General features: G+C 61.2%; 47 protein-coding genes. 30 read left to right on the top strand and 17 right to left on the bottom strand.

Translation table 11 applies throughout. From position 1 onward, the window contains the following. The 8 genes from ACOYNB_RS04400 to ACOYNB_RS04435 form a co-directional block, all read left to right on the top strand. The coding region (locus ACOYNB_RS04400) for a glutamate synthase-related protein (RefSeq protein ID WP_422837911.1) at positions 1–1,703 on the top strand (1,703 nt) is incomplete at its 5' end. 21 nt (positions 1,704–1,724) lie between these two features. Then, complete coding sequence (locus tag ACOYNB_RS04405) at positions 1,725–3,188, top strand: glutamate synthase subunit beta (protein WP_420816712.1); 1,464 nt, start codon at positions 1,725–1,727, stop codon at positions 3,186–3,188. A 211-nt stretch (positions 3,189–3,399) separates the two neighbouring features. After that, positions 3,400–4,245 (top strand): ABC transporter ATP-binding protein, encoded by an 846-nt coding sequence (locus ACOYNB_RS04410; RefSeq protein ID WP_422837912.1) that lies wholly within the window; start codon positions 3,400–3,402, stop codon positions 4,243–4,245. Beyond that, positions 4,245–5,027, top strand: a complete 783-nt coding sequence (mlaE, locus tag ACOYNB_RS04415; RefSeq protein ID WP_422838085.1) for a lipid asymmetry maintenance ABC transporter permease subunit MlaE — start codon at positions 4,245–4,247, stop codon at positions 5,025–5,027. Before ACOYNB_RS04410 ends, mlaE begins: the two co-directional genes overlap by 1 nt. Before the next feature lie 26 nt (positions 5,028–5,053). After that, positions 5,054–5,533 (top strand): outer membrane lipid asymmetry maintenance protein MlaD, encoded by a 480-nt coding sequence (gene mlaD / locus ACOYNB_RS04420; protein ID WP_374255470.1) that lies wholly within the window; start codon positions 5,054–5,056, stop codon positions 5,531–5,533. Beyond that, entirely contained in the window at positions 5,530–6,300 is a 771-nt protein-coding gene (locus ACOYNB_RS04425; RefSeq protein ID WP_422837913.1) for an MlaA family lipoprotein, read from the top strand. The genes mlaD and ACOYNB_RS04425 overlap by 4 nt, the downstream gene beginning before the upstream one ends. 83 nt (positions 6,301–6,383) lie before the next feature. Next, on the top strand, positions 6,384–7,058 hold the full coding sequence (locus ACOYNB_RS04430; RefSeq protein WP_422838086.1) for an MlaC/ttg2D family ABC transporter substrate-binding protein: 675 nt from the start codon (positions 6,384–6,386) through the stop codon (positions 7,056–7,058). Positions 7,059–7,060: 2 nt separating this feature from the next. After that, on the top strand, positions 7,061–7,348 hold the full coding sequence (locus tag ACOYNB_RS04435) for an STAS domain-containing protein (RefSeq protein ID WP_422837914.1): 288 nt from the start codon (positions 7,061–7,063) through the stop codon (positions 7,346–7,348). On the opposite strand, the gene zwf is transcribed toward ACOYNB_RS04435, so the two are convergent. Then, positions 7,349–8,809, bottom strand: a complete 1,461-nt coding sequence (gene zwf / locus ACOYNB_RS04440; RefSeq protein WP_422837915.1) for a glucose-6-phosphate dehydrogenase — start codon at positions 8,807–8,809, stop codon at positions 7,349–7,351. Positions 8,810–8,948: 139 nt separating this feature from the next. On the opposite strand from zwf, the gene tal reads away from it, so the two are divergent. Continuing rightward, on the top strand, positions 8,949–9,896 hold the full coding sequence (gene tal, locus ACOYNB_RS04445; RefSeq protein WP_422837916.1) for a transaldolase: 948 nt from the start codon (positions 8,949–8,951) through the stop codon (positions 9,894–9,896). A gap of 15 nt (positions 9,897–9,911) precedes the next feature. Next, positions 9,912–11,552 (top strand): glucose-6-phosphate isomerase, encoded by a 1,641-nt coding sequence (gene pgi / locus ACOYNB_RS04450; RefSeq protein ID WP_422837917.1) that lies wholly within the window; start codon positions 9,912–9,914, stop codon positions 11,550–11,552. Positions 11,553–11,631: 79 nt separating this feature from the next. On the opposite strand, the gene rpoH is transcribed toward pgi, so the two are convergent. Further along, the gene (gene rpoH, locus ACOYNB_RS04455) at positions 11,632–12,573 is read right to left on the bottom strand and encodes an RNA polymerase sigma factor RpoH (RefSeq protein ID WP_422837918.1); all 942 of its coding nucleotides are present in this window, start codon (positions 12,571–12,573) and stop codon (positions 11,632–11,634) included. A gap of 202 nt (positions 12,574–12,775) precedes the next feature. Between rpoH and ACOYNB_RS04460 the strand changes: the two genes are divergently transcribed. The 5 genes from ACOYNB_RS04460 to ACOYNB_RS04480 all read left to right on the top strand — a co-directional run bounded on the left by ACOYNB_RS04460 (position 12,776) and on the right by ACOYNB_RS04480 (position 19,770). After that, positions 12,776–13,939 (top strand): diguanylate cyclase, encoded by a 1,164-nt coding sequence (locus ACOYNB_RS04460; RefSeq protein ID WP_422837919.1) that lies wholly within the window; start codon positions 12,776–12,778, stop codon positions 13,937–13,939. A 207-nt stretch (positions 13,940–14,146) separates the two neighbouring features. Further along, the gene (locus tag ACOYNB_RS04465) at positions 14,147–16,435 is read left to right on the top strand and encodes a putative bifunctional diguanylate cyclase/phosphodiesterase (RefSeq protein ID WP_422837920.1); all 2,289 of its coding nucleotides are present in this window, start codon (positions 14,147–14,149) and stop codon (positions 16,433–16,435) included. Beyond that, positions 16,432–17,313, top strand: a complete 882-nt coding sequence (locus tag ACOYNB_RS04470; protein ID WP_422837921.1) for a phosphate/phosphite/phosphonate ABC transporter substrate-binding protein — start codon at positions 16,432–16,434, stop codon at positions 17,311–17,313. The genes ACOYNB_RS04465 and ACOYNB_RS04470 overlap by 4 nt, the downstream gene beginning before the upstream one ends. A gap of 206 nt (positions 17,314–17,519) precedes the next feature. After that, entirely contained in the window at positions 17,520–17,984 is a 465-nt protein-coding gene (locus tag ACOYNB_RS04475; RefSeq protein WP_422837923.1) for a hypothetical protein, read from the top strand. Between the two features lie 94 nt (positions 17,985–18,078). Further along, positions 18,079–19,770, top strand: coding sequence for an isovaleryl-CoA dehydrogenase (locus ACOYNB_RS04480; RefSeq protein WP_422837924.1), 1,692 nt, complete (start codon positions 18,079–18,081; stop codon positions 19,768–19,770). 22 nt (positions 19,771–19,792) lie between these two features. On the opposite strand, the gene ACOYNB_RS04485 is transcribed toward ACOYNB_RS04480, so the two are convergent. Next, positions 19,793–20,767 (bottom strand): sodium-dependent bicarbonate transport family permease, encoded by a 975-nt coding sequence (locus ACOYNB_RS04485; protein ID WP_422837925.1) that lies wholly within the window; start codon positions 20,765–20,767, stop codon positions 19,793–19,795. Between the two features lie 157 nt (positions 20,768–20,924). Beyond that, on the bottom strand, positions 20,925–21,812 hold the full coding sequence (locus tag ACOYNB_RS04490; protein WP_422837926.1) for an SDR family oxidoreductase: 888 nt from the start codon (positions 21,810–21,812) through the stop codon (positions 20,925–20,927). 190 nt (positions 21,813–22,002) lie between these two features. Here ACOYNB_RS04490 and ACOYNB_RS04495 point away from each other — a divergent pair, with 190 nt between their 5' ends. Beyond that, entirely contained in the window at positions 22,003–23,157 is a 1,155-nt protein-coding gene (locus tag ACOYNB_RS04495) for an acyl-CoA dehydrogenase family protein (protein WP_422837927.1), read from the top strand. A 15-nt stretch (positions 23,158–23,172) separates the two neighbouring features. On the opposite strand, the gene ACOYNB_RS04500 is transcribed toward ACOYNB_RS04495, so the two are convergent. Next, positions 23,173–24,066: a DMT family transporter gene (locus ACOYNB_RS04500; RefSeq protein WP_422837928.1), complete on the bottom strand. Its 894-nt coding sequence runs from the start codon at positions 24,064–24,066 to the stop codon at positions 23,173–23,175. Between the two features lie 47 nt (positions 24,067–24,113). Then, positions 24,114–26,408 carry an NADP-dependent malic enzyme gene (locus tag ACOYNB_RS04505; protein WP_422837929.1) on the bottom strand — a complete coding sequence of 765 codons (2,295 nt, stop codon included), beginning with the start codon at positions 26,406–26,408 and terminating at the stop codon, positions 24,114–24,116. Positions 26,409–26,606: 198 nt separating this feature from the next. Between ACOYNB_RS04505 and ACOYNB_RS04510 the strand changes: the two genes are divergently transcribed. Next, positions 26,607–28,985 carry a putative bifunctional diguanylate cyclase/phosphodiesterase gene (locus tag ACOYNB_RS04510; protein ID WP_422837930.1) on the top strand — a complete coding sequence of 793 codons (2,379 nt, stop codon included), beginning with the start codon at positions 26,607–26,609 and terminating at the stop codon, positions 28,983–28,985. 179 nt (positions 28,986–29,164) lie between these two features. Continuing rightward, positions 29,165–29,980, top strand: a complete 816-nt coding sequence (epsE, locus tag ACOYNB_RS04515) for a polysaccharide export protein EpsE (RefSeq protein ID WP_422837931.1) — start codon at positions 29,165–29,167, stop codon at positions 29,978–29,980. A gap of 30 nt (positions 29,981–30,010) precedes the next feature. Here the strand turns inward: epsE and ACOYNB_RS04520 are convergent, their stop codons facing one another. Beyond that, positions 30,011–31,276, bottom strand: coding sequence for an RsmB/NOP family class I SAM-dependent RNA methyltransferase (locus tag ACOYNB_RS04520; protein ID WP_422837932.1), 1,266 nt, complete (start codon positions 31,274–31,276; stop codon positions 30,011–30,013). Continuing rightward, entirely contained in the window at positions 31,230–32,195 is a 966-nt protein-coding gene (locus ACOYNB_RS04525; protein WP_422837934.1) for a sterol desaturase family protein, read from the bottom strand. The genes ACOYNB_RS04520 and ACOYNB_RS04525 overlap by 47 nt, the downstream gene beginning before the upstream one ends. A 159-nt stretch (positions 32,196–32,354) precedes the next feature. Here ACOYNB_RS04525 and ACOYNB_RS04530 point away from each other — a divergent pair, with 159 nt between their 5' ends. The 3 genes from ACOYNB_RS04530 (at position 32,355) to gshA (ending at position 36,071) form a co-directional block, all read left to right on the top strand. Further along, positions 32,355–33,359, top strand: coding sequence for an AraC family transcriptional regulator (locus tag ACOYNB_RS04530; protein ID WP_422837935.1), 1,005 nt, complete (start codon positions 32,355–32,357; stop codon positions 33,357–33,359). After that, positions 33,350–34,372: a DUF2804 domain-containing protein gene (locus ACOYNB_RS04535; RefSeq protein WP_422837936.1), complete on the top strand. Its 1,023-nt coding sequence runs from the start codon at positions 33,350–33,352 to the stop codon at positions 34,370–34,372. The genes ACOYNB_RS04530 and ACOYNB_RS04535 overlap by 10 nt, the downstream gene beginning before the upstream one ends. Before the next feature lie 160 nt (positions 34,373–34,532). Beyond that, on the top strand, positions 34,533–36,071 hold the full coding sequence (gene gshA, locus ACOYNB_RS04540; protein WP_422838087.1) for a glutamate--cysteine ligase: 1,539 nt from the start codon (positions 34,533–34,535) through the stop codon (positions 36,069–36,071). Here the strand turns inward: gshA and ACOYNB_RS04545 are convergent. Beyond that, complete coding sequence (locus ACOYNB_RS04545) at positions 36,029–39,691, bottom strand: response regulator (RefSeq protein WP_422837938.1); 3,663 nt, start codon at positions 39,689–39,691, stop codon at positions 36,029–36,031. The genes gshA and ACOYNB_RS04545 overlap by 43 nt on opposite strands. Positions 39,692–39,702: 11 nt before the next feature. Further along, complete coding sequence (locus ACOYNB_RS04550; RefSeq protein ID WP_422837939.1) at positions 39,703–40,821, bottom strand: response regulator; 1,119 nt, start codon at positions 40,819–40,821, stop codon at positions 39,703–39,705. Positions 40,822–41,081: 260 nt separating this feature from the next. Between ACOYNB_RS04550 and ACOYNB_RS04555 the strand changes: the two genes are divergently transcribed. Next, on the top strand, positions 41,082–41,702 hold the full coding sequence (locus ACOYNB_RS04555; RefSeq protein ID WP_422837940.1) for a PEP-CTERM sorting domain-containing protein: 621 nt from the start codon (positions 41,082–41,084) through the stop codon (positions 41,700–41,702). A 74-nt stretch (positions 41,703–41,776) separates the two neighbouring features. Then, complete coding sequence (locus ACOYNB_RS04560; protein ID WP_422837941.1) at positions 41,777–42,982, top strand: RCC1 domain-containing protein; 1,206 nt, start codon at positions 41,777–41,779, stop codon at positions 42,980–42,982. 22 nt (positions 42,983–43,004) lie between these two features. On the opposite strand, the gene ACOYNB_RS04565 is transcribed toward ACOYNB_RS04560, so the two are convergent. Both ACOYNB_RS04565 and purN read right to left on the bottom strand, forming a co-directional pair. Next, complete coding sequence (locus ACOYNB_RS04565; protein WP_422837942.1) at positions 43,005–44,342, bottom strand: leucine-rich repeat-containing protein kinase family protein; 1,338 nt, start codon at positions 44,340–44,342, stop codon at positions 43,005–43,007. A gap of 35 nt (positions 44,343–44,377) precedes the next feature. Beyond that, entirely contained in the window at positions 44,378–45,010 is a 633-nt protein-coding gene (gene purN, locus ACOYNB_RS04570) for a phosphoribosylglycinamide formyltransferase (protein WP_422837943.1), read from the bottom strand. 69 nt (positions 45,011–45,079) lie between these two features. Between purN and ACOYNB_RS04575 the strand changes: the two genes are divergently transcribed. Next, entirely contained in the window at positions 45,080–46,417 is a 1,338-nt protein-coding gene (locus ACOYNB_RS04575) for a tryptophan--tRNA ligase (RefSeq protein ID WP_422837944.1), read from the top strand. Between the two features lie 8 nt (positions 46,418–46,425). Beyond that, entirely contained in the window at positions 46,426–46,848 is a 423-nt protein-coding gene (locus ACOYNB_RS04580; RefSeq protein WP_422837945.1) for a DUF1289 domain-containing protein, read from the top strand. On the opposite strand, the gene ppk2 is transcribed toward ACOYNB_RS04580, so the two are convergent. Further along, a complete protein-coding gene (gene ppk2 / locus ACOYNB_RS04585) occupies positions 46,838–47,665 on the bottom strand; it encodes a polyphosphate kinase 2 (protein WP_422837946.1) in 828 nt (275 codons plus the stop codon). The genes ACOYNB_RS04580 and ppk2 overlap by 11 nt on opposite strands. Before the next feature lie 80 nt (positions 47,666–47,745). On the opposite strand from ppk2, the gene ACOYNB_RS04590 reads away from it, so the two are divergent. The 5 genes from ACOYNB_RS04590 (at position 47,746) to ACOYNB_RS04610 (ending at position 53,089) form a co-directional block, all read left to right on the top strand. Further along, positions 47,746–49,557: a glutamine--tRNA ligase/YqeY domain fusion protein gene (locus ACOYNB_RS04590; protein WP_422837947.1), complete on the top strand. Its 1,812-nt coding sequence runs from the start codon at positions 47,746–47,748 to the stop codon at positions 49,555–49,557. A 163-nt stretch (positions 49,558–49,720) separates the two neighbouring features. Continuing rightward, entirely contained in the window at positions 49,721–50,497 is a 777-nt protein-coding gene (locus ACOYNB_RS04595) for an alpha/beta fold hydrolase (RefSeq protein ID WP_422837949.1), read from the top strand. Between the two features lie 34 nt (positions 50,498–50,531). Next, a complete protein-coding gene (locus ACOYNB_RS04600) occupies positions 50,532–50,948 on the top strand; it encodes a YbaN family protein (protein ID WP_422837950.1) in 417 nt (138 codons plus the stop codon). A gap of 69 nt (positions 50,949–51,017) precedes the next feature. Then, positions 51,018–51,635: a flavin reductase family protein gene (locus ACOYNB_RS04605; protein ID WP_422837951.1), complete on the top strand. Its 618-nt coding sequence runs from the start codon at positions 51,018–51,020 to the stop codon at positions 51,633–51,635. 92 nt (positions 51,636–51,727) lie between these two features. Next, positions 51,728–53,089: a sensor histidine kinase gene (locus tag ACOYNB_RS04610; RefSeq protein WP_422837952.1), complete on the top strand. Its 1,362-nt coding sequence runs from the start codon at positions 51,728–51,730 to the stop codon at positions 53,087–53,089. Between the two features lie 13 nt (positions 53,090–53,102). Here ACOYNB_RS04610 and ACOYNB_RS04615 read toward each other — a convergent pair whose 3' ends face one another. The 4 genes from ACOYNB_RS04615 to ACOYNB_RS04630 all read right to left on the bottom strand — a co-directional run bounded on the left by ACOYNB_RS04615 (position 53,103) and on the right by ACOYNB_RS04630 (position 57,287). Beyond that, positions 53,103–53,393 carry a putative quinol monooxygenase gene (locus ACOYNB_RS04615; protein WP_422837953.1) on the bottom strand — a complete coding sequence of 97 codons (291 nt, stop codon included), beginning with the start codon at positions 53,391–53,393 and terminating at the stop codon, positions 53,103–53,105. 48 nt (positions 53,394–53,441) lie between these two features. Next, positions 53,442–53,819: a hypothetical protein gene (locus tag ACOYNB_RS04620; protein WP_422837954.1), complete on the bottom strand. Its 378-nt coding sequence runs from the start codon at positions 53,817–53,819 to the stop codon at positions 53,442–53,444. Positions 53,820–53,947: 128 nt separating this feature from the next. Then, entirely contained in the window at positions 53,948–55,285 is a 1,338-nt protein-coding gene (locus ACOYNB_RS04625) for an NYN domain-containing protein (RefSeq protein ID WP_422837955.1), read from the bottom strand. Positions 55,286–55,319: 34 nt separating this feature from the next. Next, entirely contained in the window at positions 55,320–57,287 is a 1,968-nt protein-coding gene (locus tag ACOYNB_RS04630; protein WP_422837956.1) for a 3'-5' exonuclease, read from the bottom strand. Positions 57,288–57,355: the final 68 nt, after the last annotated feature.

Genomic DNA, 57,355 nt, shown 5'->3' on the forward strand with positions numbered 1-57,355 from the left:
GTGAAGGCGGTCAGTTGCCTGGCGGCAAGGTGTCCGAGTACATCGGCAAGCTGCGTCACTCCGTGCCAGGCGTGGGTCTGATTTCGCCACCTCCTCACCACGACATCTACTCGATCGAAGACTTGGCTCAGCTGATTCACGATCTGAAGAACGTCAACCCCAAGGCTGACATCTCCGTCAAGCTGGTGTCCGAAGTGGGCGTGGGTACGGTGGCCGCAGGTGTGGCCAAGGCCAAGGCTGACCACATCGTGATCGCGGGTCACGACGGCGGTACCGGTGCATCGCCCTGGTCCTCCATCAAGCACTGCGGTACGCCATGGGAATTGGGTCTGGCTGAAACACAGCAAACCCTGGTCCTGAACCGCCTGCGTGGTCGTGTGCGCGTGCAGACCGACGGTCAGATCAAGACCGGTCGTGACGTCGTCATTGGCGGCCTGTTGGGTGCCGACGAGTTTGGCTTCGCGACCGCTCCGCTGGTCGTCGAGGGCTGCATCATGATGCGCAAGTGCCACCTGAACACCTGCCCGGTGGGCGTGGCCACGCAAGACCCCGTCCTGCGTCAGAAGTTCTCCGGCAAGCCTGAGCACGTCGTGAACTACTTCTTCTTCGTCGCCGAAGAAGCACGTCAGATCATGGCTCAACTGGGCATCCGCAAGTTCGACGAGCTGATCGGTCGTGCCGACCTGCTGGACATGAAGAAGGGCATCGAGCACTGGAAGGCTCAAGGTCTGGACTTCAGCCGCGTCTTCGCGCTGCCACCCGTTCCTGCCGAGATCCCCCGTCTGCACGTCGACACCCAAGACCACGGTCTGGACAAGGCCCTGGACGTGCGCCTGATCGAGAAGGCCAAGCCTGCCATCGAGCGTGGCGAAGCCGTCAAGTTCATGGAAGTGGCCAAGAACGTGAACCGCACTGTTGGCGCCATGCTGTCGGGCGAGTTGATCAAGCACCATCCTGATGGTCTGCCTGATGACACCGTGTTCATCCAGATGGAAGGCACGGGCGGTCAATCGTTCGGTGCGTTCCTGGCCAAGGGCATCACCATGTACCTGATCGGTGAAGCCAACGACTACACCGGCAAGGGGCTGTCGGGTGGTCGTGTGGTCGTGCGTCCGAGCATCGACTTCCGCGGCAATGCCTCTGACAACATCATCGTCGGTAACACCGTGCTGTACGGTGCCACCAGCGGTGAGGCCTTCTTCCGCGGTGTGGGCGGCGAGCGTTTCGGCGTGCGTCTGTCCGGTGCCACCGCAGTGGTGGAAGGTACCGGCGACCACGGTTGCGAATACATGACCGGCGGTACCGTCGTCGTGTTGGGCAAGACGGGCCGTAACTTTGCGGCCGGTATGTCGGGTGGTCTGGCTTACGTCTACGACGAAGACGGTCAATTCGCCAGCCGCGTCAACACCGCCCAAGTGTCGCTGGACAAGGTTCTGCCTGCTGCCGAGCAAGCTGAAGCCGGTATCCCGATGCACAAGGGTCAAGCTGACGAAGCCTTGCTCAAGAAGCTGGTTGAAGATCACCACCGCTGGACCGGTTCGCTGCGTGCTCGCGAGATCCTGGACAACTGGTCGACTGCTGTCACCAAGTTCGTCAAGGTGTTCCCGAATGAGTACCGTCGTGCCCTGACCGAAATGGGCGCCAAGCAAGAAGCCACGGCTGCTGTTGCCAAGGCCAAGTCCGCCACGAAGGCCAAGGCCTGATCAGCGCGTTAGGAGTTTGAAATGGGAAAAGTCACTGGCTTTCTGGAATTTGAGCGCCTGGAAGAGGGCTACGAGCCTGTCGAAAAGCGCCTGAAGAACTACAAAGAGTTCGTCATTGGTCTGACGCCTGAGCAGGCGAAGCAGCAAGGTGCGCGCTGCATGGATTGCGGCACGCCCTTCTGCAACAACGGCTGCCCGGTCAACAACATCATTCCCGACTTCAATGACCTGGTGTATCGCCAGGACTGGAAGTCGGCGATTGAAGTGCTGCACAGCACCAATAACTTCCCTGACTTCACCGGTCGTGTGTGCCCGGCACCTTGCGAAGCCGCTTGCGTGCTGAACATCAACAGCGATGCCATCGGCATCAAGTCGATCGAGCACGCCATCATTGACCGTGCCTGGGCTGAAGGCTGGATCAAGCCTCAGCCTGCCGCTGTCAAGACCGGCAAGAAGGTTGCCGTCGTGGGCTCCGGCCCTGCCGGCATGGCTGCTGCCCAGCAGTTGGCTCGTGCGGGTCATGATGTGACCGTGTTCGAGAAGAACGACACCGTGGGCGGTCTGCTGCGCTTCGGTATCCCTGACTTCAAGTTTGACAAGTCGCACATCGACAAGCGCGTCAAGCAAATGGAAGCCGAAGGCGTGGTCTTCAAGACCAACACCATCGTGGGCGAGATGCCCAAGGGTTCCAAGGTCACGAACTGGGCCAAGGACACGGTCTCGCCTGAGCAACTGAAGAAGGACTTCGACGCGGTCATCCTGGCCGGTGGTTCCGAGCAGTCGCGCGATCTGCCCGTGCCCGGTCGCGACCTGGCTGGCATCCACTTTGCGATGGAGTTCCTGCCTCAGCAGAACCGCGTGAACGCCGGCGGCAAGGTCAAGGATCAAATCCGTGCCGATGGCAAGGATGTGATCGTGATCGGTGGTGGTGACACCGGCTCCGACTGCGTGGGGACTTCGAACCGTCATGGCGCCAAGAGCGTCACGCAGTTCGAACTGATGCCCATGCCGCCCGAGCAGGAGAACAAGGAGCTGACCTGGCCCTACTGGCCGATCAAGCTGCGCACCTCCTCCAGCCACGACGAAGGTTGCACCCGCGAGTTCGCGATTGCCACCAAGGAATTCTTCGGTGAAAACGGCAAGGTCACCGGCCTGAAGACCGTGCACGTGGAATTCAAGGACGGCAAGTTCGTGGAAATCGCCGGCACCGAGAAGACCTACAAGGCCGATCTGGTGCTGCTGGCCATGGGCTTCGTGAACCCCGTTGCCACGATGCTGGAAGGCTTCGGCGTTGAGAAGGATGCCCGTGGCAATGCCAAGGCTTCGACCGACGTTGGCGGCTACAAGACCAGCGCCGAAGGCGTGTTTGCGGCAGGCGACGTCCGTCGTGGTCAGTCTCTGGTGGTGTGGGCCATCCGCGAAGGCCGTCAGGCCGCTCGTGAAGTCGATGCCTTCCTGATGGGTTCGACCTCGCTGCCTCGCTGATCCACCTGTTGGCGTCAAGCGTCAAGGCCACCTGAAAGGGTGGCCTTTTCGTTTCCGGCTGACCGCTGTCATCGATTACTGTTGGGCGCTTGGCGTCAACCTATGTCCTTATAGAAGAGACAGGGCATCTTTGGGGCTGCACTGCGGGGTTGGTGGCTTCCCCTATCATTACGGACCGGCGAGATCTGTTCGCTGGTCATTTTTTGATCGCATGACGAATTCAACAACCACCGAAAATGTCGGCTCTGCCAGCCCGGGTGAATCGCCGCTCGTGGAGTTGCGCGAGGTGACGTGTGGCTATGGCGACCGTGTCATTCTCGAGAACATCAGTCTGACGGTGCCTCGCGGCAAGATCGTGGCACTGATGGGTACGTCCGGCGGCGGCAAAACGACTGTTTTGCGCCTCATTGGCCGTCAGCTGTCACCCATGTCAGGGCAGGTCCTGCTCGGTGGGCAGGATTTGGCCAGCTTTGACGGCAAGGCTTTGATGTCTGTACGTCGGCGCATGGGCATGCTGTTCCAGTTTGGCGCCCTGTTTACCGACCTGACTGTTTTTGAGAATGTGGCCTTCCCATTGCGGGAGCACACCAGGTTGCCCGAGTCCATCATTCGAGACTTGGTCTTGATGAAGTTGAATGCGGTGGGTTTGCGCGGCGCGAGAGATTTGCTGCCCAGTCAGATTTCTGGCGGTATGTCTCGCCGCGTTGCCTTGGCGCGTGCCATGGCGCTGGATCCGGAGTTGATGCTGTACGACGAGCCTTTCGCCGGACTCGACCCCATCTCCATGGGGATCTCTGCTCGATTGATTCGAGAGTTGAATGACACGATGGGTTTAACGAGTGTGATCGTCTCACACGATGTCGACGAAACTTTCCTGATCGCTGACCATATCGTGTTGTTGGCGAATGGTCAGATCGTCGCGCAAGGCTCACCCGCAGACATGCGTGCGAGCGAAGACCCCTTGGTACAGCAGTTCGTGCAAGCGGCCCCGGATGGCCCCGTCCGCTTTCACTATCCTGCGATGGATGCGGGTCAAGATTTTGGGGTGCGCGGATGATGAAGTGGTTGCAACCCAGTTACGTCGGACGTGCTGTTCGGTTAAAGGTGACCGAGGTCGGTTACAGCACCCGACTGTTTCTCAAGTTGTTTTTGATGCTGGGGCAGACACTGCGCCGCCCTCGGCTGTTGACCGAGCAGCTGTTTTTCCTTGGGAACTATTCGCTGGCCATCATCGCGGTGTCCGGCGCATTCGTGGGATTCGTGTTGGGTCTTCAGGGGTATTACATCCTGCAGCGATATGGTTCCAGCGAGGCTTTGGGGTTGATGGTGGCCCTTTCGCTGTGCCGCGAATTGGGCCCGGTTGTGGCGGCCTTGCTTTTTGCCGGGCGGGCTGGCACCGCGTTGACGGCCGGGATCGGTTTGATGAAGGCGGGTGAGCAACTGTCTGCCATGGAAATGATGGGGGTGGACCCCATCAAACGGGTGTTGGCACCACGCTTCTGGGGTGGTGTGATTGCCATGCCGCTGTTGGCTGCGGTGTTCTCGGCCGTGGGGGTGCTGGGTGGCTGGGTCGTCGGCGTCATGATGATTGGCGTGGACGATGGTGCCTTCTGGTCTCAGATGCAGAACGGCGTGGAAGTGTGGGCCGATGTCGGCAACGGCATGCTCAAGAGCTTTGTCTTTGGCCTGACGGTGACCTTTGTGGCGTTGTTGCAGGGCTATGAGTGCGAACCGACACCTGAGGGTGTGTCGCTTGCCACGACACGTACCGTGGTGATGGCATCCCTGGCTGTGCTGGGGCTGGATTTTGTATTGACGGCCATGATGTTCTCGATTTGATCGAGGTGGGTCGCAAGGACGAACGTATGCAGAAATCAAAACATGATGTGTGGGTCGGCTTGTTTGTGCTATTGGGCGCAGCGGCCATTTTGTTTTTGGCGCTCAAGGCTGGCAATTTGCTCACGCTGTCTTTCGAGCCAGGCTACGACGTGGTGGCGCGGTTCGACAACATTGGGGGGCTCAAGCCCAAAGCGGCGGTCAAGAGTGCTGGGGTGGTGGTGGGTCGTGTGAAGACCATCAACTTTGACACCAAGACCTTCCAGGCTCAGGTGGAGATCACTCTGAACAAGGGCGTGGCCTTCCCCAAAGACAGTTCTGCCAAGATCCTCACGGCAGGTTTGCTGGGCGAGCAGTACATCGGACTCGAGCCCGGATATGGGGAAACCAATCTGGTCGCGGGTGACACGATCAAGAGCACGCAGTCGGCTATCGTTTTGGAGAACTTGATCGGACAGTTCCTTTACAGCAAGGCTTCCGAGGGGGCGTCCAAGGAGGGCGCTAAATGACGCGTGTGCTACCCGCTGTGATCGCGCTCTTGCTGATGCAGGGGTGTGCAACTCAGCACCCGCAAGATCCGCTGGAGTCGTGGAATCGCAAGGTGTTTTCGTTCAACGAGACACTGGACGCCAACGTGCTGAAGCCAGTGGCGCAGGGCTATGCCAAAGTCACGCCAGAGCCGGTGCGCAAGGGTGTCAGCAATTTCTTTGGCAACATCGATGACGTGTGGACCTCTGCCAACTTGTTTTTGCAGGGGCGATTCAAAGACGGTGCTCAAAGCGTCATCCGTGTTTCTGTGAACACCACGTTGGGTTTGGGTGGCTTCATTGACATGGCATCGGCCATGCAGATGCCGCGCTTCAACGAGGACATCGGTCAGACGCTCGGGGTTTGGGGTATGCCCTCTGGCCCGTACATTGTGTGGCCAGTATTGGGCTCGTCGACATTGCGCGACACGGCCAACATCGTCGGGAATACGTATTTCTCAGCCACCACGCTGGGGGACGGGCCTCGCACGGATAACCAGATCCGCCTGTTGCAGGTGGTCAATGTTCGTGCGACTTATCTTTCTGCCGCAGCACTGTTGGATGATGTGGCGCTCGATAAGTATTCGTTTGTGCGTGATGCTTACCTGCAGCGTCGTCGCAATCTGATCTACAACGGCAATCCTCCCGAGGAGGATCAGCCAGAGATCGAACCTCGTTATGACGAGCCAGAGGACGCCGCAGAGTCGGCGCAGCCGGCCGCATCGGGTGCTTCGGCACCTGCTAACTGAAGACAAGACATCTGCCTGTGTCTACCCGATCGCCATGTGATGCGTTAGTGGAAGACAGGCAGATCAAAGAAAGGATCACCGTGTTGCTTAACCGTTCGTTCTCCGCTCGTGTGTTGGTGGTGGCCATGTCGATGGCTGGCTTGGTGTGTGGGGTCGCGCAGGCCCAAACAGCCTCCGCGACCGCAGTTGTGCCTGCCGCTGCCGTGGCCATGACGGGTGAAGCGTTTATCAAGAGCATCACGACGGAGGTGTTTGCTTCGGTCAAAGGTGACAAAGCCATTCAAAGCGGTGACCTCAGCAAGCTCAACGCCCTGGTTGACGCGAAGATCATGCCGAACGTCAATTTCGTGCGGATGACTGCCTCTGCGGTGGGGCCGGGCTGGCGTCAGGCCACGCCAGATCAGCGCAAGCGTTTGCAAGCCGAATTCAAGACCCTGCTGGTTCACACGTATTCTGGTGCCGCGGCACAGATCAAGGATCAGGTGATCGAGTACAAGCCTTCGCGCAACCGCCCCGAGGACAGCGAAGTGGTTGTCCGGACTTTGGTGAAAGGCCAAGGCGATCCAATCCAATTGGATTACCGTCTCGAGAAGGCCGCTACGGGTTGGAAGATCTATGACGTCAACGTCATGGGCGCCTGGTTGGTGCAGACCTACCAAAGTAGCTTTGCACAAGAGGTCAATGCAACCGGTATTGACGGCTTGATCAACAAGCTGGTGGAACGCAACAAGCAGCTCGCAGCCAAGAAGGCGAACTGATCATGCTGATGTTACCTGCTGTCATCACCCACGCTGAGGTTCCGCATGTCCTCAGCCTGTTTCGGCAAACGCTGGAGCAGGCTGCAGCCAAGGGCGGGACCGAGGCCGCAATGCTGACGGTGGACGGCTCTTCGCTGAACCAGTTTGATTCGAGCGCTTTGGCGGTGTTGCTGGAGTGCCAGCGCATGGCGCGCGCCAAAGGGCGCGCATTTGCGGTGCAGTCGCTCCCGGCGCGACTGACTGAATTGGCCAGACTGTATGGCGTGGATGCGCTGTTGCAGTCGGCCTGATCAGTACTCTTCTGCCCACGCGTAGCCGTCTCGCCCGATCAGGGCGCTGGCGGCTGCCGGGCCCCAACTGCCAGCTGCATAGGTGCGCAGACCACTGCTGTCTTTCGACCAGCTGTGCAAAATGGGCTCCACCCACCGCCAGGCCTGCTCCTGCTCATCCGAGCGCACAAACAAATTCAGACGGCCTGCCAGCGCATCCAGCAGCATGCGTTCGTAGGCGCCCACGCGCTCGGTCGGGAAGGCCTTGTCAAAGTCGAGATCCAGCGAGACAGGGGACAGCACCTCTTGCCCTGATCCCAGCGTGTGGACCGACCCTTTGGCTGCCAACAAGTGCAATTCCAGGCCGTCGTCGGGTTGCAGTTTGATGACCAGTTTGTTCGGTGATTGGGCGCCTGGGAAGATCGAGTGCGGTGTCGGGCGGAAATTCACCACGATCTCGGCATGGCGGTGTGCCAGGCGCTTGCCGGTGCGAAGGTAAAACGGCACGCCCGCCCAGCGCCAGTTCTGGATTTCACATCGCAGTGCCACGAACGTCTCGGTGCAGCTGTCAGCGGGGACTTTGGCTTCGTCGAGGTAGCCAGGCACGGCTTGGCCCTCGATGGCGCCCGCGCGGTATTGCCCTCGGATGACATCTCGGGTCACGGAGGACTCGTCAAACGGCTTGAGCGAGCGCAGGACCTTGAGTTTTTCGTCGCGGATGGCATCGGCATGTGCACTCGATGGGGGCTCCATGGCCACCATCGTGAGCAATTGCAGCGCGTGGTTTTGCACCATGTCGCGCAGGGCCCCTGTGCGATCGTAAAAGTCGCCGCGTGTGCCTACGCCCAAGCTTTCGGCCAGCGTGATCTGGATGTTGGCAATGCTCTCGCGGCGCCACAGCGGCTCGAACAGCACGTTGCCAAATCGCAAGGCCATGAGGTTTTGGACCGATGGCTTGCCCAGATAGTGGTCGATGCGCAGTGCCTGCCGCTCGGTGAACACCGCCGAGACGGCGCGGTTGATGGCTTGTGCAGAGGCCAAATCGTGCCCCAGCGGCTTTTCAAGTACCACGCGTACGCCAGGATGGTTGAGGCCCACCTTGCCCAGTTGTTCGCAGATCACGGGGAACAGATGGGGGCTGGTGGCCAGGTACATCACGACCGTGTCGGCACACCGGCAGGCCAGCCAATCGCGCAGTGCTGCGTAATCCGTCGGCTGCGACAGGTCCATCCGCAGGTAATGCACCATGGCGGCGAATTGCGCAAACTCGTCGTCGGTGGGGCGCTTGGCGGGCTCGGCCGCGGCCAGGCGCTCTTTGAGCCACTCGCGGTAGCTGTTGTGGTTGCGCTCATCGCGGGCCACCGCCAGGATGCGGCCGCCGGCTGGCAGCTTGCCGTGACGCCAAGCCTGAAACAGTGCTGGCATGAGCTTGCGCCAAGTGAGGTCACCGGTGCCACCGAAGAAGACGAGATCGAAAGACATGAGACGCCGCAGTCAGGGGGAAAGATGCGGTGGATTCGCACCCGCCCCCAAGATTGTCATGAAAATGGATTCAGAATGTCATCCACGATAAAACAGATTCAAGGCGAGGGGTGGACTGCGCTCCCTTGTTGTCGATTCCATGACGTCTCAACTCGATCAGCTCAAGGCCCACACGGTGGTGGTGGCCGATACCGGTGACTTCAAACAACTGGCGCAGTTCGCGCCACGGGATGCCACCACGAATCCGTCGCTGATTCTCAAGGCCGTTCAAAAACCCGAGTACGCGCCCCTGCTGGCCGAGGTGGTGAAGGCCCATGCCGGTGATGCATTGGACAGCATCGTTGACAAGGTGCTGGTGCGCTTTGGCCTCGAAATCCTGAAAGTGGTGCCGGGTCGTGTGTCGACCGAGGTGGATGCCCGATTGAGCTTTGACACGGCGGCGACGGTTGAACGCGCGCGTCGCATCATGGGGTTGTATGAAGCGGCAGGTGTCAGTCGTGACCGTGTCCTGATCAAAATTGCGGCGACGTGGGAAGGCATTCAGGCTGCCCGCATCCTGGAAGCTGAGGGTATTCATTGCAACCTGACCCTGCTGTTTGCGTTCGCGCAGGCGCGTGCCTGCGGGGATGCCGGCGTGCAGTTGATTTCTCCGTTTGTGGGGCGCATCTACGATTGGTATAAAAAGTCGGCGGGTGCAGCGTGGGACGAAGCAGCCCATGCTGGCGTCAACGATCCAGGGGTTCAGTCTGTCTCGCGCATCCATGCGTATTACAAGCAGCACGGCATCCGCACGGAGGTGATGGGGGCCAGTTTCCGCAATGTGGGGCAGATTCTCGCGTTGTCGGGGTGCGACTTGCTGACCATCAGTCCAGATCTGTTGGCCCAGTTGCAGTCGACGCAAGGTGCGGTGCCTTGCCAATTGGTTGCGCCCTCCAATGTGGTGGCGCCAGAGCCCGCCTTGTCGGAAGCCGCTTTCCGCTATGCCCTCAATGAGGATGCCATGGCCACTGAAAAGCTGGCGGAAGGGATCCGTCTGTTTGCAGCTGATGCGGTCAAGCTGGATGCCTTGATCGAGGCACAACGCTGAAATTGGGTAAGGTGCATGTTGATTCCGCGTTGCGATGAAACCGTCGCTTGGGGCGCACTGGCCGGGCATTACGAAGCCCATGGGCGCGACCTGGACTTGCGCACCTTGTTTGCGGAGCATCCAGACCGGGTTAGCAGCCTGACGCTGCAGGCGCCCGAGGTCACGGTGGACATGTCCCGTGCCCATTGGGATGTGGCCACCCGGCGCCATTTGCTGGATCTGGCTCGGGAATGCCGACTGGCTGAGCGCCGGGATGCCATGCTTCAAGGTGCGCTGGTCAATCGGACGGAAGATCGCGCTGCGCTGCATACGGCGCTGCGTGCGCCGCGAGGCAAAGGGGCGCACAGCGAACTGGTTCACGATGTCCTGGACCGCATGTTGGCATTTGCCGATGCGGTGCGCGCGCGTGCAGGGGGCGATCAACCGGGTGACATTCATGATGTGGTGAACATCGGGATCGGTGGCTCGGATCTGGGGCCCCAGATGGTGATCCCCGCCCTGGATGCCTTCACGCACACCAAGTTGCGGTTCCACTTCGTGTCCAACGTGGATGGCTCGGATTTGTGTGAGGTGCTACGGAAGGTGAAGCCGCAGCACACCCTGTTCGTCGTGGCGTCCAAGACGTTCACGACGCAGGAGACCATGACGAATGCGCGTTTGGCGCGTCAGTGGTTCCTGGACCAAGGGGGGCAGCACATCGAGCGTCACTTTGTGGCCACCACCACCAATGTGGCGCTGGCAGATCAGTTCGGTATTCAAACCACCTTTGGTTTCTGGGACTGGGTGGGTGGGCGCTTCTCCCTGTGGTCGGCCATTGGCTTGCCGGTCGCGGTGGCGCTGGGCAGTGAGCACTTCCGTGCGCTGCTGGCTGGGGCGCACGCGATGGATGAGCATTTCTTCCAGGCGCCCCCCGAGCAAAACGTGCCGTTGTGGCTGGGTTTGCTGGATGTCTGGTATCGCAATTTCAAGGGCTATACCAGTCGTTGCGTGGCACCGTATGCCCACAACCTGCGACGACTGCCTGCTTACTTGCAGCAGTTGGTCATGGAGAGCAACGGCAAGGGCGTGGATCAGGACGGGCGTGTGCTGCCTTATGCCACGGCCGAAGTGCTGTGGGGTGAGCCTGGCACCAATGGTCAGCATGCGTTCTTTCAGATGCTGCATCAGGGATCCGATGTGATTCCGCTGGAGTTCATCCTGGTCAAGAAGCTGCCCCGCCGGGAGGATGGGCACGTGTCCCAGACCATGGCGGAGATGCTGGAGACGCAGCACCGCATGTTGTTGGCCAACGGATTGGCGCAGGCTCAGGCGCTCATGTGGGGCAAGACGATGGAGCAAGCCTTGCAGGAAAGGCCGCCGACGGCATCCAAGGAGTTGCCTCCGGAGGTGATGGCGCGTCATCGAACGTTTGCAGGCAACCGTCCCAGCCTCACCATGGTGCTGGAGGCTTTGACGCCCCGATCACTGGGTGCCTTGATTGCGCTGTACGAACACCGTGTGCTGGTCAGCGGCGCAGTCTGGGGCATCAACTCCTTTGACCAGTGGGGTGTGGAGTTGGGCAAGGCCATGTGCAATGACCTGTTGCCTCGGCTGGAGTCGGGTGATGCCAGCGGTCTGGATGCCGCCACGGCCGCGATGATCGCGCGCTTGCGTTGAGTGGACGATCCAAATGCAAACCGCGCCTCGGTTTCCCGGGCGCGGCCTGGATGGCGCGACAGCGATGATGTGACTTTGATCAGCTGAAAGCCAGGTTGTCGGCGCTTTCGCTCAGGGCCTTGCGCATCTTTTTCATCGCAGCCACTTCGATCTGGCGAATGCGCTCGGCGCTGACGCCATATTCGGCAGCCAGTTCATGCAGGGTCATGCCGCCCGAACCGTCGTCGTTGACCTTGAGCCAGCGCTCTTCGACGATGCGACGGCTGCGGTCGTCCAGCTGTGACAGCGCCAAGGTGATGCCATCACTGGCCAGCCAGTCACGACGGTGGGACTCGATCACCCGGGTGGGTTCGTTCACATCGTCGGCCAGATAGGCCAGGGGGGCCACGCTGTGGCTGTCGCCGTCGTCGTCAGTCGGTGCTTCCAGCGCCACATCGCCACCCGCCAAGCGGGTTTCCATCTCGATGACATCTTCCGGGCGCACATCCAACTCAGCGGCAACCCGGTGAATTTCGGCCTCAGACAGGCCGGCGCGCCCGACTTGGGCATTGTCGGCTTCACCCTTGAACTGGTGCTTGAGCGAACGCAGGTTGAAGAACAACTTGCGTTGCGCCTTGGTGGTGGCCACTTTGACCATGCGCCAGTTCTTCAGGATGTATTCGTGGATCTCGGCCTTGATCCAGTGCATGGCGTAACTCACCAGGCGCACGCCTTGATCTGGGTCGAAGCGCTTGACGGCCTTCATCAGGCCGACGTTGCCTTCCTGGATCAGGTCGCCTTGTGGCAGCCCGTAGCCCATGTACTGGCGGGAAATGGACACGACCAGTCGCAAGTGCGACAGCACGAGCTTGGAGGCGGCTTGCAGGTCTTGTTGATCGCGCAAGCGACGCGCCAGACGCTGCTCCTCTTCGGCCTCCAGCATGGGGATGGCTTGGACGGAGCGAATGTACGCGTCCAGATTGCCCAGTGAGGGCACCACACTCCAAGGGTCGCGGGTTGTCAGAGCAGTCGTCAGGGTCATGAATGGTTCCTTTCAGGGATCCTTCTTGTTCAATGTTAGCACTCCCGCTTTGAGAGTGCTAATCCCTAAAAGTTCCCGGACTTCTGTGCGAGGGTGACAGGAGCACCTCTCGGGTTGATTGCTCTATTTTTTAGTTCGAATCAGGCCGGCTTGGGTTGGCATTGGACCTCTGGCAGAATCGATTGAGCGGAGCCCTTGCAAGATGATGATTGACCTGCCAACCCTGCTGTTGGCCCTGACGGTGACCAGTGGTGTCTTGTCCGTTGCTGTTTTGGCGGTAGCGGTGCGGTCGCGTGGGCATCATGGCTTGGCGATGTGGGGTTGGGGATTGGTGGTGAATGCCTTGTCTTATCCCGCCTTTGGCTTGCGTGCGTGGGGGTGGGTGACGGTTTCGATCCTCTTGACCAATTTGTTGACGGCATTGACGTTGGTGTGTCATGCCAGTGCCGTGGCGGCGTTCCAAAGCGGTCGTGCGCGTCCGATTCAATTGCCCGTGGTGTGGGGGTTGCTCGCCGCCAATGTGCTGGTGGCCTGGACATGGGTGCACGACGATCCCACGCGCAATGTGCTGGTGGCATTGATCCAGGCGGGTTTGGCAGGTGTTTTGCTGAATCAGGCTTGGGGGCCCGGATTGGTGGAGCGACGTCTGACCGGTCGATGGGTGATGATCTTCGGCGCGTCAACCCTGGTTTTGGCCTTGTTGGTGCGGACCGGGGTCATGTGGTCCGCCACGCGGTGGAGTGATGCGTACAAGGTGCCGGACCACGTCCAGGCCTTGACTTACCTGGCAACGTTGATGGTGCTGCTCGTCAACAGCATGGGCTTTGTGCTGATGCAGATGGAATATGCGCTGTCTCAGCAGCGGAGTCTGGCGATTCGCGATGGTCTGACTGGCGTTCACAACCGCCGTGCCTTGCTGGATGCCTTGCAGAAATACGGTGCGCGTTCCCACCGTGATTCGGAGTCCATGGCTTTGTTGATGATTGATATCGATCACTTTAAAGCGGTGAACGATCAGTTTGGACATCTGGCGGGTGACGAGGTGCTCCGAGAGGTGGTGAGGCGGATCTCTCACCGTTTGCGCCAATCGGACCTGTTGGCCCGCTTTGGCGGTGAGGAGTTCGTGGTGGTGCTGCCTGACACCAGTGTGGATGGTGCATGTACTGTGGCAAACGACATTCGGATGTCGATTGGGTCGATGCCTGTCCTGGTTGGTCAACTTGCGGTTCCCGTAACCGTCAGTATTGGCGTGCACGCCGGCATCCCGGCCGCCGCGACAGAAGGAACGGATGCACTGCTTGCTGCGAGTGATGCGGCGCTTTACCGTGCGAAAGAGCTTGGGCGAGACCGGGTCGCTGTCGCCTGACATCCCGTACCGAGTCACAGATCCGGTAGCGCCCGGCCTCTGGTTGTCACAAATGGCGAGGGGGCTGTCAAACTCGTGACATATACCGGCGACAACATCGCGATCCTTGTAGTGAGTGGTCGCGTTGTGCCGTTGTTGTCCTATTTGCCCCAGTCGCCGTGCCGGAATTGGATTCTGATCCTGAGGGGGCAGTATTGGCGCGTGCTTGTGGCTTGCAGCGTCGGCCTCTCGATTGCCTTGCTTGCGCTGGTGTGGGGGTTCACATGGCAGCGCTTGGCCTCGGAGCAGGCCATCACGCGGCACAGTGCCAGCATCCAGCAGCAAAACGTCTGCGCGATCATTGCCGAAAACCTGGAGCAGGTTTTGGGGCGTGGGCGTTTGATGTCCATCGTTGCCGAAGGGTGGTTCAACGGACTGGAGTCTGAGTCGCGCAATCAGCTCGTGGCCATGCAGGCGTCAGACAGGCTGTTTTTGTATGTCGCGCTGTATGACAAGGCGATGCAGCGTGTTTACAGTTCGGCTCCTTTTGCCGATCGGCCAAGTCTGCAGGACGCCGTGGCTGCCGTGGTGGCGGACGGTCGCTCCCGTGGGATCCATCAAGTTCGGCTTGCGCCTCGACTGACGGAAACCGAGCAGGCTTGGCAGGTGCCATTGCTGATGCCCGTATCGGGCGCGGACGGGCAGGTGCGAGGGGCCATCTTGCTGGTGCTCGATCTGGGCTATTTCCTGCAGCTTTACCAGCATGTGGATCTGGGGCACACGGGCGCGCTCCAGGTTTTGCGGGCTGATGGCGAGGTGGTGGCCGAAGCGCGGCAGGCGGGCTTGCTGGTGCAGGACGGGGTGTACCGCGATGTATCGAGTTTTGATCGCACGGGGCAAGTGCAAGGTTCGGTCCATGGCGATTTCATGGCCACAGGTCGGGAAACACTGTCGAGTTTCTATCACGCGCCCGATGCCCCGTTTTACGTGGTGACGAGCCGTGAAACACAAGACATTTTGGCGGACTACCACGCGACGCGTCGCCGCTTCCTGATCATCATGACCGTCTTGAGCGCGTTCATTGTGTTGGCAACGTGGTGGGTGGCTTATGGCATCCGTCGGCAAGGGCGCTACGCGCTGGCGCTGGTGTCATCCAACCAGCAGAACCAGGCGCTGATCACGCAACTGGAAGAGGAGAAGCGTCGCGCGTTTGTGCTGGCCTCTCATGATCACCTGACTGGTTTGGCCAATCGACGCATGTTCAATGAGCTGCTCAATACCCATTTGCAGCAGGCGCGGCGTAATCGCAAGCACTACGCGTTGATGTATCTCGACCTTGATCGTTTCAAGAGCATCAACGACACGCTGGGGCACCATGTGGGGGACTTGCTGTTGCAGGCGGTCTCTCAGCGTTTGCGTGCGGCGCTGCGCGAGTCCGACGTGATCGCGCGGTTGGGGGGCGATGAGTTCGCCGTGCTGGTGACCGCGCTGGACCATGCTGAGGATGCCATCAAGGTGGCGGAGAAGCTGCTGGAAGTTCTCAGTGCTCCATATCTGAATTTGGATGGACACGATCTGCAGATCACGCCCAGCATGGGGGTCGCGTTGTACCCGCGGGATGGTCAGGATGTCGAGGCACTGTGCCGCGCGGCGGATCTGGCGATGTATCAGTCGAAGCGAACTGGGCGGGGACGTTACACCTTCTTTGATGCCGCGTTGACGCCGGTTGACACGCGACATAGCAATCTGGAGCGCAGGTTGCCCAAGGCAATCGAGCGGGGCGAGTTGGTGCTGCACTTCCAGCCCAAGGTGCGTCTGTCAGATTTTCAGATTGTTGGGTTTGAGGCGCTGGTGCGCTGGCAGCACCCCGAGTTCGGGTTGATTTATCCGGGGGACTTCATCCCCTATGCTGAACGCAGCGGTCTGATCGTTGAGTTGGGTGATTGGGTGGCCGAGGCGTGTTGTCAGCAACTGGCTCAGTGGCGGGATGCGGGCGTGCGTCTGGTGCCGGTGGCCTTCAATGTTTCGGCCATGCAGTTGCACGACGAGTCCTTGGCGGCCCGGATAGGACAGTGGTTGAAAGCCTATGATTTGCCAGCTTCCTTGCTGCAAGTCGAAATCACCGAAACCAGTTTGGTGGAGTCCATGGATGTGGCCTCGCGTGTACTCAATGAACTGGAGGCCTTGGGTGTTCAGATCGCGCTGGATGATTTCGGCAGTGGCTTCTCCAGCCTGGGCTATATCCGGACGCTGCCGATTCATTGTTTGAAAATCGATCGCGGTTTCATCAATGACATTCGAAACAGCCATGACGACGCCATCATCGTGAACTCGATCATCACGCTGGCACACAACCTGAAGATGAAGGTGGTGGCCGAGGGCGTGGAGATGCAAGATCAGTTGGTTTACTTGAAGACCGCCGGGTGCGATGAGGTGCAGGGCTACTTCTTCAGCCGACCGGTGGAAGCGGCCGCTGCAGAAGCCTTGCTGCTGCGGCCCAGCATGATGCCGTCATGATGCGTGGCTGGGCTTGTTTTCTCGTCTGGTTATGGTGTTCGTGGGCGCAGGCCGCACCGGTGCAGGCTCAAGCCTGCGAGAATCCGCGTGCCTTGCATGTGGCTCTGATTCCGCAGCGCGACATGGCCACCTTGCTCATGCAATATCGTCCTCTGATGCAAGCCTTGTCCGTGGCGCTGGGGCGTCCGGTGGACGCTGTGCCGGCATCGTCTTACGGTGCCGTGATCGAAGGATTGCTCAGCGGAGCGGTGGACTTGGCCGAGTTGGGGCCGGCGTCTTATGCGATCGCCATGTCTCGTGGGGCTGACATTGAGCCCATTGCCACCTTTCGCCTCCGCACAGGTTTTCTGACGCGGCAGCCGAATGGCTATCGATCGGTCTTGATCACGTTGCATGGCGATCGCCCCAAAACCCTTGCCAGTTTGCGCGGTGCGATGTTGAGTTTGACCGACCCGGCCAGTACCTCTGGCGCGGTGTTGCCCCGGCAGGCCATGCGACAGCAGTTGGGCATGTCGATCGAGTCCTATTTCAGCAGGGTGACGTATGCAGGGTCGCACATTCGGGCTCTCGACGCGCTGCGAGCACGGGCGGTCGACGCTGCGTTTGTCGCCAGTACGGTGGTCGATGAAGAGATTCGGCGCGGGCGGTTGCGGCATGAGGACATCGACGTGTTGTGGCAATCAGCGCCCATCCCCTACGACCCATTCGTGATTCGCCGCACCTTGTGCCCGGATGTTCAGCGCAAGATCCTGCAAGTCTTCTCAGGCAATACGGCCTCTTTGCAAAAGATGTTCAGTGAGTTGGGGATGGAGGGCTTTGCATCGGTGTCTGCGGCGGACTATCAGGCGATCCGGGCGTTGTACCCCGACCGCCACTGATGGGTTGCCGAAATGTGCAGCTTTGACGGTTCACCGTACGGATTTCACGGTCTGATCGAGGCATGAAAAAACGGGCTTGAGCCGGTTTTTTGGGGGCGCATATCTAACGAGGGTAAACGCGAGATATTCCACAGAACTGCGCTGTAGTTGACTCACTTTTCCGGCGATCAAACCGATCTCTAAGCATGTACGCAAGGAGATCGACCATGTTCACCACTCGCCTGATTCGCCCTCTGTTGGTTGCCCTGATCGCATGTGCAAGCACTCTGGCTCAGGCCGAGATGCGGCAGATTGCTGAAGCTGAATTGCGTGCCGTTCATGGCGGTGATGCTTCGGTCTCCAACCCGTCAGCAGGGGCACCCGACACCTCGTCTTTGTCTCGCATGATCACGGATCTGCTGGGCGCCGACGAAAAGGACACCAAGGATCTGGATGCCGCCGCCTTCATGGCTGTGCTGGCTGAAGCAGGCATCAAGGGCTTGCCCGAGTCGGTCTACCAAGGTCAGGCGGTCAAGCAAATGACATTGAACGGCCCAGCCATCAGTCGTCAATTCAATGCCTCGCAGTTGGTTCAATCACTGGGTGTGCGCTATGACGCGCCATCGCTGGGCATGATCAACATCACCAACTTGAGTGCTGCGGGGACTCGCCTGTGGGTCTGGAACCACTGAGACTTGGATTGGATGATGAGTTGTTACCTTAATTGATTAAAAAATTAATTGGATGTAATGTGATGAAGTCACTCCATTGAGATGTCTTCGCCACATGACCACACAAGCTTCTGCCGCATCCACAGTTCAGCCAGACACTTGGCTTGCTCAGACTCACGAAGTCGTCAACGTCTCTCGTGAACTGGTTGACTACAACATGTACCTGCAGGATGTGGCCCTGCAGGAAGCCGTTCAGCGAGAAGGCGCAGGCTGGGCCCAAGCGTCATTGACGCAGTTTGGCGCTTTGACGGGTTCCGCCGATTATCTGGAATTGGGTGCCGCGGCCAACCGGGTGCCCCCAGAGTTGGACACCCACGACCGGTTTGGCAACCGCGTCGACTACGTGCGCTTCCATCCCGCATATCACACGCTGATGCGCACGGCCATCGAGCATGGGTTGCATGCTTCGCCGTGGACCCAGCCCCAAGTGGGCGCCCACGTGGCACGCGCGGCAGGCTTTTATCTGCAGTCTCAGGTGGAAGCGGGGCATGGCTGCCCCATCACCATGACCTTTGCGGCGGTGCCGTCACTGATGACCACGCCGGCATTGGCGCAGTATTGGGTGCCCAAGATCACGGCACCTCACTACGACCCACGCAATGTGCCGGATGCCGCCAAAGCCGGTGTGACCATCGGCATGGCGATGACCGAGAAGCAGGGCGGTTCGGATGTACGGGCCAACACCACCAAGGCCTATCCATTGGGGGCGGGCGGTCCGGGCGAGGCTTACGAACTGGTCGGGCACAAGTTCTTTGTGTCCGCGCCCATGTGCGACGCCTTCCTGGTGCTGGCGCAGGCGCCAGGCGGTTTGTCGTGCTTTTTGCTGCCTCGCTGGCGTCCTGACGGAAGCAAAAACCCGATGCAGGTGCAGCGCCTCAAGCGCAAGATGGGCAACGTCTCCAACGCCTCCAGTGAGACCGAACTGCGGGGTGCTCTGGCCTGGATGGTGGGGGAGGAAGGGCGCGGGGTGCGCACCATCATCGAGATGGTGGCCATGACGCGCTTTGACTGCATGATCGGGTCCTCGTCCGGTCAGCGCGCGGCGGTGGTCCAGGCCTTGCACCACTGTGCCATTCGTTCAGCCTTTGGCAAGGTGCTGAACCAGCAGCCATTGATGCAAAACGTTCTGGCAGATCTGGTGATCGAGAGTGAGGCATCACTGGCTCTGACGATGCGCATGGCGCGGGCGATGGACCAGCGTGCGGCCGACGAGCAAGAAGACCTTCTGGCCCGTCTTGTGACAGCTGTGGGGAAATACTGGATCTGCAAGCGCACACCTCATCACGCCTACGAGTCCATGGAGTGCATTGGTGGCAGCGGTGTCATGGAAGACAGTCCCTTCCCACGCTTGTTCCGCGAGTCGCCCGTCAATGCGATCTGGGAAGGCAGTGGCAACGTGCAGTGCCTGGACGTGCTGCGTGCCATGCAGAAAACGCCTGCTGTGGTCGAAGCCTACTTCCGCGAGGTGGCCAAGGCGCGCGGCGGGAACGCCACGCTGGACCGCTACGTGGTCGCGCTGCAAAAGGAGTTCAGCGATCTGGCTGACCTCGAATACCGCGCCCGCGATGTGGTGGACCGCATGGCGCTGGCCATCGAGGCCGCCTTGCTGGTGCAGCATGCACCTCATGCTGTGGCGGATGCGTTCTGTGCGTCGCGCCTTGCCTCGGTGGGGCATCACCAGTACGGCACGCTGCCGCGTGGTGTGGACTGCGCCGGCATCATTGCCCGCGCCACCCCTCGAGCCTGAGGTGTGGCGCCGTGCTGGGTGATCAGCCCAGCACGCGGTGGGCCACGTTCACATACAAGGGAATCCCGAGCAGGATGTTGAACGGAAAGGTTAAACCCAGCGACATGCCGATGTACAGCGAGGGATTGGCCTCGGGGATGGCATGTCGTACCACGGCGGGCACCGCAATGTAGGACGCGCTGGCGGCCAGCACCATCAGCAGCGCGGCATCGCCTTCCGACACCCCCAGCACCCAGCACAGAGCCAGGGCCAAGCTGGCATGGACCAGTGGTCCCACCAGGCCGTATGCCAGCAGCCAGGGCGACTTGCCTCGCAACTCACCCATGTTGCGAGCGGCCTGCAAGCCCATGTCCAGCAGGAAGAACGACAGCATGCCTTTGAACAGGTCCCCTGCGAAGGGCTGCATGGCGTGGTGACCAGACTCACCGGTCACGATGCCGATCACCATGGCGCCGAGCAGCAGCAACTGTGCGCCATCGGTCATGGATTCGTGCAGGATGTGGCTCAGCGGTGTATTGCGCATGGCGGCTTGCCCTGCGGCTTTTTGCTCTTTTTGCCGAACCAGATTGGCCAGCAACACCGCCATGATGATGGCTGGTGACTCCATCAAAGCCATGGCGGCTGCCATGTGTCCGCCGTAAGGCAGATGTCGGCTGTCCAGGTATTGCACCGTGGTGATGAAGGTCACCGCACTGACCGAGCCATAGGTTGCCGCGATGGCGGCTGCATCGTAGCCATTGAGTCGACGACTCAGCAACTTGTAGCCCAACCAAGGCACCAGCACGGCCAGTGCCACGGCGCATCCCAGACTCACGCTGACCGCAGAGGTCAGACCGGACTGGTGCAACGCAAAGCCACCTTTGAGGCCCAGAGCCATCAACAGATAGAGAGACAGGAAGCGCGCGATCTGCGGTGGGATCTCCAGATTGGAGCGCAGAGCGCCGGCAAACAGACCGAACACGAAAAAGAGGATGGCGGGGTCGAGAATGCTTTGCATGAATGGGTGTGATGGTCACACCACGGCGCAAAGGGAAACCCTGGGTGGCGACCGGAGCAACACTTTATCCAATTGGCCGACCGTGCGGGGCGCACGCAGGAAATGAGCCGACTCCCACCATGGATTTCCCGTGCGAACCATCACACGGGGCAGGTGATCAACCGCCTTGCAGAACCTTGGGCGTCTGGGCGCGATGGAAGCCGTTGTAGTTGGGGGCGGGTTCGTGTGGGGCCTTGGGCCACACCGGGTTGTTCACGCCTGCGCCGCCGTCAATGGCGACCGTCACCCCTGTCACAAAGGCCGCGCCGGGGCTGAGCAGGAAGCAGATGACCGAACTGATCTCCGCTTCCAGGCCCAGGCGCTTCATGGGCAGGTTGTCTTTGAGGCTCAGAATCATCGGCGCCATGGCCGGACCGTACGAGTCCATGCCGCTGGACGCGACCCAGCCCGGAGCCACCGCATTGACGCGTACATGGGCGCGGGCCCACTCGAACGCAGCGGTCTTGGTCAGATTCACCATGCCTGCACGTGCCGCGCCCGAGTGCGCCATGCCTGCCATGCCATTCCACATGTCGGCCGCCATGTTCACGATGGCACCACCACCATGCTTGCTCATGGATTGGTTGAACACCTCACGCGCCATCAGGAAGCCACCCGTCAGGTTGTTGGCCACCACCGCCTCAAAGCCTCGCTTGGAGATCATCTCCATGGGGGAGGGGAACTGCCCTCCCGCGTTGTTGACGAGGCCATGGATGCGGCCATGATCGGCCACGATGCGCGACACCGCCGCCTTGACCTGCTCCTCGTCGCGGATGTCAAACGCAGCGGTATCCACCAAGCCGCCGTCTTCTCGGATCTCGGCAGCGACCTTGTCCAACTTCTCTTGCGTGCGGCCCGTGATGACGACGGTCGCGCCCAGCGCTGCCAATTCGTGGGCGGTGCAGCGACCAATGCCACTGCCGCCACCGGTCACAACATGAACCTGGCCCTTGAACAAACCGGGGCGAAAAATGCTGTCGTATTGAGAAGAGGCGGCAGTGCTCATGGTGGGTGAGGTGGGCTAACGGGTTGACGCAGCGTGTGCGCAGGGGTCGCAATGCAGCCAACTCTATCGCCTGATGACGTATGCGTCAACGCGCGATCATTAAGGTTAACTACTGATGTGCACGTTCACGCTCCTGTCTACGCTGCATCACACCACTTTGTATCTTGGCCTGCTTGCAAACTTGCTCACCATGACCGACACCCTTTACACCCCGTATTTCAACGAGACCCACCAGATGGCCCGCGAAACGGCCCGTCGCTTCGTTGAGCAGGAGATCAAGCCCCACATTGCCGAGTGGGAAGAGGCCGGGACCTTCCCGCGCGAGCTGTATCAGAAAGCCGGTGCGTTGGGGCTGCTGGGCATTGGTCACCCTCAGCGTGTGGGCGGTGCCGGTGAAGAAGACGTCTTCCTGAAAGTGGCGGTCAGCGAAGAATTGATGCGCAGCACATCGGGGGGCTTGGTGGCCAGTCTGGGGTCGCTGGACATTGGCTTGCCGCCTGTCTGGCGAGGGGGCTTGCCTGAGTTGCAGGACAAGGTGGCGCCAGCGGTCATTGCGGGCGACAAGATCATTTCCCTGGCCATCACCGAGCCCAGTGGTGGTTCGGATGTCGCCAGCTTGCGCACGCGTGCCGTGCGTGACGGGGATCACTACGTGGTGAACGGTGCCAAGACCTTCATCACCTCGGGCACGCGTGCCGACTACTACACCGTGGCCGTGCGCACGGGCGCGGAAGGGTTCTCGGGTGTGTCGCTGCTGCTGATCGAGCGAAACACACCCGGCTTCAGCGTGGGGCGCAACCTCAAGAAAATGGGCTGGTGGGCCTCCGACACGGCCGAGTTGTTCTTTGAGGACTGCCGCGTGCCGGCCAGCCACCTGATCGGTCCTGAAAACGCGGGCTTCATGTTCATCATGGCCAACTTTCAGGCAGAGCGACTGTCGCTGGCCATCATGGCGTACATGACGGCCCAAATGGCGCTGGAAGCCTGTCTGGACTATGTCAAAGAGCGCATCACCTTTGGCAAGCCCTTGGCCAAACATCAGGTCATCCGCCATAAGCTGGCAGAAATGGCGACCCGGGTGGAGGTGGCGCGCGAGTACACCTACCGCGTGGCAGCTCGCATGCAGGCGGGCATCCCGTCCATCAGTGAAGTCAGCATGGCCAAGAACTTTGCCACCGATGTCGCCGACCACGTCACGCACGAGGCGGTGCAAATCTTCGGTGGCATGGGTTACATGCGTGAGTCGGTGGTCGAGCGCCTGTACCGCGACAACCGCATCCTCTCGATCGGCGGCGGCACGCACGAGATCATGAACGAGATCATCAGCAAGCAGATGGGCCTGTGATGGGGCGGTATGGCCTCAGCGGGACACTGCGGGGCGAGAAGCCAACCATGCGCCGGTCGTGGCCAGGGCCAAGCCGGCCACCAGCCAGCCGGTGAGGGGTTCGCCCAGCAGCACGACCGCGCCGATGCCCACCAACGCAGGCACCACGGCGACAATCGCTCCCGTGCGTTGCGGCCCCAGTAGAGTGACCGCACGCAGAAACAGAATCATGGCGGCAATGGTGGGCCCCAGCCCTTGAAACAGACCTTGGAACACCAGCATCGAGGTGGACGCTGCACCCAGATTCTTGGGTAGGAAGAGCGCGTAGATGGGCAGGTAGATGGCAGCCGACCCGAGTGCCACCACGCGGGTGAGCAGCCAAGGCCCAAACACCCACTTGCGCACCAGCACGCTGTAGAGCGCCCAGGCGGTCGATGCACTCAGCAACAGCGCATCGCCCAGCACGGTTGAGGGCCCCTCGTGCAAACCGCTGAACTGCGGGAAGGCGACGCAGGCCACCCCGAGCGCGATGGCAACCAGCCCGCCCAACCGCTCTTTGTCAGGCTTGGCACCCAGAACCAACCAGGCAAGGGCTGTGACCAGAAAAGGTTGGCATCCCGACAGCAGGATGCCACCGTGGGCCGCGGGTGCACGCGTCAGCCCCGCATAGACCAGTGTGAGAAACAGCAGACCGCCGGTCAGCATCAGGGCCCACAAGCGGTGGTCCAGCCACACGCTGCGAGGAATGCTGAGCGAAAAAGGCAGCAGAAACAGGCTGGCTGTGCCCAAGCGCAGCGCGACGATGTCCCACCCGGTTAGCGCACTTTGGCCGCCCAGGCGGGACACCAACACGAAACCCGCCCACAGCACCACGGTGCCAAGTGCGGCCAGATAGCCCTGAAGGGTGGATGAGCGAGCGGTGGACTGCATGAAGGCCACGAGTCTAGCCCGTGGCGCGCCATGCTGCCGGCGTCAGGTTATTTCTTGCCGTGAGCCACTGCCACGGCCGTCATGTTCACGATGCGACGCACCGTGGCCGACGGATTGAGGATGTGCGCAGGCGCCGCCGCACCCAGCAGGATCGGGCCCACCGTGATGCCGTTGCCACCTGTCATCTTCAGCACGTTGAACAGGATGTTGGCGGCATCCAGGTTCGGGCAGATCAGGATGTTGGCGGTACCGTCCAGGGTAGTTTCAGGCAGCAGCTTGGTGCGGACCGACTCGCTCAGAGCCGCATCCCCCTGCATTTCGCCATCGGCTGGGACGTGGGGCATGCGCGCCACGAACAGATCACGTGCCTTGCGCATCTTCTTGGCCGACGGACGGTTGCTGGAACCGAACATCGAGTGCGACAGGAAGGCCACGCGAGGGGGCAGACCAAATCGCTGGACTTCTTCTACCGCCAGCACGGCGATGTCAGCCAACTGTTCGGCCGTCGGGTCTTCGTTGACGAAGGTGTCGGCGATGAACAGGTTGTGGTTGTCCAGGATCAGTGCATTCAGGGCCGCCAGACCGTGGGCATCGGGGTGTACACCGATCACATCACGGATGTGGTCCAGGTGCAGGTCGTAGCGACCGATCACGCCGCAGATCATGCCGTCGGCATCGCCCATCTTCACCAGCATGGTGGCGATCAGCGAGTTGGAGCGGCGCACAGCCACCTTGGCCAGCTCGGGCGAGATGCCGTCGCGAGCCTTGATCTTGCGATAAGCCTCGTAGTACTGCTTGAAGCGATCGTCTTGAGCAGGGTTGACGACTTCGCAGTTCACGCCGGGTTGCAGGCGCAGGCCCGCGCGCTCGATGCGGGTGGCGATCACGTCCGGGCGACCGATCAGGATGGGCTTGGCAATGCCTTCGTCCACGGCCACCTGCGCGGCACGCAGCACGCGCTCGTCTTCACCTTCGGCGTAGGCCACACGCTTGGGGTCGGCCTTGGCGCGCATGAACAGCGGACGCATGAACAGACCCGTGTTGGTCACGAACTGCATCAGCGAGTCACGGTAGGCGTCCAGATTGGCGATCGGGCGCGTGGCCACGCCAGAGGCTGCGGCCGCTTCGGCCACGGCCGGCGCAATGCGCAGAATCAGGCGGGAGTCAAACGGCGTGGGGATCAGGTAATCCGGGCCAAAGCGCAGTTCGCGGCCGGGGTAGGCGGCGGCCACTTCGTCCGAGATTTCGGCCTTGGCCAGATCGGCGATCTGGCGCACGCAGGCCAGCTTCATGGCTTCGGTGATCTTGGTGGCGCCGCAATCGAGCGCGCCACGGAAGATGTAGGGGAAGCACAGGACGTTGTTGACCTGATTCGGATAATCCGAACGGCCGGTGGCGATGATGCAGTCCGGTCGGGCCGCCTTGGCGATTTCCGGGCGGATTTCTGGCTCAGGGTTGGCCAGCGCCAGGATCAACGGTTTGTCGGCCATGGTCTTGACCATGTCGGCGGTGAGCACACCTGCGGCCGAGCAACCCAGGAACACGTCGGCGCCATTGACCGCATCGGCCAGCGTGCGTGCCGACGTGGTTTGCTGATAGCGCTGCTTGGACGCATCCAGCTTGTCGGTGCGTTCGTGGTGAATCACGCCCTTCGAGTCGCACACATAGATGTTCTCGCGCTTGACGCCCAGGTCCACCATCAGGTCCAGACAGGCGATGGCCGCGGCACCCGCGCCCGACACGGCCAGCTTGACCTCGTCAATCTTCTTGCCCACCAATTCCAGGCCGTTCAGCAGCGCGGCGCTGGAGATGATGGCCGTGCCGTGCTGGTCGTCGTGGAAGACGGGAATGTTCATGCGGGCCGACAGCTGCTTCTCGATGTAGAAGCACTCGGGGGCCTTGATGTCTTCCAGGTTCACGCCGCCGAGCGTGGGCTCCAGCGCGGCAATGATCTCCACCAGCTTGTCCGGATCGCGTTCGGCCAGTTCGATGTCGAACACGTCCACGCCGGCAAACTTTTTGAACAGGCAACCCTTGCCTTCCATCACAGGCTTGGAAGCCAGCGGGCCGATGTCGCCCAGGCCCAGCACAGCCGTGCCATTGGTGACCACGGCGACCAGGTTGCCGCGCGAGGTGTATTCGGCCGCCATGGCCGGGTCTTGCTCGATGGCCAGACAGGGATAGGCTACGCCCGGCGAGTAGGCCAGAGACAGATCACGCTGATTGGACAGCGGCTTGGTCGGGGTGACCGAGATCTTGCCGCGCGATGGCAGACGGTGATATTCGTTGGCGGCATCGCGCAGAGCCTTTTCGGCGTCGGACATGTGCTTGTCGGAACTCATAGTGTGTTTTTCACTCGACGGGGGTGCGATGGTAAGCGATCTGCGTCCCACATCTCGGGGGATGGCGTGTCAAGTTGCCGCAACTTGGTGCAAGAAACGCCAAATAGAGGGGGCTGACGTGGTGAAATGAGGGGTAGACGAGAAAGTCGTCGCAGAATGTGTAACGTTTCCTTGTCTGACTTAACCTGAACAGTCGGGATGCCTCTCCCACAAGATTCCGTCAAGGGCGGGTGGCCGTCGCGCTTTGCGCAGTGGGGCCATGACGTCATCCCGAGCGAAGCGGTGGATGGTCCGCTGGCCGCGTTCTTCCGCGCACGTCAGATTCAAGCCTTGGTCAGTTTGCTGCCCTTGCTCATGCTGGGCAATGCCGTCAACACGATCGGTGTGTGTTGGGTTTTCTGGGGCAAGCAACCCCCTGTGATCTTGGCTGCGTGGTGTTTTGCCGTGGTGTTGTCTCTTCCGGTCGCGGCCGTGTGGTGGCGTCGGCTGGTGTCTGGATCACCTCGCCCCATCGCCACGCGACGCGCCACGCAACTGATCGTGGCGCAGGTCACCTTGTTTGCCTGTTTGTGGGCGTTTCTGCCTGCCGCCGTCTTTCCTCAGAGTGATCACGCAGGGGCTTTGCTCATATCGACCGTGGTGGTCGGCACGATCTGTGGTGGCGCTTTCATGCTCAGCCCCATGGTCCCGGCAGCTTGGGCGTACGTCTTCACCCTGTGCGTTGCCAGTGTCATCGGGCTCAGTCGGTCCGACTATGCCGACAGTCGAACCTTGCTGATCCTGATGCTGGTGTATGCCCCCATCATGTTCGGCGTCAGTTATGCCAACGGTCGTGTCTTCATGAGCCGACTGCGTGTTGAGGCAGAAACGGATCGACAGCGTCAGTTGATTGATCTGTTGCTGCGAGATTTTGAGGAGCATGCTTCCGACTGGCTTTGGGAAATCTCTTCCACAGGGCACTTGCGCCATGTTTCCAGTCGCTTGGCCGAGTCGTTTGGCTTGCCTGCGAAACAATTGCTGCAGCACACCTTCGGTGAGTTGCTCAATTTGATGGTGCCGCCCGATGACGCCGAGGGCGCTGCAGCTTTGGCCAAGCTGACGTCCTGCATGCGCCTGGGGCAGCCCTTTCGGGATCTGGAGTTGCCGGTAGAGGTTGCTCACGAGATTCACTGGTGGTCCCTCTCGGCCAAGCCTCTGTTTGACGAAAAGGGGCGTGCCGCCGGTTGGCGGGGGGTGGGGTCGGACATCACCCACACACGTCAGGCGCGTGATGAACTGGCCAGGCTGGCCAACTTTGATGCGCTGACCGGACTGGCGAACCGGCATCGCTTCAGCACAGAGCTGGAGCGGTTGCGGCAAGAGGTGACCAGCACCGCAGAGCCGCGCCCTTGCGCACTGCTGTTTCTCGATCTGGATAACTTCAAGCATATCAACGATTCGCTGGGGCATGGCGTTGGCGATCAGTTGTTGCGTCGTGTGGGGGGGCGCCTGAAAACTTGCCTGGCAGAGGGGGACTTGCTGGCGCGACTTGGCGGCGACGAGTTCGCCCTGCTGACATGGCGCTATGTCACACCCAAGAAAGCTGCGGCGCTGGCCGAGCGCTTGTTGGCCGTCGTCAGTGAGCCTTGCCAGTTGGACGATGTGTTGGTCGAGGTCCATGCCAGTGTCGGCGTGGCCTTGGCGCCGCGTGATGGCCGAGATCCTCAGTCGCTGCTCCAGTGTGCGGACCTGGCTTTGTACGCGGCCAAGGCGGCAGGCCGCAACACTGCCCGGTTCTTCGACATCAGTCTCGCTGATAACGCCAAGGCGCGTGCGCGCCTGCAGTCAGAGTTGGGGCAGGCCTTGGCAGCAGAGCAATTCAAGCTGTTCTTTCAGCCGCAGATGCATCTGGACACCGGCGAGGTGATTGGCTTTGAGGCGTTGGTCCGCTGGCAGCATGGCGAGCGAGGGCTGATTGGCCCCAGTGAGTTCATCGCCGTCGCAGAGGAAACGGGGCAGATCGTGCCTTTGGGGAATTGGGTCTTGCGCGAAGCCTGTCGTACCGCCTCGACGTGGCCAGCGCATTTGCGTGTGGCGGTCAACCTCTCCGCGGTGCAGTTCAGAAGTTCTGCTGTGCTGGATCTGGTGGACGACGCTTTGGCCGTGAGTGGCTTGCAGCCTGAGCGGCTGGAGTTGGAAATCACCGAATCGGCACTGATCGAAGACCATGTTGGCGCACAGGCCACCTTGATGGCGCTGCGCAGCCGGGGTGTTCGTGTGGCCATGGATGACTTCGGGACAGGCTATTCGTCGCTCGCTTATCTGCGTTGCTTCCCGCTCGACAAGCTCAAGATTGATGGCATGTTTGTGCGCTCGCTGGACAGCGATCAGGATGCGCAGGCCGTTGTGACGGCCATCGTCAGCCTGGCGCAGGCGCTCCGGCTCGATACCACGGCAGAGGGCGTTGAAACGGTCGAGCAACTCGTCATGCTCAAGGCCTTGGGGTGTGACGATGTGCAGGGCTTCCTGATCTCGCGACCCATGCCGGGTGAAGAGGTGCCGATGTATCTCAGCCGCACCCATTTGTCTGTGGCGTAACCCCCAAACCGGGCGGCCATCTGGAACCCTTTCAGGGATATCGACTCCACCGAGTCAAGGTGTTTGGGCTGTCTTGGCGACGCATTGTTCGCAGGGCGGTGCTACATTGGTTCGAGCCAAGGTTCCAACGTTGTGCGTGGAGTCCTGTGCAGTACTTTTCTTACAGAGGATGTTGAACCATGAATTGGATGCGTGATGCGGTCCGCTGGTTGATGGCGACCGCGCTGACGATGCTGGCCATGGGCGTTCAGGCTCAGGCCGTGAGTGGGGAGTACGTGTTGGGGGCGGGCGACCAGATCCGTGTGTCGGTTTACCAGAACCCCGATCTGCTGCTCGAGACGCGCATCACCGAGGGGGGGAGCATTTCGTATCCCTTGCTGGGCAACGTGAAGATTGGTGGATTGTCGGTGACCGATGCCGAAAAGAAAATTGCCAACGGCTTGCGTGACGGCAATTTCTTGAAGCAGCCTCAGGTGTCCATCCTGGTGCTGGCCGTCAAGGCCAATCAGGTGTCGGTGCTGGGGCAGGTGAACCGTCCTGGCCGCTATCCGCTCGAAGCCGGCAACTCGAAGCTGAGCGAAATCCTGGCGCAAGCCGGTGGCATTGTGCAAAGCAGCGGTTCGGACATCGTGGTGGTGTCAGGTCTGCGTGATGGCAAAGCCTTTCGCAAGGAAATCGACTTTCCCAAGGTGTTCGCTTCCAGCGGGACAGTGGCCGACCTGCCGCTTCAAAATGGCGACAGCATCTGGGTGGACCGTGCGCCGCAGATCTACATCTATGGTGAAGTGCAACGTCCAGGTGCCCAGATCCTGTTGCGTGATACCACCTTGTTGCAAGCCTTGGCGACTGCCGGTGGCCTGACCCTGCGCGGGACCGAGCGTGGCATCCGTGTGCACCGCCGTGACGAGGCTGGCGAGGTCAAGATCGTGCAGCCCGGCATGAACGACAAGCTGCAACCCGGCGATGTGGTGTATGTGAAGGAAAGCCTGTTTTGATCAGGCTTTCCTTGAAGAAGGCCTGATGCCTCAGGCCTTCTTTTCCCACGCGACGGCGTAGAAACCGTCGGTCGCGTGACGGTGCGGCCACAAGCGCAGGTGGCCGGCCGGGGTGACCAGCGATTCGGCTTGGTTCACGCCCATTTTCTCCAGTTGCTCCGCCGCGTTCAGCAGCACAAAGTCTTTGTGCTCTTCGGTGAAGGCGTTGGCAATCACTTCGTTTTCGGCGGGCATGACGCTGCAGGTGGCGTACACCAGGCGTCCACCCGGCTTGAGCAAGCGGGCTGCGCTGTTGAGAATGGCCTTCTGCTTGACCTGCAACTCTTCAATCGCCTTGGGGCTTTGACGCCACTTCAGATCGGGGTTGCGGCGCAGGGTGCCCAGGCCCGAACAGGGCGCGTCCACCAGCACGCGGTCAATTTTGCCGCGCAGGCGCTTGATGCGGTCGTCGTTTTCGTGGGCGATCTGGGTCGCGTACACGTTGGACAAGCCGCTGCGTGCCAGGCGTGGCTTGAGGTTGTCCAGGCGGTGGCCTGACACGTCAAACGCGTACAGGCGGCCGGTGTTGCGCATCATGGCGCCCAGGGCCAGGGTCTTGCCGCCGGCACCGGCGCAGAAGTCCACCACCATTTCGCCGCGCTTGGCGCCCGTCAACAGCGACAGGAGCTGGCTACCTTCGTCTTGCACTTCCACTTCACCACCGGTGTAGAGCGGCAGCTTTTGCAAAGCCGGCTTACCCTGGATACGGATGCCCAGTGGGGAGTAAGGCGTGGGTTCGGCCTGGATGTTGGCGGCGGCCAGGGCTTCGATCACGGCTTCGCGCTTGTTCTTCAAGGCGTTGACGCGGAGGTCCAGCGGTGCGCCTGCCGAGAAGGTGTTGACCAGGGCCCAGAAGTCTTCGGCGCCCAGTTGGTCGCGCAGGCTGTTGGACAGCCAGTCGGGCAAGTTGTGGCGCAGCTTGTCGGGCAAGGCACTGCGGTCGATGGCGCTGGCGCGTTCCAGCCAGGCCGCCTCGTCGGCCGTCATGCCCTTTTTCAGGACATGGGGTTCGCCTTGCCAAGCCAGCAGCACCAGACGGCGCTCCATCGGTCCATGGCCGGATTGGGCCAGGTTGGCCCACAGCAGGCGCTGACGCAGCACGGCGTAGGAAGTCTCAGCCAGCGCGTGGCGTTCGCGTTGCCCCAGCTCGCGGTGGGTGCGGAAAAAATAGGAAACGATGCTGTCGGCCGGGGCGTCAAGCTTGAGCACCTCACGGACGAGCTGTGTGGTGAGGTCGATTAGGGCGTTCGGATGCATAACCGGGATTATCCTGTGTTCGGTCCCATTCTGGGGGCGCCCAGAGATGCTTGAGGCGCAAGGCGAGGGGCCCGGGACGCAGGATGTCACGGATCATGTCCACCCATTCATGGAGTGTCAGCCGCAACAGGTTGTAGCTGTGGACCTGTCGCACGATGCCGTAGTCCGGTCGCTCGACCTCTTCGACGAAGGTGCCAAACAGCCGGTCGAAGACGATCAGGGTGCCGCCGTAATTGCGATCAATGTATTGCGGGTTGCGGCCGTGATGGGCGCGATGGTGCGAAGGTGTGTTGAACAGGTATTCAATGGGCCGTGGCAGCTTGGTCACCCACTGGGTGTGGATGAAGAACTGATAGCCTAGGTTGAGCGACAGCACCACCATCACCCAGACCGGGTCGTAACCGATGAGCACCATGGGCAGGTAAAACAGCCAGTTGCCTGCAAAGCTGTAGAGCCAGCTTTGACGCATGGCCGTGGTGAAGTTCATGTGCTCTGAGCCATGGTGCACCACATGGGCACACCAGAACCAGCGGACACGGTGGCTCGCTCGGTGAAACCAGTAGTAGCAGAACTCCACGCCCAGCCACAGGGCCAGCAGGCTCCAGGGCGTGATGGCGATGGTGGTCAGGCGCCAGGTGTAGAGCGCTTGCATGGCGGGCAGCACCAGGCCTGCCACGATGAACACGTCCAGCACCAGGTAGACGCCGCCCAGACCGATGCTGGCCCAGGCGTCAGCCCAGGCATAGATGGGGTGTGCGGTTTGGCGATCTTGACGGTGGTAGTGCCACCATTCCAGCCCGACTGCCAACAAAAACAAAGGGGACAGCATCACGATGACCCAGTCATGCCATTCGGTGTGGGGTAGCCAGTCCGGTAAAGCCTGAATGAGGGGCGTGATCAGCGTGTCGGGTGTCAGCATGGCGTGAAGGGCAGATGGGCGCTGGCCGATGCTCCTCCACTCGGTGGTGAATTTCTTGACAAATCACGCCAGCATCAGGCCGAAGACCTAGCGGCTACCCCGAATGGTGAGGGGCCGGGTGTCGCGGCATGATCCCGACTCCATTGCGAATGCGCTGACATGGCCGAATCCCGCGTTGCTGCGTCCTACGTTTTGCTCTTGTATGAGTACCTGGAACGCCAGGGGCTGGATCCTGCGCGTGTCTTGGATGCGCGTCCCGAACCAGAGCAGCATTTTGTGCCCATGCCGCAATGGCAGGATTGGTTGCGCCGCGTGGATGTCCTGGAGAAGAAGCGGCCTGGACTGGGCTTGCGCATCGCTGAGTGCGTCAGCGCACGTCACTTTGGGGTGGTGGGGTATGCCGCGTTGGCATGCGGGCATTTGCTGGAGGCGCTGCAGCGTCTGGAGCGTTATCACGCCTCGGTGTACGACGCCAACCTGGCCACGGTCTCCATGGACCCGAATGGCGTCTCGGTGGAGTGGGGGGTGGACCGAGGTCGCCCGGGGGCCTTGGTGGATGAGACGGCCATTGCGTCACTGGTGCAATTGGCGCGCGACATGACTGGACGCTACTGGCCGCTGAAGGCGGTCAGCTTTGTGAACAGCCGTCCCCAGGATATTCAACCCTACGAAGATTTCTTTGGTTGTGAGGTGCGCTTTGATGCAGACCGTACCAGCCTGGTCTTTGGCTATGAGTACTTGGCCTTGCCGCTGCGCAAATCTGATCCTGCGCTGCTGGCCTTGCTCGACAAGCAGGCCGAGGCTTTGCTGGATGAAGTCTCTCGGGTGCCGGCGGCGGTCGATGCGTGGCGCCGAACCTTGGTTCCCCTGATCCGCGAGGGCAGAACCTCGTTGGCGGCCTTGGCCGAGGTCCATCACACCAGTGTGCGCAGCCTGCAGCGTCGGTTGGCAGAACAAGGCACAACCTTTCAGCGCTTGCTGGATGACACCCGCCGCCACCTGGCAGAGGGGCATCTGAAGGAGGCTCATCTGGATGTGGCAGAAATCGCCTTGCTGCTGGGGTATTCGGAGCAAAGCGCCTTCACCCGTGCATTTCGGTCCTGGACTGGTGCGACCCCAGCGCAGTGGCGACGTTTGCATCAGAAAGTGCCTTCATGTCGGTAGCCTCGTCCGAGCCTTGGTCTGTCAGTCTGTTGTCGCCCCCGTCATCCGTGGTGATGGACGGCGAGCCGGCCATGGGCCGCTATGCCGGATGCATTGACACCATTGACTGGCGCGCATTGCGTGGGACTTGGCGGCGGTCGGCGCTGTGGACGCGTCTGCATCACAAGCGCTGGCAGTACGTGGGCGTGGCACATGCGCATTGGTTCATCGGGGTGGCGATCGTCGATGTGGGCTGGTGCATGTCGTCGTTCGTGTACGTGTTTGATCGCCGCAGCCAGAAGGTCGTGCTGGATTGGACGCAGGATGGTCTGCCAGGTTGGTCTGGCGGCGTCACGGATCAGCCTGTGACGGGGGGCGCAGCTCGTTTCAAGGGGCTGGGGGCGGCCTTGTCCATCGTGACCGAGGGGCATGTGATCGCGGTGCGAGTGAAGACGCGTCGGCTTCAGTTGAGATGTGATCTGTCATGGCATCAGGCGCCGCCGTTTTTGCTGGCGGTTGGGCCGGTGGACCAGGGGCTGGTGCACGCCACGCAAAAGTCACCCGGTTTGCCGGTTGTGGGCGAATTTGTGTTGGACGGTGAGCGGCATGCGCTGCATGGTGCATTGGGCAGCCTGGACAGCTCGAATGGTTTGTTGGCCAGAGACACCGCTTGGCGATGGGCGTGTGCGCACGACCGACGACTCGGCTTTAACCTGCAAGAAGGCTATTTCGGCAATCAGGAAAATGTCTTGTGGCTGGACGGAACCTTGATTCCGCTGGGGGCCGCCAAGTTTGCTTTTGATCCGCTGCGCCCGTTGTCGCCATGGCGTGTGCAAACCGATGACGGGTTATTGGATCTGCATTTCCGACCAGAGGGTGCGCGACAAGCCGATCGCAACCTCGTGGTGGCTGCCAGTTATTACATACAGCCAGTAGGGACATTCCATGGCGTCGTGCGTGCGCGTCCCGGTGGACCAGTCGTGTCGGTGGATGGCCTGTTGGGTGTGACGGAAGATCACCGTTCACGCTGGTGAGCCGGACGTGCGGCATCGTCCTTTCAGTCTTCTTTGATCCAGGTCCAAAGGTCATCTTTGGGCTGTCATGCAAGCGTCGGCGGGTTGGCGCACAATCGGCGCCCGTGCAGCACCTTGTTTGTGCATGCACCTGAGTCGATAGGAGAGGGTTTTGCCCGTTGTGACCTTGCATCAACGTTTGCGCGAGCTGGATGCTGCACGCCTGCGAGGCATGCAGCGCGGTATCGAAAAGGAAGGCTTGCGCGTCAAGCCCGACGGCAGTCTGGCGCGTACACCGCATCCTGCTGTGTTGGGCTCTGCACTCACGCATCCTCATATCACTACCGATTTCAGTGAGTCGCAGTTGGAACTCGTGACCGGGGTGCATGCGCGTGTCGAAGACTGTCTGCACGAACTGGAAACCATCCACCGCGTGGTGCTGCGGTCGCTGGGCGACGAATGCATGTGGGCGGCGAGCATGCCTGGACAATTGCCGCCAGATGCGGACATTCCCATCGGGTACTACGGCAGCTCGAATGTGGGACAGGCCAAGCGGGTCTATCGATTGGGGCTGTCGCACCGCTATGGCTCCCGCATGCAGACCATTTCGGGCATCCATTACAACTGGTCGTTCCCTGGCGCAACGAGCGAAGACTATTTCGCGTTGATCCGGAATTTCCGGCGCCACTCATTTTTGCTGTTGCGCTTGTTCGGCGCATCGCCGGCCGTGACATCGGCGTTTGCGGCCGGGCAACCTCATGGCTTGGATGCCATGAGCGCGCACACGCTGTACCTGCCATATGCAACGTCTTTGCGCATGGGGCGATTGGGCTACCAAAGCGATGCGCAGTCTGCGCTGTGCGTGAGCTACAACGATCTGGAAGGGTACGCCGATTCCCTGCATGAGGCGCTGACCGTTCCGTATCCGCCTTACGAAGCCATTGGCATTCACGACCCCGCAGGCGGCTATCGTCAATTGGCCGCCAGTTTGCTGCAGATTGAAAACGAGTTCTACAGCACCATTCGTCCCAAGCGTGTGATTCGTTCGGGCGAGCGTCCCTTGCATGCCCTGCGTGAGCGCGGCGTGGAATACGTTGAAGTGCGCTGCATGGACGTCAATCCATTCCTGGATGTGGGCATTGATGCGCACACGGCAAGGGTGCTGGATGTGTTCCTGTTGCAGGCCATGCTGTCCAGCAGCCCGCCAGATAGCCCGGATGAGGTGCGCGTGCTGCAATCGAACCTGTTGCTGGCCGCCTCGCGCGGTCGAGAGCCCGGTTTGCAATTGATCCGAGATGGTCAGCCGATCAGTCTGGAGAAATGGGGACTGGCACTGTTGGACGAGGGCGTGGCTGTGGCCGAGGCCATGGATGCGGCTTGTGGTGGGCACGCGTACGCAACGTCATGGGCACGTGCGCGTGAGGATTTCTTGGCGGTCGAACAGTTGCCTTCTGCCCGGGTGCTGGCCGCCATTCAGGATCAGTATGCGGGGCGCTTTGACGCGTTTGCGCTGGACCGATCCGGCCTGGTCAAGCAATCTCTGTTCGGTGTGTCATTGACCGATGATCAGCAGGCCGTCTGGCGGCAGATGGCCGATGTGTCGGTTGCGGAGCAGGCGCGCATCGAGTCCGAGGATGTGTTGCCTTTCGAGTTGTTCCGCCAGGCCTACATTGATCCTCAAGGGCTGACGGTGGCCGCATCCAGCTCGACCACCGCCTGATCAAAGTCGTAATCGCTGACGGCTTTGTGCGTCGCGCGCAGTCGGTCGGCCCAGGTGTGTCCGGCGATGGACTGCATGAGCTCGTTGAGCACATCGACGGCCTCACTGTCGCTGTTGAGCAGCAATTCCCGCAATTGCTGCAATGACGCTTTCAATTGGACCTCATCTACGTGATCTGCGGAGGTCACCTCTGGTGGCCCGTCGTGCGCACTGCAAAACGCAGTCAGCCCATCCAGCACTTGGGCGAGCACGGTGCTGGTCACTTGCAGCAGTGAGGCGATTTGCTCGCCTGGCGCGCGGCTCGCGCAAGCTTGCTCCAGCGCATGGGCCGTGGTGGCCAGATCGTTGGCGCTGATGGTGCCTGCACTGCCGCGCAGTGTGTGTGCCAGGCGCGTGGCTGTTGCAAAGTCATGCGCCGACAATGCCTGCGCAAACTGCTCGTTGAAGTGAGCGTAGTTGTTCAGGAAATTGCTCAGCAGCCGCATGTACAACTGTGGATCATTCAGTGAGCGCAACAGACCAGCTTGTGTGTCGATGCCAGCCAAGGCCGGGAAATCCTTGGGGGCAGGGGCCGCGCTGACGCGTCTGCTCGCGGCATCTGCAGCGTTGCTGGGGTGTGCCGGCTTGATCCACTGGCTCAAGGTGGTGAACATCTTTTCGACATGGATGGGCTTGGCGATGTGGTCGTTCATGCCAGCCTGAAGTGCCAGTGCTTTGTCGTCTGCCATGGCGTTGGCTGTCATGGCAATGATCGGCAGGTGTGACAGTTGACTGTTGGCGCGAATGTGTCGCGTGGCGGTATAGCCATCCATGACGGGCATCTGGCAATCCATCAGCACGCCGTCAAAGGCGTTGTCCGCATGGAGAATGTCCAATGCGGCCTGTCCATCGGCCGCTACGACGGTGTCAATGCCTGCGCGTGCCAGCAACTCGACGGTCAATTGCTGATTCATCTCGTTGTCTTCAACCACCAGCATGCGTGCCCCTCGCATGGCGATGACGGATTCCTCCAGTTCTTCGCTGCGTTGTGTGGCGCGCGTCTCGGCCGGCGATGCGTGGCCCAAGCCTTCACTGATGGCTTCGAGCAAGGTGGATGCCGTGGTGGGCTTGCTCAGAACGGACTTGAGTTGCACGCCTTGCTGCCGCGCATCATCCAAGGCTTCCTGGCGACCGAATGCCGTCACCATGATCACGGCGGGCGTTTGATCTTCCATGGCCGCTTGCAACTGATGCACGGTGTCAATGCCGTTCATGCCCGGCATGCGCCAGTCAATCAGCAGCAAGTCGTAGGGATGCCCCGACTCGCTGGCCTGGCGGATGACTTTCAATGCATCGGAGCCGGAGGTAGCCTCATCGACCGACAGCCCGAATGTCCGGGTCATGGAGGCCAGGATCTCGCGCGCGGACGTGTTGTCGTCCACGGCCAGGACCCGCTTGCCGGACAGGTCCTCTGCCTGAACCATGCGGCGTGGCTCGACATGCGTCTGCACACCGAAGCGTGCCTCGAAGTGAAAGCGCGATCCTTTGCCAAACTCGGACTCCACCCAGATTTTGCCGCCCATCATGTCAACCAGACGCTTGGAAATGGCCAGCCCCAAACCGGTCCCGCCATACTTGCGCGTGGTGGATGAATCGGCTTGCGAGAACGAGCGAAACAGGTGTTCCCGCTGTTCTTCCGTCAGGCCAATGCCCGTGTCCTCGACCACAAAGTGAATCACCGATTCGTGATCGTCGCGCTGGGTTGATTCGACTGACACCAGCACCTCACCTTGGTCGGTGAATTTGACGGCGTTGCTGCAGAGGTTGGTCAGGACCTGACCCAGTCTCAAGGGGTCACCCATGAGCATGGTGGGGACGCTCGGATCGATCTTGAACAGCAGTTCCAGTCCCTTGTCTTCTGCACGAATCCCGATGATGTTGGACAACTCTTCCAGCACATCTTCCAGTCGGAATCCGACTTGTTCCAGCTCCAGCTTGCCTGCTTCGATCTTGGAGAAGTCCAGGATGTCGTTGATGATGCCGAGCAAGCCTTCCGCTGATCGATGCACTTTCTGGATGTAATCGCGCTGCTTGGGGCTCAGATCGGTTTTCAGGGCCAGGTAGGACATGCCGATGATCGTGTTCATCGGTGTGCGGATCTCGTGGCTCATGTTGGCCAGGAATTCGCTTTTGGCTTGTGTGGCCACTTCAGCTGCTTTCTTGGCTTGCGTCAGTGGGGTGATGTCCGAGAACGTTCCCACAAGACCACCCGGTGAGCCATCGACATTGCGGAAGCCTTTGACACGGTAGAGCGTGTCATGCAGTTGGCCATCCGAAAATGGGATGGGCATCAGCTTTTCAACCGATCCGGCCGTGGCAATCATGGCCTGATCTTCTGCCTGGTAGGCCTGACGATCCGCTTCCGGGAGGTAATCCAGGTCGAGCACGGTTTTGCCGATCAAGTCATCACGCTTGACCGAGAAGGTGTCCTCATAAGCCTTGTTGAAGCCCAGGAAACGGGTGTGGGCATCCTTGTAAAAAATGGGCGTCGGGATGGCGTCGATCAAAGCCTGCTGAAAACCAAGCTGGTTGCGCAACTGCAAGGCTTTTTCCCGCCGCAAGGTGCGATTGCGGAACATCAGCGCAAACAGGTAGAAGGTGCCAAGGCTGGCAAAGAAAGCAGATGCCGTGACCACCAAGCGACTCTGTGGCTGCGCGATGGCGTCCAATGGGGTGAGGCTGACCATGGTCCAGGAGCCAGCAGGATCTCGCCAGTCCAGCGATTCACGTCCGACGGCGTATTGCCCGGAGGGGAGCGAGAGAAGGTCCTCATCCAGGCTCGGCAAGGTCTTGAGGGTGGCGCCTGGTGCGAAGAGTGGGCCGTACTGTCCTGCTGCGTGCAGGGCTTGCTGGCGAGCCGGGGTGGTGCTGCCGCCCACCAATGCGAACAGCCACTGGGGCTGACTGCTGGCCATGACCACGCCGTGTGGGCTGACCAGCAAACCAATGGATGCGCCTACCGTGTGCAGTGTGCGATCAAGGAAGTCGGGATCATGGCGTGCGACGAGCATGCCGATGATCGGGCTGGCGGCCGTGCGATCCTGGTAAATCGGCGCAGCCATGTAGATCATGCGCTGTCCGGTGCTTTGGCTGATGGCGGCGGTGACGTTCGGAATGCCGTGCATGGCCGTCTGGAAATAGCGCCTGAAACTCAGGTCACTGCCGAGTACGCGTTGGCTGCCTGTGTGGTCCCAGACACCGGTGATGATGCCGCGTGCATTCGTGACGAACACATGGTTGGCACCAATGTTGTGTGCGATGGCGTCCAGCGCCGACGTGTTCAACGTCTGACCTTCCTTGGCCACCGCTGGGGTGTCAAGCAAGGCAAGCACCTTGGTTTCCTGCTCCAGTTGGCCCGCCAGTTTGAGGGCGCCCATCGACTGACTGTTGAGCGTCAACTCTTCCAGCAGGCCGCGATCTTGCTGAATCTGGTCGTGCAGACTGTCGCGATAGTCGAGCAGTGCCTGTTGGCGATAGAGGTGATCGCAGATGCCAGCCACGCCCGCGCTGATCAGCAGGCTGATGAACAGAGTGACTACCTGGCGTCCGATGGGAGAGATGAGTTTGGGCGCTGGAGGCATGCAACAAAGTCCTAACCTGGGGGCGGGGTGCCTTCGTCGGCGAAGCGATCCGCGATGGCGATGAATTCATCTTGCAATGCCAGAAACGCGTCCAGCACGTCCGGATCGAAGTGGGTGCCGCGGCCAGCCACCATGATCGTGACCGCTGCATCGTGCGTGAAAGCCGGCTTGTAAACCCGCTTGCTGATGAGGGCGTCATACACATCCGCCACAGCCATCAAGCGCGCACAGATGGGGATGTCGTCACCGCCAATGCCCTGCGGGTAGCCCGTGCCATCCCACTTTTCCTGGTGGCTGTAGGCGATTTCCTTGGCGATACGCAGGAAGTCAACCTCCAGGCCGAGGCGGTTCTCGGAGGCCTGAATCGCATCACGACCCAAGGTGGTGTGCGTCTTCATGATCTCAAACTCTTCTTCTGTCAGTTGAGCGGGTTTGAGCAAGATGCGATCGGGAATGCCCACTTTGCCCAGATCGTGCAAGGGGGCCGATTTGAAGAGCAGATCAATCATCTCGTCAGTCAGGTAGTGACTGAAGCGGGGATGATTTTTCAGCCGCTCACCCAGGGCCTTGACGTAGTGCTGCGTGCGGCAGATGTGGTTGCCCGTCTCGTTGTCCCGTGTTTCGGCCAGCGAGGCCATCGTCAGGATGGTGACGTTTTGAATGGCCGTCAACTCCTGGGTCCGTTGAGCCACCTCGCGTTCCAGGATGCTGTTTTGATTCTTCAAAAAGTCGGCCGCGGCTTTGGCCTGCAACTGGGTGGCTACGCGTGCCAGGACAACCGGTGGGTTGATGGGCTTGGTGATGAAGTCGGCAGCTCCCAACTCCAGCGCTTTTTTTTCGCTTTCGCTGTCTGACAGCGCGGTCAGGAAAATGATCGGGATGTCGCGGGTGTCGGGGTTCTCTTTCAGCAGTCGACAAACGACGTAACCATCGACGCCGGGCATCATCACGTCCAGCAAGATCAGGTCAGGTGCGGGACGTGTCTGGGCGATCCGAATGGCTTTTTCGCCATTGTTGGCCACTTTGACCGTGTAACGGTCTTTCAGAAGACAGGACAGCAGCGACAAGTTGTCTGATGTGTCGTCCACGACCAGAACGGTGGCTGATTTGTCCGCGGGGATGGGGTCCATGCTAGGTGTGCCAATCGGGATCGCCAAGAGGGTGAACTCAATATACTACGCAGCCCCATGGAGGGGCTGCTGTGCGATGTGCCTTCCCGGGCGTTTTGTGCTTGATTCGGGTCAAGGTCGAACGCTTCCGTCCCCATCCCCCTTGGCTGGGTGGAAAAAGTGTCCGGATGTACCAATGTTGCGGCATCGAGGGTGTTCCTGTTTAGAGTGGCGTTAGGCGTCGTGAAGCCGCCAAAACATTCAAACAGGAGGAACCGAACATGACCATGCCAACTTGGCTGGGTGCGGCATTGGCCAGCGTGGCTTTTGCTGGGGCAGCGCATGCGAGCGACATTCAGTTGACCTTCGACGCTGATGCACAAGGTGTCAGCGCCGTAGGCGGGACCTTGAGCCACGATGCATCGGGGTATCTGGTGCAGAGCGATGTCGATGGCGGCATCATGTCCCTGTATCTGCCGTCGTCCTTGCTGGGCAATTGGTCCCGTTTCATGGGCGGCACCTTGTCGTTTGATGCCGTCAACCTCAGCGGTGTTGCTTCTGACTGGGGGGATTTCGGGCGTGTGACGCTGACAGGCTCGGCCGGTGAGGTCAGTTTTGACTTGGCCCCTGGTAGCGCTCCGGATGCCCGCTGGACCACTTTCTCGGCGGATTTGACGCCAGCCAACTGGGGGGGGAACTTGTCGGCCGTGCTGGCCAATGTGACCAGCGTCAGCGTGTCACTGGAGTCTCACGATGGCTATGGCCCCGCCAACAGCGAGGTCAATGGCTTTGACAACTTCAAGGTGTCGGCTTCGGCTGTGCCGGAGCCCTCGACCTGGGCACTGCTGGCGACCGGTTTGGCCGTGCTGGCGTGTATCCATCGACGCCGTTCGCGTCATTGAGTCGGGACGGCTCTGCGGTGACCTGCTCAGGTTGCGCGGAGCCTGTTTCGGTCCGTCCTGACAAGGTGTTCCTGATGTTCGCGCTATTGAACGCTCTCGCCCGTCTTCGTGGGGGAATCGCCAGCATCCTGGTGATGGCGTCCCTGTCTGGCTGCGGTGGCGGGGGATCCTCTGGGCCCTCCGACGCCCCCTCCGTGCGACCGACTGGTTTTGTCGCCGTGGCGGCGGGCGCCACACATTCTGTGGCCATCAAGGCCGACGGCAGCCTGTGGACCTGGGGCTGTTCGACCTACGGTGATGCATGCGACAAGACGACAGCAACGAGCCAGGCGCCGACCCGATTGGACCCGGCCAGCGTCCAAGCCTATGCCGCCGTGTCATCGGGCGAGTTTCACAACTTGGCACTCAAGGCGGATGGCTCGTTGTGGGCGTGGGGCAAAAATGAAAATGGCCAACTGGGCAACGGCACGAATGTGGATGAGGCACAGCCCACGCGGGTTGGCCAAAGTGTCTATCAGCAAGTGAGTGCGGGAGGTGCGCACTCTGCAGCAATCGACCGTGACGGTCGTTTGTGGACCTGGGGGCAAAACACCTATGGCCAGTTGGGCGATGGCGGGAGCGACGCCACCTCTGAACCGAAACAAATCCTGGTGGGGACCCAGTTCAAGGCCGTGGCGGCTGGGCCGTATCACACAGCCGCCATCGACACCGCAGGCAATCTGTGGACTTGGGGCGGGAATGGGTATGGTCAATTGGGTGACGGGAGCAACCAGACCCGTCCCACGCCGCAAAAAATCGATGTTCTGGACGCTGACTCGGTGCTTCTGAAGTTCAAGCAGGTCTCAGTGGGGCCGACCAATACCGCCGCGATTACCGAGGGTGGTGACCTCTATGTGTGGGGCTGGAATGGATACGGGCAAGTGGGTGACGGCTCCGGTGCGGACCAGTGGGTCCCCGTCAAGATTGCCGGTGCTGGGTATGCCCAGGTGTCCATCAACGAGTGGCATGGCCTGGTTGTGAAGCAAGACGGCAGCCTTTGGGCTTGGGGGAGCAATTGCTGCGGACAGATTGGCAATGACCCCAGGGCTGATGCCGCCACGCCGCTTCAAGTCGGCGCGCCAGGCACTTACCGCGATGCCGTAGCAGGCCGCTGGCACAGCGTGGCACTGGGTCAAGACGGTCTTTTGCGAGTGTGGGGTGACAACAGCTACGATCAACTGGGGCAAAGTTGCGAGCAAGCATATTGCGCGGTTAACGTGCCCGCCAGACTTGATTTTTAGCGTCAGTCGATCTCGTCGAGCATCACGTGTTGAACAGTGCCTGACGAACCTCTTCCATCGTGGGCCTTTCGCATGCGTGCGCGTGGGTGCAACGCGCCTGCCAGTGGCGTAAAGCCTGAGCGCGGGGATCATCGCTTTCGGTAGCGACGGCGCCTTGCAGCAACTCTTCGAGCAAGTGGCCAAACGCCAGGGTGTCCATCTTCTCCAGCGCATCGCGGGTGGCGCGTTGTGTCGCGCCAGTCGGCAGGAGGGACGCGGCCCCGAAGTCGCCCAGCAACGCCTGCCCGTCCGAGCGCCACAGGATGTTGTGCGCATACAGATCGCCGTGCAGAACGCCGCGGGTGTGCAGGTGCGCGGTCGCTGCGGCAATGCCCTGTGCGAGGCGCCAGGCGATGTCGATGGACCAGGCCGCATCGGGTGCGTACACATCGCGGGTGCAGCTGTCCAGGCTGGGCGGGCCGGCCAGCGCGCCCCAGTTGGCATCCAACTGGGGCATCACCAGGCCTTGCCGATCCTCCGGGTGGCCTTGCAGCACACCATGCACGGGGATCAGATGCGGGTGCGCGCCTGCGGTCAGGCAGGCATGGAGTTCTTGGTCCGGCAGCCCGTCGCTGGTCAGTGCGCCCTTGTAGAGCTTCACTGCCACGGCTTCCGGTTCGGTGGACGGCGTGCGCTGCCATGTGCCCGCATGGATGTGACCGGACGCACCTTCGCCCAATAACTGGGCCAGTGTCACACTCGACCAGGGAATGAGCGGCCAGGACATTGGCGTCGGCTCCCCCGGGATCGATGCACTCGCCTCACATGGGTTGCCCCCGTAGGCCAGCCACGCCAGTTTGGGCAAGCTCAGCAACCAGCCGGGCAGGGTCTGGACATCATTGGCCGAGATCCGCAGCAGACCCAGTTGCTGGCAGGCCGCCATGCTCTCGGGCAGGGTGCGCAAGCGGTTGCCTGCCAAGGCGACCTTTTCCAGGGCGGTGCACTGGCCGATTGACTCGGGCAGCGATGCAATCTCGTTGGCTGTGAGGATCAGCCAGCGCAGCGTGGGCGGAATGGCCGTGTCGGGCACCTGTGTGATCTGGTTGGACTTGAAGCCCACCATCGACAGTTGGGGGCAATCGCCCAGATGCTCCGGGACCGTGGTGAAGGCGTTGTCCGAGCAGAACAGCACCTTGAGATGCCGTAAGCGGCTCAGGTCGGGCAGTTGGCTCAGTCGGTTACCGGTGAGGTTGAGGACCTCCAGCGTGTCGGCCAGGGCAAACACCTCGGGCGGGAGGTCGGTCAGTTCACAAGAAAGGTCCAGGCGTTTGCAACCTGTCAGTTCACCGGCGCGCAGACGGCGCAAGGTGTCCTGTGACATGGTCGGTCAGTGGGGTGCGAGCGCGTGGCGAGGGCTCAGTCGCCCCAGCGGACCTGGCTGGCGCCTTGCGCATGGCGCACGATGCCTTGCTCGATGGACAGGTGCCCTTCGACCAGCCAACGCACGGCTTGCGGGTAGATGACATGCTCTTGCTTGAGCACGCGGGCGGCCAGATCGGCTTCGGTGTCGCCCGACAGGACGGGCACCGCCGCCTGGGTCACGATGGGGCCGTGGTCCAGCTCGGGCGTCACAAAGTGAACCGTGGCACCGGCCAGTTTGCAACCGGCTTCGATCGCGCGCTGGTGGGTATGCAGGCCTGGGAAGGAGGGCAGCAAGGAAGGGTGGATGTTGAGCATCTTGCCCTCGAAATGGCGCACAAAGCCTTCCGTCAGGATGCGCATGAAGCCGGCCAGAACGACCACGTCCGGGGCATAGCCATCGATCACGCGGGCCAGTTCGGCATCAAAGGCCTCGCGGCTGTCGAAGGCCTTGTGATCGACGACGGCGGTGGCAATGCCATGGCTGGCAGCAAATTGCAGGCCGCTGGCCGATGCCTTGTTGCTGATCACGGCTGCGATGCGCGCAGGCCAGCCCTCGCGTTGGCAGGCGTTGACGATGGCCTCCATGTTGGAGCCGCGACCGGAGATCAGGATGACGATGTTCTTCATGACGAACGAGAGTGTAGCGGGGGCGCGTCCTACAATTCCGCACTTCTTTGCCTTGATTTTTGGCCCGTCATGACTCAACGCGTTCTCACCGGCATCACCACCACCGGCACCCCCCACCTTGGCAACTACGTCGGCGCCATCCGTCCGGCGATTGCCGCCAGCCGCGAGGCCGGGGTCGAGAGCTTTTTCTTCCTGGCCGATTACCACGCGCTGATCAAGTGCGATGACCCCGCACGCATTGCGCGCTCTCGTCTGGAGATCGCCGCGACCTGGCTGGCTGCTGGCCTGGACACCGATCGAGTCACCTTCTACGCGCAAAGCGACATTCCTGAGATCACCGAGCTGAATTGGTTGCTGACCTGTGTGACGGCCAAGGGGCAGATGAACCGCGCCCATGCCTACAAGGCGTCGGTGGATGCCAACGTGGCCAAGGACGAGGACCCGGACGCCAACATCAACATGGGTCTGTACTGCTATCCCATCCTGATGGCGGCCGACATCCTGATGTTCAACGCCCACCGCGTGCCCGTGGGCCGTGACCAGATCCAGCACATCGAGATGGCGCGCGACGTGGCGATGCGCTTCAACCACCTCTACGGCGGTGGCAAGGACCTGTTCGTGCTGCCCGAGGCGGAAATTGAAGAAGCGGTGGCCACCTTGCCCGGTCTGGACGGCCGCAAGATGAGCAAGAGCTACGACAACACCGTGCCTTTGTTCGAAGGGGGCCCGAAGGCGCTGAAGGACGCGATTGCGCGCATCGTGACCGACTCGAAGTTGCCCGGTGAGCCCAAAGACCCGGAGGGCGCACACCTGGTCACCATTTACGACGCCTTTGCCGACGCGGCCCAGCGCGAGGCTTTCCGTGCTGACTTGCGTGGCGGCCTGGCCTGGGGTGAGGCCAAGCAGCGTCTGGTCGACCTGATCGAAGCCCATGTTGGCCCGATGCGCGCGCGTTATGCCGATCTGGTGGCCCATCCGGATCAGATTGAAGCGGTGCTGCAGGCAGGCGCCGACAAGGCCCGCGTCCGTGCCACGCCCTTCCTCAAGGAACTGCGTCACGCCGTGGGTTTGCGCCGCATGGTGGCGTCGGGCGCGGTGCAAGCCAAGGTCGAGGTCAGCGAGAAGGTGGCCTTGCCCGTGTTCAAGCAGTATCGCGAGGCCGATGGCCAGTTCTACTTCAAGCTGACCACCGCCGCCGGCGACCTGCTCATGCAAAGCGGGGCTTTCGCCGAGGGGCGTGCAGCGGGCACCTGGGTCAAGCGCTTCAAGACGGAAGGCGCCGTGCCATTGGACGAGGCGCCCGTGAGCGTGGCCGAGGGCGTGAGCCGTGCCGATGTGGAAGCGGCCCTCAACGCGTTGCAAGCCCACGAGGCGCAAGAGGCTGCGGCCAAGGCCGCCAAAGCCTGATCTCGCTCATGGCAGGCATTCACCGCGTGGACATCGAGGCGGCGCTGCGCTGGTGGCAGTCACGCGCCATGCCGGTGGGCGAGGTGAGTGTGGAGGCTGCGGTGTCGGCTTTGCAGGAATTGCTGGCGCTGCTCGACGCGCATGCAGAGCAGGAGTGCGATGAGGCCTCCATGCCCGAGCGCTTTCGCTCGCCCTGGTTGGCCTGGTACGCACGCCAGCCCGACACGCCATGCATCGCCATCTGTTCGACCAGTCAGGGCGATGCCGTGTGCAAAGGCTGTGGGCGCACGTTTGCCGAGGTGCAATGCTGGCCTGAAATGACTCCCGCTGAAAAGCGCGCCACTTGGCGCCGCATTACCCTGGAGAACACGGCGTGGCGCTTCAACCGCTACGCCGAGCGCGCGGCCGAACGTCTGTCCGTCAAGTCTTGAACGGGGTGATGGGTTTCAGCGGTCCCTTGAAGGATTCGCTGGCCAGCTTGCCTGGCAGTGGGGAGAAGTCCACCCATTGCTCTGGCACGTCGTAGTCGGGCAGGTGATCCAGCAGGTGGCGAATCAGGGTCAGGCGCCCGACGCGCTGGTCATTGAAGTCCACCAAGGTCCACGGCGCATGCTTGGTGTGGGTGGCGTCCAGCATGGCATCCCGTGCTTTGCCGTAATCCTGATAGCGCTCGCGGGCTTCCAGATCAATGGGGGACAGCTTCCAGCGTTTGAAGGGGTCGTCTCGCCGTTCGGCAAAGCGTCGCTCTTGCTCGGTCTGATCGACCGTGAGCCAGTATTTGAAAAGCAAGACGCCATCGTCCACCAGCATCTTTTCGAAGATCGGAGCTTGCTTCAGAAAGCGCTCGTATTCGTCTTTCGAGCAAAAGCCCATGACTTTTTCAACGCCGGCCCGGTTGTACCAACTGCGGTCGAACAGGGCCACATGCCCGCCGCAGGGCAAGTGGCTGATGTAGCGCTGGAAGTACCACTGGGAGCTTTCACTCTCCGACGGCTTGCCGAGGGCCACGATCTGGATTTGTCGCGGGTTGAGGCTGTCAGCGATGGCGTTGATCACGCCGGTTTTGCCCGCCGTGTCACGCCCCTCAAACAAGATCACCAGGCGTTTGCCAGTGTGCTGCAGCCAGCGCGCCACGCGATTGAGTTCCAGTTGCAGGGGCTCTAGGTGTTCCTCGTAGTCTTTGCGACTCATGCGAGCACCATTCTTGTGCGTGTTGTCCTTGTTCTCACTGTGATGACCGTTGGTCATGGTGTCTCGAAGGTGTTGAAGTGACCTCCACGATATACCTGAGGATGCTTGTCTGCCAGAGGCCTCGATAGAATTGAGGGATGAACGCCCCGACTGACGACAACACCCCATCGAAACCCAGCAATTTCCTGCGCGGCATCATCGACCGCGATCTGGAGCAGGGCACTTATGCCAGCCGCCGCTGGGGCGGTACCCCGGGCGATGCTGCCCATCACGAAGCCGGTCAGCCTGACCCGGCCAAAATCCGCACCCGTTTTCCGCCCGAGCCCAACGGTTACCTGCACGTGGGGCATGCCAAGAGCATCTGCCTGAACTTCGGGCTGGCGCGCGATTACGGTGGCGTGTGCCACATGCGCTTCGACGATACCAACCCTGAGAAGGAAGAACAGGAATACGTCGACGCCATCCTGGATGCGGTCAAGTGGCTGGGCTTTGGTTGGCAATCCGATTTCAACGGCCAGCCGCAAGAACACCTGTACTACGCCAGCAATTACTTCGACTTCATGTACCGCGCAGCCGAGTACCTGATCGAAGCGGGCCTGGCTTACGTGGACGAGCAGACGCCTGAAGAGATGCGCGCCAACCGTGGCGACTTCTCGACACCAGGCAAGGACAGCCCGTTCCGTTCGCGCACCCCTGCCGAAAACCTGACCCGTTTCCGCGACATGCGTGACGGTCAACTGGCCGATGGTGCCGCTGTGTTGCGCGCGAAGATCGACATGGCTTCGCCCAACATCAACATGCGCGATCCGGCCATCTACCGCATCCGTCGTGCGACCCACCACAACACGGGCGACAAGTGGTGCATCTACCCGATGTACACCTTTGCGCACCCGATTGAAGACGCGCTGGAACAGATCACCCACTCCATCTGCACCCTGGAGTTCGAAGATCAGCGTCCGTTCTACGACTGGTTGTTGGCTCGTCTGGGCGAAGGCGGCCTGCTGAAGTCGCCCGCGCCGCATCAGTACGAATTTGCGCGCCTGAACCTCACCTACGTCATCACCAGCAAGCGCAAGCTCAAGCAACTGGTGGACGAAAAGGTGGTGGAAGGCTGGGATGACCCCCGCATGCCGACCATCGTGGGCTTGCGCCGTCGTGGCTACACCCCCGAGGCCCTCCAACTGTTCTGCGAGCGCATTGGCGTGACCAAGGCGGACAGCTGGATCGACTACAGCACGCTGGACATTGCGCTGCGTGACGATCTGGAAAACAAAGCGCACCGTGGCATGGTCGTGCTGGATCCGGTCAAGCTGACGCTGAGCAACTGGGACGAGGTCATGGGCGCGGGCCATCTGGAGCCTTGCTCGCTGCCTGCACTGCCGCATCCGCCAGAAGGGACCGAGCCGCCTGCGCCTCGCCAGTTCAAGCTGGGCAAGGAAGTGTGGATCGAGCGCGAGGACTTCGAAGAAGTGCCGCCCAAGGGCTACAAGCGCCTGTTCCCGGGTAACAAGGTTCGCCTGAAGGGCGGCTATGTCATCGAGTGCACGGGCTGCGTCAAGGATGCCGACGGCCGTGTGACCGAGGTGCTGGCCAACGTGGTGCCCGATACCAAGAGCGGCACGCCGGGCGCCGATTCGGTCAAGGTCAAGGCGGCCATCACCTGGGTGGGCGTGGCCGATGGTGTCGCCGCCGAGGTGCGCCTGTATGACCGCCTGTTCACCGATGCGCAACCCGATGCGGGCGGCAAGGACTTCCTGGCCAGCCTGAACCCGGACAGCAAGAAGGTGGTCACGGCTTATGTGGAGCCTTCGCTGGCGCAGGCTCAGCCTGACCAGAAGTTCCAGTTCGAGCGTTTTGGCTACTTTGTGGCCGACCGCAAGGATCATCAACCGGGCAAGCCTGTGTTCAACAAAGTGACCGGTTTGAAGGATGGCAACTGGGCGAAGTGATTCGTTACGGGTTTGTCCGTTCAGAAAAGGGGCTTCGTGCCCCTTTTTTCATGCCTGTGTGACGATGCTGGCGGCTGGGCACGGACGTCCCATGGCGCCAAGGCCGAGTGAATGGTGGTGTTACGCTTGCTCAACGTTTTTGACGCCAGCAGATGGGGTTTGCATGTCTGAGGTTGCGCTGTTCATCCATTCCACGGCCACCGGGCCTTTCATGTGGCGTCCGTTGTTGGCGGACTTGCCTGAGGGGGTGACACCTCTGACGCCTGTGAACCGTGGCTACGCGCCCGGCGATGCCTTGTCCGTCGGCCAGGCGTTTTCCGTGCAAGACGAAGTGGCGCATTTGAAGGCGCTCATCCCACCGGGGACGACGGGCCTGCATCTGGGTGGGCATTCGTATGGTGGCTTTGTGGCGCTGACACTGGCCAAGGAAGCGGGGCTGCCTGTGCGCTCGATGTGGCTGTACGAACCCGTGCTGTTTGGTGCCCTGAGAGCTGAGCCGGAGCGCATGAGTGCTGACGTGGCAGCGCACGTCGAGGCGCTGTATGGCGCAGCGAATTCCATGCTGGATGAACAGATTGGCGGCAGTGAGGCCTGGATCGAGCGCTTCATTGATTACTGGAATCAGCCCGGCATGTGGGCCAGCATGCCGGACAAGGCCAAGGCAATGACGCGTCCTCTGGGCTGGAAAATGTTCCGCGAGGTGTGCAGTGTGTCGACAGAGCCCCAGGCGTTTGAGCACTACCAACTGCCTGTTCCCTTGACCCTGGCGTATGGTGAGCACACGACGCCCGCCGCCAAGGCCATGGTCATGCGCCTGGCTGAGGTCAACCCCCATGCCACCGTTGACGAGGTGCCCGGAGTCGGGCACATGGGCGTGGTCGGTGCCCCAGGCGTGGTCTTGCCCAGCTTGACAGCACATTGGGCGCGTGTTCGAGCCTGATGGATGGGGCGGGCGGTAAGGGACAATCTCAGGCATGTCAGAGCAAGAATCTTTATCGGATGACGCTAGCCTGTCGGTGTTGACGCGGACGCGCCGCTGGGTGCTGGTGATCGCAGGATGCGTGTCGCTGCTGCTGGGCTTGATCGGTGCCGTCTTGCCTGGTTTGCCGACCACGCCATTCGTGCTGCTGGCGGCCGCTTGCTTTGCCAAGGCGTCGCCCCGTTTACACCGATGGTTGATTCAACACCGTTGGCTGGGGCCGATGGTGCGTGACTGGGAGGCGCATCACAGCTTGCCACTTCGCATCAAGTGGCTGGCTAGCAGCATGATGGCCCTCATGGTCAGCGTGTCCGCCTGGCAGTTGGCCAACAAGCCACTGGCGCAGATCGGCGTGATCGGAGCGGGCTTGGTCGGCTGTCTGGTGGTTTGGCGCATTCCGACCCGTCGGTGAGCTTGATGTAGGGCAGGGTACCCCTGCGGGTACGGCGCTAAGCTGGCAGCCAGTTTGATGGAGGTTGCCATGCCTGAGATGTATTTCTACGAGCCGGCCAAGGGGCACGGGTTGGCGCATGATCCGTTTCATGCCATTGTCGGTCCTCGCCCGATTGCCTGGATCGGTACGCAAGATGAACGCGGTGCACGCAATCTGGCGCCCTACAGTTTTTTCACCGCGCTCAATTTCAATCCGCCGATGATTGGCTTTTCCAGTCTGGGCTACAAGGACACCCTTCGCAACATTGATCAGACGCGTGAGTTCACCTGGAACCTCGTGTCTCGGGATCTGGCCGAGGCCATGAACCAAAGCAGCGCGATGGTGGGGCCCGAGGTCGATGAATTTGCATTGGCCGGTGTGACCCCCGCTGCATCCCGTACGATTGCAGCGCCACGTGTGGCAGAAAGCAAGGTCAGCTTCGAGTGCAAGCTGGCTCAAATCGTGCGATTGCACACCTCAGAGGGGCAGGCTGTGGATGCGTGGTGGGTGGTCGGCGAAGTCGTCGCCGTGCACATTGATCCGACCCTCGTCCAGAGCGGTTCGTTTGACACGGCGGCGGCAAACATTGTTTTGCGTGGTGGTGGTCCCGCCGACTATTTCAGTATTGGCGCCGAGCAGCTGTTCAAGATGGCACGTCCGGGTTGATGCTGCACTTGATCAGGGGGGACTAAGGGTCAACGTGACTGCTTAGCCATTGTGAGGGTGTGGACACTGGCAGTGACTGTCTTTTGTTCATGATGATCGAACTCAATTTCGTTGAAGGCTTTGCCATTGCTGCCGGCTTTGTTCAGGCGTTTGCAGCAGGGGTCTTCATCCGTTTCAGGCGAGCGCGCCCGCAATGGGGGCTGGGCTGGCTGGCGTTCACGTTTGGTGCTGCAGCGCTGATCAACTTGGCCGCGCCTGTACTGCCATATGGCAGCAGCACTTCGTTACTGTCCATCACGAAACTTGTGTCGATGGCGCTTGGCATCGGGGTGATGGGCGCATTGGTGGCGGGCATCCGCTTGTACACTGCGCATCCTCGTCCAGGACCGTGGCTGGTGTTTTCGCTGACAGTTCTGGCTTATGTGGTGGTGGTGTTGTGGGCCGCTGCAGCACCCCGTACGGCGGCCCTGCAGAGCAACCTGTTGACGGGGGTGCTGTTCGCATACTTGGGCGGGCTGAGCTGGCGTGCCTCGCGACGGGAGCCGGGTGCCGGGCATCTGGCGGTCGCCCTGATGCTGTTTCAGTACATCCCGATGGTGCTTGGGGGCTATTGGTTTGGCCTGGACCAGGTCACCTTGCGCTATTGGTCATCCATTCCGTTCGCACTGGCTGGGTTGGGCATCATGTCGGCGACCATGGGACGCTTGCACGTCGAGTTGCAGGACTTGAACGAGACCTTGGAAAACCGCGTGATGGATCGCACCAAGGAGCTCAACGACATCATCGCGTCACTGGAGTCGTTCAATGGCATGGTGTCGCATGATCTCAAGGGGCCCTTGGGCGGCATGGTGGGCTTGTCAAATGTGGCGCTGGCAGCCTTGGATGCCGGCGATACCGAGCGCGCAAGACGGCTGTTCACCGCGATCCGGCATGAGTCTGCGAATTTGGCCGAGTTGGTCTCGGACATGCTGGCCTTGGCGCGTGCGACGCATGCCGAGCCCGTGCGACAGGCTGTCCCCCTGGATGAGCTGGTGCAGGAGTCGCTCACCTTCCTGGAGGTGACGCATGGCGAGGGCTCAGGGCGATGCGTGTGTCACCACGATCTGCCCGAAGTGCACGCAGACCGTGTTTTGCTCCGACAGGTTCTCGTCAACTTGCTTGGCAACGCACTGAAGTTCTCAAGCCACGCGCAGCACCCCTGCGTGAAGGTGGCGTCTCAACAAGTGGGGCAGACTGTGCGCGTCAGTGTGCAAGACAACGGCATTGGCTTCGACCCCGAAAAATCCGCCTCGCTCTTTCAGCCGTTTCAGCGTTTGCACGGCGGGGCAGGCTACGAAGGGACAGGCCTGGGGTTGGCCATTGTTCGACGGATTGTCGAACGCCATGGTGGACAGGTCGGGGCCGACAGCCAACCTGGGCAAGGTGCAACCTTCTGGTTCACGTTACCTTGCTAGATGTGCGCTTGGCTCAAGCGGGATCGGCGGTGTAGTACGCGCCAGCCGGTGGCCTTGACAGCATGGGCAGGATCACGCTGAATTGCTCGGGCGGGATGACCTGCGCACCGCTTTTGTGTGCGGAGATGGAGGCCCATTGCTCCACGATCACGAATTCGTGAGGATCGTCCTTGCCGCGCAACAACTGGGCTGATTCGCAGCCTGGCGCACGACGAAGCGTGGGCATGACGCCCACCAGAAAGGCGTGCAGATCTTCGGCCAAATGAGGTTTGGCGTAGAACCGATTGATGCGAGTGACGTGCATGAGCAGGACCTGGGCTGGACAACAGCCCGGATCCTAGCAAACTTGCCGTTACAGGCCGGACGAAAGGCTGCCGATGGCGATACCGGCGCTCACGCCGTTCCTGATCAAGAGCCCGAGGTCCGCGGTGCTGAGTGTGCCGCCGTTGACCAGGTTGTTGACCACCGGGGCGGTGGTGGCCGCGACATTGATCAGCGTGACCACTTGCTTACCTTGTGATGGCAGGATGGGCTTGATGAGATTGGCCACCGAACTGACCTGTTGCAGGCCCGAGATGATGGTGGTGGCGCTGATGTTCAGGCCCGCTTGACCGCTGACCTCCGCCAGGGCCACATCGCTGATTTCCACCAAGGTCGACGAGGGCGTGGTGTGCGCCAGGGCAGCGAATGGGGCGACAGCCAGCAGGGTGGCGGCGATGAGTTTTTTCATTGTTGCATTCCTGAAAGTGTGAATAGGACGCGCCTGAATTCAGGCGCGTCACATGCTTTCACGTCAATCATTTAATGCGACTCGTGAAACCACTCGGTCAACGCAGGACCGGGAACATTTGGCGGCAGTTATTCGGCTGCCGGGGCAGTGGCCTTCTTGCTGCTCTTTTTGGCTGCCGGTGCACGCGTGCGGCGAGGGCGCGGGGGGGCCTTCGCCTCTGCTGATGGGGCAGCGTCACCCGTTGGGGTCACAGGTTCGGGCATGGCCTGGCTGACTTCCATGGCGGCTGCACTGACGGGGGCCGACTTTGGTTGTCGGTCACTGGCATTGCGACGGCGTGGGCGGGGTGTGTCTGCTGCCGTGGGGGCCGCCACGACGGTATTGTCGATGGGCAAGGCCTCGGGGGAGGGCGCGACGTCGGTCGAGGCCGTCGCTGGTTCGGTGGCCTCGGTGCGGCGCTCGTGGCGACCTCGACCCCGGCCCCGCTGTCCCCGACGTTCTCGACCTTCTGGTGCGGCGGGCGTGGTCGGACTGGCTTCCTGTGGCTCGACCTCGGTGCGGTTCATCTCCACCACGCGGTCCGACGGGGTGCTCGATTCGGCAGCAAGGCCACTGGGGGCGCCGACCGTTGACGGCGCGGGTGGGGTTGGGATGCCCGTGCCGCGGAACACATAGGCGCTGGACTTTTCGTCGCGACCAAATTCCAGCAGACCGCGTGCCTTGGCCTCTTCCAGCAGGTTGCCAAAGGTGCGGAAGCCGTAATAGTTTTCGTTGAAGCCCGGGTTGCGGCGCTTGATGGCTTCCTTGAGCACCGAGGCCCAGATCTTGCCGCCCTCGTCGCGGTCGGTGACCAGGGCTTCGTAGGTTTCGGCGGCCATTTCCACGGCCTTGGTGCGGCGTGCATCCAGCTCGGCCTTGCGTCGGGCTTCTTCTTCCGGCGTGCGGCGTGGCTGAGGCTGGTCGCGGTTGTCACGGCGCTGGCGCTGGCTGTCCCGCACCAGGTCGTCGTAGAAGATGAATTCGTCGCAGTTGGCAATCAACAGGTCCGAGGTGGACTGCTTGACGCCCACGCCAATCACGTACTTGGCGTTTTCGCGCAGCTTGGACACCAGGGGAGAAAAGTCCGAGTCACCCGAGATGATGACGAAGGTGTTGACGTGGCTCTTGGTGTAGCAGAGGTCCAGCGCATCCACCACCAGACGGATGTCGGCCGAGTTCTTGCCTGACTGGCGCACGTGCGGGATTTCGATCAGCTCGAAGTTGGCCTCGTGCATGGCCGCCTTGAAGCCCTTGTAGCGTTCCCAGTCGCAATAGGCCTTCTTGACGACGATGCTGCCCTTGAGCAGCAGGCGCTCCAGCACCTTCTTGATGTCGAACTTTTCGTAGTTGGCATCGCGCACGCCCAATGCGACGTTCTCGAAGTCGCAGAAGAGGGCCATGCTGATGTGATCTTGTGGCTGTGCCATGGGATTCTTTCTGTAGGGGGGCCGGTGTGGGCGCTCAGCGTGCGGGCAGCAGGCCGAGGTCCACGAGGTAATGACTGGGGCGCTGGCGGTCACACAGGAAGGTGAGTTGTTGCCGTGCCCGGGTCATGGCCACATAAAGCAGATTGCGATTGTCGGGGGTATTGCCACCAATGGCGAATTCTCCCCGGTTCATGCGCGGCAGGATGACGTGATCAAACTCCAGCCCCTTGGCCGCTTCGATGCTGGACAGGATGATGCAGTCCTTGTCGCGCATGTGCTGCTGGCGCATCTCCCGCTCGTTCATGGCGCGGAAGAAAGAGGGCACGTGGTCGTACGTGGCAGCCGAGGCGATCAGGCCTTGGATGTTGGCATCGACCTGCGCCACGTCGTCGGCGAGCACCATCACGCGTGCTGCCAGCTCGCGTGGGGCCAGGGCACGCACAAAGCGGTCCATCAGGATGTCGGTGGCCTCGGTGTGGGCCACGTTCAAAGCCGCTTCGATGTGGCGACGGGCGCCGCCGCGCGCATTGCGCAGCACCTGGTTGTCCATGAAGTAATGGATGAGTGCCGGTGACTGCACGACCTGCTCGATGGCTTCTTGCTCGGCTTTGAAGCGGTCTTCCTTCGAGTCGGCCTCGGTCTCGACGAACGAGGCCGCAAACATCAGCAGGGCTCGCAAGATGCCTGCACGGGTTTCCGGGCGTTCAACTTGGTCGAAGGTGTTGTGGGCGCAGGCAATGATGCCGCGCACCAGCAGCACTTCGGGACGCATCAGGTAGGTGTCAAAACCCTGTGTGCGGTAGTCCACCCCGTGGTCCAGCAAGTGGTTTTCCAGGGCCACCGATTGGTGAGGCTGGCGCAGCAGGATGGCCAGACTCGACCGTGACGCGCCATCGGACAGCCCCACCCGATCACGGATGGTCGACACGATGTGGCGGTGTGCTTCCTTGTCGTGCTCAAAGGCATGAACCTCCACGGCGGTGCGCAGCGGGCTGAGCGACTGGTAGGACTTGTGTGCCAGTTGCCCGACGGCCTGAGCCAGATCGGCGCCGAAGCGCCAGGACGCGGTCAGGGGCAGGCGTTCGACGGGGCCGATTGCCCGTTCGAAGGTGTCACCCATGAATTGGGCATCGGCACCCGCCAGCGCGTGAATCACCTGATCCCGGTCCCCCACGCCGATGAAGGCGGTTTGCGGGTTCTGGGCCAGCAGGTGGCGCAGCACGGTGAACATGGCCCGGTTGGTGTCGTGCATCTCGTCGAGCAGCACCAGATGCAGACCCATGGCCAAAGGCGGGGGCAGATCGACAAAGGCGTCTTCGTCCAGCAGCAGGCTGGCCAGGTCGTACGTGGCGTCGTGGGGCGCCCGAAACACCGGGTGATCGGGGTGGCCGCCCCGGCGCAGTTGCTCGTAGGCCCAGAAGGTGCGCAGGGTCAGGTAGTCGCGGCCCAGCTCGGCGGCCAGAGAAGGGGTCAGCACTTGATCGCCGGCCTCCATGGCCCACTGCAGGGTGCCTTTGAGGTGGGTGAAGCTGGCCAGCAGCCCTTCGACCATGGCCTCGCCGCTGCCTTCCACGGCGAATTCGTCGGGATGGCGTTCGTCGGCATTGCTCATCACCCGCTCGATGGCTTGCAGCACGTAGGGCTTGAGCTGCTCAGGGTGCGTGTAGTGCACCAGGTTGCCACCTTCGATGTGTTGCAGGCGGGCGCGACAGAAGTCGTCAAAGGTACGCACCTTCAGGCGGCGCCGCACGCTGGCAGCCACGCCAATGCGCGCCAAAGCCTGTTGCATGGCCGTGACCGCTGCCTCGGTATACGTCAGCACCAGCAAGCGGTCGGGATCGGCGCCTCGGGTGAGGGCTTGCGCGAGCCGCAGGGCCAGGGAGGTTGTTTTGGCCGCCCCGGCATTGGCTTCGACAATGACGCGCTTGTGCCGCCCCAGTTGGATGGCCAATTGTTCAGGGGTGGGGGTGATGCCCAAAGGCAAGAAAGTGGTCGCGCTCATCTCAACAGTCAGGCTTCCGGCCAGGATGGGCGGTTACCGAGGGTGATTGTGGACTTAATTTTTTGAAC

Source organism: Aquabacterium sp. (assembly GCF_049317225.1).
Classification (GTDB): Bacteria; Pseudomonadota; Gammaproteobacteria; order Burkholderiales; family Burkholderiaceae_C; genus Aquabacterium.

Excerpts from the sequence above, each read along its gene's own strand:
- ACOYNB_RS04610 (WP_422837952.1), top strand. The coding sequence starts at position 51,728 with ATGATCGAACTCAATTTCGTTGAAGGCTTTGCCATTGCTGCCGGCTTT.
- epsE (WP_422837931.1), top strand. The coding sequence starts at position 29,165 with ATGAATTGGATGCGTGATGCGGTCCGCTGGTTGATGGCGACCGCGCTG.
- ACOYNB_RS04480 (WP_422837924.1), top strand. The coding sequence starts at position 18,079 with ATGACCACACAAGCTTCTGCCGCATCCACAGTTCAGCCAGACACTTGG.
- ACOYNB_RS04615 (WP_422837953.1), bottom strand. The coding sequence starts at position 53,393 with ATGCACGTCACTCGCATCAATCGGTTCTACGCCAAACCTCATTTGGCC.
- zwf (WP_422837915.1), bottom strand. The coding sequence starts at position 8,809 with ATGTCTTTCGATCTCGTCTTCTTCGGTGGCACCGGTGACCTCACTTGG.
- ACOYNB_RS04565 (WP_422837942.1), bottom strand. The coding sequence starts at position 44,342 with ATGTCACAGGACACCTTGCGCCGTCTGCGCGCCGGTGAACTGACAGGT.
- ppk2 (WP_422837946.1), bottom strand. The coding sequence starts at position 47,665 with ATGACCAACGGTCATCACAGTGAGAACAAGGACAACACGCACAAGAAT.
- ACOYNB_RS04500 (WP_422837928.1), bottom strand. The coding sequence starts at position 24,066 with ATGCAGTCCACCGCTCGCTCATCCACCCTTCAGGGCTATCTGGCCGCA.
- ACOYNB_RS04410 (WP_422837912.1), top strand. The coding sequence starts at position 3,400 with ATGACGAATTCAACAACCACCGAAAATGTCGGCTCTGCCAGCCCGGGT.
- ACOYNB_RS04630 (WP_422837956.1), bottom strand. The coding sequence starts at position 57,287 with ATGAGCGCGACCACTTTCTTGCCTTTGGGCATCACCCCCACCCCTGAA.
- ACOYNB_RS04525 (WP_422837934.1), bottom strand. The coding sequence starts at position 32,195 with ATGCTGACACCCGACACGCTGATCACGCCCCTCATTCAGGCTTTACCG.
- ACOYNB_RS04405 (WP_420816712.1), top strand. The coding sequence starts at position 1,725 with ATGGGAAAAGTCACTGGCTTTCTGGAATTTGAGCGCCTGGAAGAGGGC.
- ACOYNB_RS04550 (WP_422837939.1), bottom strand. The coding sequence starts at position 40,821 with ATGGACCCCATCCCCGCGGACAAATCAGCCACCGTTCTGGTCGTGGAC.
- ACOYNB_RS04625 (WP_422837955.1), bottom strand. The coding sequence starts at position 55,285 with ATGGCACAGCCACAAGATCACATCAGCATGGCCCTCTTCTGCGACTTC.
- rpoH (WP_422837918.1), bottom strand. The coding sequence starts at position 12,573 with ATGACCCTGACGACTGCTCTGACAACCCGCGACCCTTGGAGTGTGGTG.
- ACOYNB_RS04485 (WP_422837925.1), bottom strand. The coding sequence starts at position 20,767 with ATGCAAAGCATTCTCGACCCCGCCATCCTCTTTTTCGTGTTCGGTCTG.
- ACOYNB_RS04510 (WP_422837930.1), top strand. The coding sequence starts at position 26,607 with ATGCCTCTCCCACAAGATTCCGTCAAGGGCGGGTGGCCGTCGCGCTTT.
- ACOYNB_RS04605 (WP_422837951.1), top strand. The coding sequence starts at position 51,018 with ATGCCTGAGATGTATTTCTACGAGCCGGCCAAGGGGCACGGGTTGGCG.
- ACOYNB_RS04490 (WP_422837926.1), bottom strand. The coding sequence starts at position 21,812 with ATGAGCACTGCCGCCTCTTCTCAATACGACAGCATTTTTCGCCCCGGT.
- ACOYNB_RS04620 (WP_422837954.1), bottom strand. The coding sequence starts at position 53,819 with ATGAAAAAACTCATCGCCGCCACCCTGCTGGCTGTCGCCCCATTCGCT.
- ACOYNB_RS04475 (WP_422837923.1), top strand. The coding sequence starts at position 17,520 with ATGTTCACCACTCGCCTGATTCGCCCTCTGTTGGTTGCCCTGATCGCA.
- ACOYNB_RS04520 (WP_422837932.1), bottom strand. The coding sequence starts at position 31,276 with ATGCATCCGAACGCCCTAATCGACCTCACCACACAGCTCGTCCGTGAG.
- mlaE (WP_422838085.1), top strand. The coding sequence starts at position 4,245 with ATGAAGTGGTTGCAACCCAGTTACGTCGGACGTGCTGTTCGGTTAAAG.
- ACOYNB_RS04425 (WP_422837913.1), top strand. The coding sequence starts at position 5,530 with ATGACGCGTGTGCTACCCGCTGTGATCGCGCTCTTGCTGATGCAGGGG.
- ACOYNB_RS04595 (WP_422837949.1), top strand. The coding sequence starts at position 49,721 with ATGTCTGAGGTTGCGCTGTTCATCCATTCCACGGCCACCGGGCCTTTC.
- ACOYNB_RS04590 (WP_422837947.1), top strand. The coding sequence starts at position 47,746 with ATGAACGCCCCGACTGACGACAACACCCCATCGAAACCCAGCAATTTC.
- tal (WP_422837916.1), top strand. The coding sequence starts at position 8,949 with ATGACGTCTCAACTCGATCAGCTCAAGGCCCACACGGTGGTGGTGGCC.
- ACOYNB_RS04535 (WP_422837936.1), top strand. The coding sequence starts at position 33,350 with ATGTCGGTAGCCTCGTCCGAGCCTTGGTCTGTCAGTCTGTTGTCGCCC.
- ACOYNB_RS04555 (WP_422837940.1), top strand. The coding sequence starts at position 41,082 with ATGACCATGCCAACTTGGCTGGGTGCGGCATTGGCCAGCGTGGCTTTT.
- mlaD (WP_374255470.1), top strand. The coding sequence starts at position 5,054 with ATGCAGAAATCAAAACATGATGTGTGGGTCGGCTTGTTTGTGCTATTG.
- ACOYNB_RS04545 (WP_422837938.1), bottom strand. The coding sequence starts at position 39,691 with ATGCCTCCAGCGCCCAAACTCATCTCTCCCATCGGACGCCAGGTAGTC.
- ACOYNB_RS04460 (WP_422837919.1), top strand. The coding sequence starts at position 12,776 with ATGATGATTGACCTGCCAACCCTGCTGTTGGCCCTGACGGTGACCAGT.
- ACOYNB_RS04505 (WP_422837929.1), bottom strand. The coding sequence starts at position 26,408 with ATGAGTTCCGACAAGCACATGTCCGACGCCGAAAAGGCTCTGCGCGAT.
- ACOYNB_RS04495 (WP_422837927.1), top strand. The coding sequence starts at position 22,003 with ATGACCGACACCCTTTACACCCCGTATTTCAACGAGACCCACCAGATG.
- ACOYNB_RS04600 (WP_422837950.1), top strand. The coding sequence starts at position 50,532 with ATGTCAGAGCAAGAATCTTTATCGGATGACGCTAGCCTGTCGGTGTTG.
- purN (WP_422837943.1), bottom strand. The coding sequence starts at position 45,010 with ATGAAGAACATCGTCATCCTGATCTCCGGTCGCGGCTCCAACATGGAG.
- pgi (WP_422837917.1), top strand. The coding sequence starts at position 9,912 with ATGTTGATTCCGCGTTGCGATGAAACCGTCGCTTGGGGCGCACTGGCC.
- ACOYNB_RS04530 (WP_422837935.1), top strand. The coding sequence starts at position 32,355 with ATGGCCGAATCCCGCGTTGCTGCGTCCTACGTTTTGCTCTTGTATGAG.
- ACOYNB_RS04560 (WP_422837941.1), top strand. The coding sequence starts at position 41,777 with ATGTTCGCGCTATTGAACGCTCTCGCCCGTCTTCGTGGGGGAATCGCC.
- ACOYNB_RS04435 (WP_422837914.1), top strand. The coding sequence starts at position 7,061 with ATGCTGATGTTACCTGCTGTCATCACCCACGCTGAGGTTCCGCATGTC.
- ACOYNB_RS04470 (WP_422837921.1), top strand. The coding sequence starts at position 16,432 with ATGATGCGTGGCTGGGCTTGTTTTCTCGTCTGGTTATGGTGTTCGTGG.
- ACOYNB_RS04575 (WP_422837944.1), top strand. The coding sequence starts at position 45,080 with ATGACTCAACGCGTTCTCACCGGCATCACCACCACCGGCACCCCCCAC.
- ACOYNB_RS04580 (WP_422837945.1), top strand. The coding sequence starts at position 46,426 with ATGGCAGGCATTCACCGCGTGGACATCGAGGCGGCGCTGCGCTGGTGG.